The 56717-nt window shown below is 70.4% G+C and carries 51 protein-coding genes and 1 pseudogene (2 of these 52 only partly in view); 30 read left to right on the forward strand and 22 right to left on the reverse strand.

Going from position 1 to position 56717, the window contains the following annotated elements:
• The 5 genes and pseudogenes from ACWEFL_RS28340 to ACWEFL_RS28360 all read right to left on the reverse strand — a co-directional run.
• Positions 1-211: the start of a TetR/AcrR family transcriptional regulator gene (locus ACWEFL_RS28340; protein ID WP_451717635.1), read on the reverse strand. 377 nt of this gene lie to the left of the window's left edge; only the first 211 of its 588 coding nucleotides appear in the window; it begins with the start codon at positions 209-211; the stop codon falls past the left edge of the window.
• A 183-nt stretch (positions 212-394) separates the two neighbouring features.
• Positions 395-565 (reverse strand): annotated as a pseudogene (locus ACWEFL_RS28345) (alpha/beta fold hydrolase); the annotation flags it as partial.
• 82 nt (positions 566-647) lie between these two features.
• On the reverse strand, positions 648-1406 hold the full coding sequence (locus ACWEFL_RS28350; RefSeq protein WP_451717637.1) for an SDR family NAD(P)-dependent oxidoreductase: 759 nt from the start codon (positions 1404-1406) through the stop codon (positions 648-650).
• A 52-nt stretch (positions 1407-1458) separates the two neighbouring features.
• Positions 1459-2427 carry an alpha/beta hydrolase gene (locus ACWEFL_RS28355; RefSeq protein ID WP_451717639.1) on the reverse strand — a complete coding sequence of 323 codons (969 nt, stop codon included), beginning with the start codon at positions 2425-2427 and terminating at the stop codon, positions 1459-1461.
• 68 nt (positions 2428-2495) lie between these two features.
• On the reverse strand, positions 2496-2813 hold the full coding sequence (locus ACWEFL_RS28360) for a putative quinol monooxygenase (protein WP_451717641.1): 318 nt from the start codon (positions 2811-2813) through the stop codon (positions 2496-2498).
• Positions 2814-2956: 143 nt separating this feature from the next.
• Here ACWEFL_RS28360 and ACWEFL_RS28365 point away from each other — a divergent pair, with 143 nt between their 5' ends.
• Both ACWEFL_RS28365 and ACWEFL_RS28370 read left to right on the forward strand, forming a co-directional pair.
• Positions 2957-3862 carry an AraC family transcriptional regulator gene (locus tag ACWEFL_RS28365; protein WP_451717642.1) on the forward strand — a complete coding sequence of 302 codons (906 nt, stop codon included), beginning with the start codon at positions 2957-2959 and terminating at the stop codon, positions 3860-3862.
• 155 nt (positions 3863-4017) lie between these two features.
• Complete coding sequence (locus ACWEFL_RS28370) at positions 4018-4659, forward strand: class I SAM-dependent methyltransferase (RefSeq protein ID WP_451717644.1); 642 nt, start codon at positions 4018-4020, stop codon at positions 4657-4659.
• Here ACWEFL_RS28370 and ACWEFL_RS28375 read toward each other — a convergent pair.
• Complete coding sequence (locus ACWEFL_RS28375) at positions 4611-5501, reverse strand: AraC family transcriptional regulator (RefSeq protein ID WP_451717646.1); 891 nt, start codon at positions 5499-5501, stop codon at positions 4611-4613. The two genes, ACWEFL_RS28370 and ACWEFL_RS28375, sit on opposite strands and share 49 nt — an antisense overlap.
• 194 nt (positions 5502-5695) lie before the next feature.
• Here ACWEFL_RS28375 and ACWEFL_RS28380 point away from each other — a divergent pair, with 194 nt between their 5' ends.
• Genes ACWEFL_RS28380 through ACWEFL_RS28395 form a run of 4 tightly spaced genes read left to right on the forward strand, consistent with a single transcriptional unit; the run spans position 5696 to position 10525 of the window.
• On the forward strand, positions 5696-6238 hold the full coding sequence (locus ACWEFL_RS28380; RefSeq protein WP_451717648.1) for a (2Fe-2S)-binding protein: 543 nt from the start codon (positions 5696-5698) through the stop codon (positions 6236-6238).
• Entirely contained in the window at positions 6235-7224 is a 990-nt protein-coding gene (locus ACWEFL_RS28385) for an FAD binding domain-containing protein (protein WP_451717650.1), read from the forward strand. Before ACWEFL_RS28380 ends, ACWEFL_RS28385 begins: the two co-directional genes overlap by 4 nt.
• Before the next feature lie 39 nt (positions 7225-7263).
• The gene (locus ACWEFL_RS28390) at positions 7264-9528 is read left to right on the forward strand and encodes a xanthine dehydrogenase family protein molybdopterin-binding subunit (RefSeq protein WP_451717651.1); all 2265 of its coding nucleotides are present in this window, start codon (positions 7264-7266) and stop codon (positions 9526-9528) included.
• 13 nt (positions 9529-9541) lie between these two features.
• Positions 9542-10525: an XdhC family protein gene (locus ACWEFL_RS28395; protein ID WP_451717653.1), complete on the forward strand. Its 984-nt coding sequence runs from the start codon at positions 9542-9544 to the stop codon at positions 10523-10525.
• Positions 10526-10730: 205 nt separating this feature from the next.
• Here the strand turns inward: ACWEFL_RS28395 and ACWEFL_RS28400 are convergent, their stop codons facing one another.
• The gene (locus tag ACWEFL_RS28400; protein ID WP_451717654.1) at positions 10731-11171 is read right to left on the reverse strand and encodes a VOC family protein; all 441 of its coding nucleotides are present in this window, start codon (positions 11169-11171) and stop codon (positions 10731-10733) included.
• Between the two features lie 168 nt (positions 11172-11339).
• Entirely contained in the window at positions 11340-12779 is a 1440-nt protein-coding gene (locus tag ACWEFL_RS28405) for an MFS transporter (protein ID WP_451717655.1), read from the reverse strand.
• A 125-nt stretch (positions 12780-12904) separates the two neighbouring features.
• On the opposite strand from ACWEFL_RS28405, the gene ACWEFL_RS28410 reads away from it, so the two are divergent.
• The 10 genes from ACWEFL_RS28410 (at position 12905) to ACWEFL_RS28455 (ending at position 23911) form a co-directional block, all read left to right on the forward strand.
• The gene (locus tag ACWEFL_RS28410) at positions 12905-13678 is read left to right on the forward strand and encodes a TetR/AcrR family transcriptional regulator C-terminal domain-containing protein (protein ID WP_451717657.1); all 774 of its coding nucleotides are present in this window, start codon (positions 12905-12907) and stop codon (positions 13676-13678) included.
• A gap of 730 nt (positions 13679-14408) precedes the next feature.
• Positions 14409-14765, forward strand: a complete 357-nt coding sequence (locus tag ACWEFL_RS28415; RefSeq protein ID WP_451717658.1) for a hypothetical protein — start codon at positions 14409-14411, stop codon at positions 14763-14765.
• Positions 14766-15369: 604 nt separating this feature from the next.
• Positions 15370-16101 carry a dienelactone hydrolase family protein gene (locus tag ACWEFL_RS28420; RefSeq protein WP_451717660.1) on the forward strand — a complete coding sequence of 244 codons (732 nt, stop codon included), beginning with the start codon at positions 15370-15372 and terminating at the stop codon, positions 16099-16101.
• Between the two features lie 404 nt (positions 16102-16505).
• Positions 16506-17486 carry a hypothetical protein gene (locus tag ACWEFL_RS28425; RefSeq protein ID WP_451717662.1) on the forward strand — a complete coding sequence of 327 codons (981 nt, stop codon included), beginning with the start codon at positions 16506-16508 and terminating at the stop codon, positions 17484-17486.
• Positions 17487-18047: 561 nt separating this feature from the next.
• Positions 18048-19061 (forward strand): ABC transporter substrate-binding protein, encoded by a 1014-nt coding sequence (locus ACWEFL_RS28430; RefSeq protein ID WP_451717663.1) that lies wholly within the window; start codon positions 18048-18050, stop codon positions 19059-19061.
• A gap of 169 nt (positions 19062-19230) precedes the next feature.
• Entirely contained in the window at positions 19231-19995 is a 765-nt protein-coding gene (locus ACWEFL_RS28435; RefSeq protein WP_451717665.1) for an ABC transporter permease, read from the forward strand.
• 50 nt (positions 19996-20045) lie between these two features.
• On the forward strand, positions 20046-20852 hold the full coding sequence (locus ACWEFL_RS28440) for an ABC transporter permease (RefSeq protein WP_451717667.1): 807 nt from the start codon (positions 20046-20048) through the stop codon (positions 20850-20852).
• Positions 20852-21745: an ABC transporter ATP-binding protein gene (locus ACWEFL_RS28445; protein ID WP_451717733.1), complete on the forward strand. Its 894-nt coding sequence runs from the start codon at positions 20852-20854 to the stop codon at positions 21743-21745. Before ACWEFL_RS28440 ends, ACWEFL_RS28445 begins: the two co-directional genes overlap by 1 nt.
• The gene (locus ACWEFL_RS28450) at positions 21742-22668 is read left to right on the forward strand and encodes a hypothetical protein (RefSeq protein WP_451717668.1); all 927 of its coding nucleotides are present in this window, start codon (positions 21742-21744) and stop codon (positions 22666-22668) included. Before ACWEFL_RS28445 ends, ACWEFL_RS28450 begins: the two co-directional genes overlap by 4 nt.
• Positions 22669-22696: 28 nt before the next feature.
• Positions 22697-23911 carry a M24 family metallopeptidase gene (locus ACWEFL_RS28455; RefSeq protein WP_451717669.1) on the forward strand — a complete coding sequence of 405 codons (1215 nt, stop codon included), beginning with the start codon at positions 22697-22699 and terminating at the stop codon, positions 23909-23911.
• A gap of 456 nt (positions 23912-24367) precedes the next feature.
• Here the strand turns inward: ACWEFL_RS28455 and ACWEFL_RS28460 are convergent, their stop codons facing one another.
• The 6 genes from ACWEFL_RS28460 to ACWEFL_RS28485 all read right to left on the reverse strand — a co-directional run bounded on the left by ACWEFL_RS28460 (position 24368) and on the right by ACWEFL_RS28485 (position 31473).
• On the reverse strand, positions 24368-25132 hold the full coding sequence (locus tag ACWEFL_RS28460; protein WP_451717671.1) for an alpha/beta fold hydrolase: 765 nt from the start codon (positions 25130-25132) through the stop codon (positions 24368-24370).
• Positions 25129-26625 carry an aldehyde dehydrogenase gene (locus tag ACWEFL_RS28465; RefSeq protein ID WP_451717673.1) on the reverse strand — a complete coding sequence of 499 codons (1497 nt, stop codon included), beginning with the start codon at positions 26623-26625 and terminating at the stop codon, positions 25129-25131. Before ACWEFL_RS28465 ends, ACWEFL_RS28460 begins: the two co-directional genes overlap by 4 nt.
• 55 nt (positions 26626-26680) lie before the next feature.
• Positions 26681-28291, reverse strand: a complete 1611-nt coding sequence (locus tag ACWEFL_RS28470) for an ethanolamine ammonia-lyase reactivating factor EutA (RefSeq protein WP_451717675.1) — start codon at positions 28289-28291, stop codon at positions 26681-26683.
• A complete protein-coding gene (locus ACWEFL_RS28475) occupies positions 28288-29019 on the reverse strand; it encodes a dienelactone hydrolase family protein (protein WP_451717677.1) in 732 nt (243 codons plus the stop codon). Before ACWEFL_RS28475 ends, ACWEFL_RS28470 begins: the two co-directional genes overlap by 4 nt.
• 326 nt (positions 29020-29345) lie before the next feature.
• Positions 29346-30347, reverse strand: coding sequence for a hypothetical protein (locus tag ACWEFL_RS28480; RefSeq protein WP_451717679.1), 1002 nt, complete (start codon positions 30345-30347; stop codon positions 29346-29348).
• 13 nt (positions 30348-30360) lie between these two features.
• A complete protein-coding gene (locus ACWEFL_RS28485) occupies positions 30361-31473 on the reverse strand; it encodes a cupin domain-containing protein (protein ID WP_451717681.1) in 1113 nt (370 codons plus the stop codon).
• A 582-nt stretch (positions 31474-32055) separates the two neighbouring features.
• On the opposite strand from ACWEFL_RS28485, the gene ACWEFL_RS28490 reads away from it, so the two are divergent.
• From ACWEFL_RS28490 to ACWEFL_RS28525, 8 genes are all read left to right on the forward strand, one after another.
• Positions 32056-32859, forward strand: coding sequence for an enoyl-CoA hydratase/isomerase family protein (locus ACWEFL_RS28490; RefSeq protein ID WP_451717683.1), 804 nt, complete (start codon positions 32056-32058; stop codon positions 32857-32859).
• A gap of 5 nt (positions 32860-32864) precedes the next feature.
• Positions 32865-34181 (forward strand): thiolase family protein, encoded by a 1317-nt coding sequence (locus ACWEFL_RS28495; protein WP_451717685.1) that lies wholly within the window; start codon positions 32865-32867, stop codon positions 34179-34181.
• Positions 34178-35764 (forward strand): bifunctional 3-(3-hydroxy-phenyl)propionate/3-hydroxycinnamic acid hydroxylase MhpA, encoded by a 1587-nt coding sequence (gene mhpA / locus ACWEFL_RS28500; protein ID WP_451717687.1) that lies wholly within the window; start codon positions 34178-34180, stop codon positions 35762-35764. The genes ACWEFL_RS28495 and mhpA overlap by 4 nt, the downstream gene beginning before the upstream one ends.
• Before the next feature lie 53 nt (positions 35765-35817).
• On the forward strand, positions 35818-37494 hold the full coding sequence (locus tag ACWEFL_RS28505) for an acyl-CoA synthetase (protein WP_451717689.1): 1677 nt from the start codon (positions 35818-35820) through the stop codon (positions 37492-37494).
• Positions 37491-38285, forward strand: a complete 795-nt coding sequence (locus ACWEFL_RS28510) for an alpha/beta fold hydrolase (RefSeq protein ID WP_451717691.1) — start codon at positions 37491-37493, stop codon at positions 38283-38285. The genes ACWEFL_RS28505 and ACWEFL_RS28510 overlap by 4 nt, the downstream gene beginning before the upstream one ends.
• Entirely contained in the window at positions 38282-39154 is an 873-nt protein-coding gene (locus ACWEFL_RS28515) for a 3-hydroxyacyl-CoA dehydrogenase family protein (protein ID WP_451717693.1), read from the forward strand. The genes ACWEFL_RS28510 and ACWEFL_RS28515 overlap by 4 nt, the downstream gene beginning before the upstream one ends.
• A 58-nt stretch (positions 39155-39212) precedes the next feature.
• The gene (locus ACWEFL_RS28520; protein ID WP_451717695.1) at positions 39213-40205 is read left to right on the forward strand and encodes an ABC transporter substrate-binding protein; all 993 of its coding nucleotides are present in this window, start codon (positions 39213-39215) and stop codon (positions 40203-40205) included.
• 175 nt (positions 40206-40380) lie between these two features.
• Complete coding sequence (locus ACWEFL_RS28525; protein ID WP_451717697.1) at positions 40381-41205, forward strand: PaaX domain-containing protein, C- domain protein; 825 nt, start codon at positions 40381-40383, stop codon at positions 41203-41205.
• A gap of 102 nt (positions 41206-41307) precedes the next feature.
• Here the strand turns inward: ACWEFL_RS28525 and ACWEFL_RS28530 are convergent, their stop codons facing one another.
• The 3 genes from ACWEFL_RS28530 to ACWEFL_RS28540 all read right to left on the reverse strand — a co-directional run bounded on the left by ACWEFL_RS28530 (position 41308) and on the right by ACWEFL_RS28540 (position 44460).
• Positions 41308-42162 carry an amidohydrolase family protein gene (locus ACWEFL_RS28530; protein ID WP_451717698.1) on the reverse strand — a complete coding sequence of 285 codons (855 nt, stop codon included), beginning with the start codon at positions 42160-42162 and terminating at the stop codon, positions 41308-41310.
• 38 nt (positions 42163-42200) lie between these two features.
• On the reverse strand, positions 42201-43379 hold the full coding sequence (locus ACWEFL_RS28535; RefSeq protein WP_451717700.1) for a CaiB/BaiF CoA transferase family protein: 1179 nt from the start codon (positions 43377-43379) through the stop codon (positions 42201-42203).
• Between the two features lie 64 nt (positions 43380-43443).
• A complete protein-coding gene (locus ACWEFL_RS28540) occupies positions 43444-44460 on the reverse strand; it encodes a 3-keto-5-aminohexanoate cleavage protein (protein WP_451717702.1) in 1017 nt (338 codons plus the stop codon).
• A gap of 305 nt (positions 44461-44765) precedes the next feature.
• Between ACWEFL_RS28540 and ACWEFL_RS28545 the strand changes: the two genes are divergently transcribed.
• Together ACWEFL_RS28545 and ACWEFL_RS28550 are read left to right on the forward strand one after the other, a co-directional pair.
• The gene (locus ACWEFL_RS28545; protein ID WP_451717704.1) at positions 44766-45215 is read left to right on the forward strand and encodes a MarR family transcriptional regulator; all 450 of its coding nucleotides are present in this window, start codon (positions 44766-44768) and stop codon (positions 45213-45215) included.
• Entirely contained in the window at positions 45212-46660 is a 1449-nt protein-coding gene (locus ACWEFL_RS28550) for an MFS transporter (RefSeq protein ID WP_451717706.1), read from the forward strand. The genes ACWEFL_RS28545 and ACWEFL_RS28550 overlap by 4 nt, the downstream gene beginning before the upstream one ends.
• 125 nt (positions 46661-46785) lie before the next feature.
• On the opposite strand, the gene ACWEFL_RS28555 is transcribed toward ACWEFL_RS28550, so the two are convergent.
• The 4 genes from ACWEFL_RS28555 to ACWEFL_RS28570 form a co-directional block, all read right to left on the reverse strand.
• A complete protein-coding gene (locus ACWEFL_RS28555) occupies positions 46786-47628 on the reverse strand; it encodes a hypothetical protein (RefSeq protein WP_451717708.1) in 843 nt (280 codons plus the stop codon).
• A gap of 14 nt (positions 47629-47642) precedes the next feature.
• Entirely contained in the window at positions 47643-48662 is a 1020-nt protein-coding gene (locus tag ACWEFL_RS28560) for a DUF6236 family protein (RefSeq protein WP_451717710.1), read from the reverse strand.
• 290 nt (positions 48663-48952) lie between these two features.
• Positions 48953-49864, reverse strand: a complete 912-nt coding sequence (locus tag ACWEFL_RS28565) for a hypothetical protein (RefSeq protein WP_451717712.1) — start codon at positions 49862-49864, stop codon at positions 48953-48955.
• The gene (locus ACWEFL_RS28570; protein ID WP_451717713.1) at positions 49864-50049 is read right to left on the reverse strand and encodes a hypothetical protein; all 186 of its coding nucleotides are present in this window, start codon (positions 50047-50049) and stop codon (positions 49864-49866) included. Before ACWEFL_RS28570 ends, ACWEFL_RS28565 begins: the two co-directional genes overlap by 1 nt.
• A 479-nt stretch (positions 50050-50528) precedes the next feature.
• Here ACWEFL_RS28570 and ACWEFL_RS28575 point away from each other — a divergent pair, with 479 nt between their 5' ends.
• Both ACWEFL_RS28575 and ACWEFL_RS28580 read left to right on the forward strand, forming a co-directional pair.
• Positions 50529-50780, forward strand: a complete 252-nt coding sequence (locus ACWEFL_RS28575) for a DUF6400 family protein (RefSeq protein WP_451717736.1) — start codon at positions 50529-50531, stop codon at positions 50778-50780.
• Complete coding sequence (locus tag ACWEFL_RS28580) at positions 50764-51009, forward strand: hypothetical protein (protein ID WP_451717715.1); 246 nt, start codon at positions 50764-50766, stop codon at positions 51007-51009. The genes ACWEFL_RS28575 and ACWEFL_RS28580 overlap by 17 nt, the downstream gene beginning before the upstream one ends.
• A gap of 108 nt (positions 51010-51117) precedes the next feature.
• Here ACWEFL_RS28580 and ACWEFL_RS28585 read toward each other — a convergent pair whose 3' ends face one another.
• Positions 51118-54408 carry an NACHT domain-containing protein gene (locus ACWEFL_RS28585; RefSeq protein ID WP_451717717.1) on the reverse strand — a complete coding sequence of 1097 codons (3291 nt, stop codon included), beginning with the start codon at positions 54406-54408 and terminating at the stop codon, positions 51118-51120.
• A gap of 574 nt (positions 54409-54982) precedes the next feature.
• On the opposite strand from ACWEFL_RS28585, the gene ACWEFL_RS28590 reads away from it, so the two are divergent.
• Both ACWEFL_RS28590 and ACWEFL_RS28595 read left to right on the forward strand, forming a co-directional pair.
• A complete protein-coding gene (locus tag ACWEFL_RS28590; protein WP_451717719.1) occupies positions 54983-56050 on the forward strand; it encodes a hypothetical protein in 1068 nt (355 codons plus the stop codon).
• Positions 56051-56581: 531 nt separating this feature from the next.
• Positions 56582-56717: the 5' end (the start) of an ATP-binding cassette domain-containing protein gene (locus ACWEFL_RS28595; RefSeq protein ID WP_451717722.1), read on the forward strand. It continues 2255 nt past the right edge of the window; the window shows 136 of its 2391 coding nt (coding positions 1-136); the start codon lies at positions 56582-56584; the stop codon falls past the right edge of the window.

The following is a 56717-nucleotide window of genomic DNA, read 5'->3' on the forward strand; positions in this document are numbered from 1 at the left end:
CCATGTCGGCGAAGTAGTCGGCGAAGTAGGCCCTCAGCATGGCTTCGCCGAAGGCGTCCTTGGAACCGAAGTAGTGGTAGAAGGATCCCTTGGGCACGCCAGCCGTGGTGAGTACCTCGTTGATCCCGACGGCGGAGAAGCTCTTGTGCACCATGATCCGCTGAGCGGCGTCGAGGATGCTGCGACGAGTGTCGCCCTGTAGTGCTGCCATGGGTTCACCTTAACCCTGATTAGACCGGTCATCTCCCTGGTTGCGGGGGGCGGACCCGTTCAGGGTTCCGCCACCCATCGGCGCATCGCGCCCGGCACCACCTGGCGGCCGGAGCCGACGCGCCGGGTCCGCCCTGGGTGCCTCGCACCCGGCCCGGACCCGGCACGCTCCGCCGCATCAAGGTCACCGGCCCAGGAAGTCGAGGAGGGTTTGGTTGATTTCGGTGGTGTGGGTGGTGAGGAGTCCGTGGGGTGCGCCGTCGATTTCGACGTAGGTGGCGGTGGGGAGGAGTTTGGCGAAGCGGCGTCCGGTGGCGTCGATGGGGAGGGTGCGGTCGCCGGTGCCGTGGACCCGGCAGGCAATGCCCTCCTGCCGGGCCGGAACCGCGCCCCGCACCGAGGCCGTCCGCCGGGCCCTGACCAGGGCAGTGGCCGGCCTAGAGCTGGTAGCCGCCCGATACCTCGATGTTCTGGGCGGTGACCCAGCGGGTCTCGTCGGAGACCAGGGCGGCGATCACCGCGCCGATGTCGTCGGGTTCGCCGACCCGGCCGAGCGCGGTCTTCGCGGCAAGAGCCGGGACGGCCTCGGGGAACCGGGTGAAGGCGTCGTCGGCGATCCGGGTGCGGGTCGATCCCGGTGAGACGGCGTTGACGCGGATGCCGCGCGGGCTGAATTCCTTGGCCATGTACCGGGTCAGCACGTTCAGGCCGCCCTTCATGGACCCGTAGGCCGAGTAGCCGGGCTCCACGGTGGCCGCCGACGCCGAGTTGCTGCTCGTGTTGACGATGGCCCCGCCGTCCGCCATCAGGGGCAGCAGCTTCTGCGTCAGGAAGTACGGACCCTTGAGCAGGACCCGCATCAGCCTGTCGAACGTCTCCTCGGCCATGTCCTCGATCAACGATGTCTGCGCGAAGCCGGCGTTGTTGACCAGAGAGTCGAAGGTGTCTCGGTGCCAGGTGTCGCGCAGCAAGCCGGCGACCGTGTCGCGGAAGGCCGCGAAGGTGTCGGACCGGCCGACGTCCAGCGGCAGTGCGACGGCCGTGCCGCCCTCCTTCTCGATGGCGGCGACCGTCTCCAGCCCGCCCTCCGCGTTGTTGCCGTAGGTCAGGATGACTCCGGTTCCACGCCTGGCGATCTCGATCGCGGCGCTTCGTCCGATGCCGGAGCTGGCGCCCGTGACGATGGCGACCTTCATGATGTTCCTCCTGTGGTGTGGTGGCGCGTCTGTGGTGTGTGAGTTGCCGGCGTTACGCGGCGGAGTTCGGCGACAGGACTCGGGCGAGCCAGTCGGTGCGGGTCCGGCGGGCCGTGGCCGAGATACGGGCCTGCGGGTACAGGGCGTCGAACCCGTGGAAGCCGCCCGCCCAGACGTGGAGTTCGGCCTGGCCGCCGGCCGCCCAGATGCGGGTGGCGTAGTCGGTGTCCTCGTCGCGGAAGACTTCGGCGGAGCCGGTGTCGATGTAGGTGGTCGGCAGGCCCGAGAGATCGTCGGCCAGCGCGGGTGAGGCGTACACGGGTACCTCGTCGTCGGCGAGGTCGCCGAGGACGCAGCGCCATCCGAATTCGTTCATCTCGCGGGTCCAGACGCCGGGTCCGCCGGAGTACTGGCGGCTGGAGGCGCTGGTGTTGCGGTGGTCGAGCATGGGGCAGATCAGCATCTGCGCGGCGATCGCCGGGGTGCCGAGGTCGCGGGCGAGCAAGGTGGCGCCGGCGGCGAGACCGCCACCCGCGCTGGCGCCCGCGACGACGATCCGGGCGGGGTCGATGCCCAGTTCGTCGGAGTGTTCGGCGACCCAGAGCAGTCCCTGGTAGCAGTCGTCGACCAGGGCGGTGCCGGTGGCCTCGGGTGCGAGCCGGTAGTCCACGGAGACGACGACCGCGCCGAACGCGTCGAGCCACTCCAGCGGGATGTCGATCTGCGAGAAGCGGTCGCCCATGACCATCCCGCCGCCGTGCATCCAGTAGACGCAAGGTGCGGCGGCGGTGCGGTCGGCGTCCGCGGGGCTGAAGACCGACAGGGGGATGGGGGCGCCGTCCATGGCGGGCACGGTGACCTCGCGCCGGTCGACATGCCGGTGTGCGAGGAGGGACTCGATGGGCGTCGACGGGAGCCCGCGCAGTTGCGCGAGCTCTTCCGGTCCGAGCTCGGACATGAGGGGCATGTCGGCGAGCAACTCGCGCAGTTGGGGGTCCAGGTCGGGTCGTGCCGTGGTCATGGTCGCTGCCTTTCGTGGGGCGGTGCCGGACGGCCGGCGCAGGGGCTGGGCGCGTGGCCGCGGGCGGATCAGAAGGCGGCCTTGCCGCGGACGGGGACGTAGTCGGTGTACTCGGGCTCCTTGGCCAGCAGTCCGTCGATCTGCGCCACGATCGCCCGGGCGGCCTCGCCGGCGAAGATCCGGTGGTGGTCCTCCTCGCTGGTCCAGCCCTCCGTGACGTGGACGACGTCGGAGTCGGACGCGGAACGGGAGACGAGGTAGACGACGCAGTGTTCGCTCGCGCCGGGGCTGCCCTCGTCCAGACCGGTGAGCAGCAGGTCGACCAGACGGTCGCCCATTCCCGGCTCGGCGGTCAGGGTCGCGTTGAAGCCATAGTCGACGATCATGGATTCCTTCTTCTCTCTGGCGGAGTGAGGTGTTTCCATTGAACCGCCTTGACCTGCGGAAACGTTAGAACGATGCTCGCTTGTACTTGCACGATCCTCGCAGGCACGGGAGTCACAGCGAAAAATGGTGGTGAAATGGACGCATGTACCTCGAGGAGCTCCGCACCTTGCTGGCCCGGCATGCCCGGCCCGACTGGACCACGGACATCGACGGCGTCCTCATCTCATCGGTCGACCGGCCCGATCCGCCGGCGCCCTCGATGTCCGGCACGGTGCTGGCGGTCATCGCCCAGGGCGCGAAACGCCTCGCCCTGGGCGACCGGGTGTACGAGTACGGCCCCGGGCAGTATCTGGTCGCGTCCGTCGATCTGCCCGTCACCGGGCAGTTCACCCAGGCCGCCCCCGAACAGCCGGCGCTGGGGTTCGGTCTCGTCCTGGAGCCGTCCGCCGTCGCCGAGTTGCTGTTGCTGGCCGGGCCCGGAGACGCTCCCCGCACCGGCGGGGGCGCACCGTCGGGGATCGCCGTCAGCAACGCTCCGGCCGCGCTGCTCGACGCGGTGGTCCGGATGCTGCGTCTGCTCGACGAGCCCCGCGACCGCGCCGTACTGGCCCCGCTGGTCAAACGGGAGATCCTGTGGCGGCTGATCACCGGCGAGCAGGGCGCGACGGTTCGCCAGCTCGGCCTCGCCGACAGCAGCCTCAGCCATGTCTCGCGGGCCGTGCGCTGGATCCGTGAGCACTACGCTCAGCCCTTCCGGGTCGAGGACGTGGCGCGTGTCTCCGGCATGGGCGTCTCCGCCTTCTACCGCAACTTCCAGGCGGTGACCGCGATGAGCCCCATCCAGTTCCAGAAGCAGATCCGGCTGCAGGAAGCCCGGCTGCTGCTCGCCACGCATCCGGGCGACGTGACCGGGGTCGGCCACCGCGTCGGGTATGACAACCCGTCACAGTTCAGCCGGGAGTACCGCCGCCAGTTCGGTGAGCCTCCCGGCCGGGACGCCGCCCGTCTGCGTCGGGCCGTAAGCGCCCCGGCGGGCGTCCTTCCCTGAGCCGGCCGGACCGCGGCGGAGGATCGTGCAAGGAGCGGCGAGGATCGTTCTACGGTTTTCGCAGGTCACGGCGGTTCAATGGGATCACCGGTTCTCCCGTGGAGCGGGAAGACGCCTGCCCGTCCGTTGATCCCACCCACCGCAAGGGTCACCGCATGAGTGAGACAGTGCTCTTCGCCCGCGAGTTCCTGCGCAGTCCGCTCCGGACGGCCTCCCTGATCCCGAGTTCGGCCCGTCTGGTGGAGCGGCTCGTCGCCGCCGTGCCGGAGCGGGGCGAGCCGGTGGTGGTGGAACTCGGTCCGGGCACCGGACCCGCCACCGAGGCGATCCAGCGCAGACTGGCAGGCCGCGGCCGTCACATCGCGATCGAACTCAACGAGCGGCTCGCCACCCATCTGGTTCAGCGGTTCCCCCGTGCCGAGACGGTCACCGGCTCCGCCTGGGAACTGCCTCGCATCCTCGCCGACCGGGGCCTGCGCACGGCGGACGTGGTGGTGAGCGGCCTCCCCTGGTCGGCGTTCACCGGCCCGCACGGCCGGGCCCTCGTACCGAGGATCGCCTCGGTACTGTCCGAGAGCGGTGTGTACACGCAGTTCACCTACGCCGGCGTGCACTGGGCCCCTCCGAGCCGGCGCCGGTTCGCACAGCTGCGGGAGGAGTTCGAGGAAGTGGTCGCGAGCAGGACGGTGTACCGCAACCTGCCTCCCGCTCTGGTGTACTCCGCCCGCAGGCCGCGTGTTCGGGCCGGTCAGTCCCTGTCGCCGGCCGTGCGCGCCGCGAACCGTATCGCGTCCTGACTGGGCGGCGCGCCGAAGAGGCGGCGGTACTCCCTGCTGAACTGGGACGGGCTGTCGTACCCCACACGGTTTCCGATATGCGCGATGTCCTTGGGATGTGCCGCCAGAAGAAGCCGGGCCTCATGGAGCCTGATTTTCTTCTGGAACTGGATGGGACTTATTCCGGTGACGGCCTGGAAATTCCGATAGAAGGCGGAAGTGCTCATTCCGATCAAATCCGCCACGTCTTCGACACGGAACGGTTCTCTGTAGTTCTCCCTGATCCATTGCACGGCTTTGGCGATATGGGAGAGTTTGCTGTCCGCCAGGCCGATCTGTCGAACCGTCGCGCCCTGCCGGCCGGTGATCAGACGCCACAGGATCTCGCGTTTGACGAGGGGGGCGAGCATGTCCCTGTCCCGTGGCTCGTCGAGCAGGCGCAGCAGTCGCACGGCGGCGTCGAGGAGTTCGTCGGAGGCGTCGCTGACGGCGAGGGCAGGGGGCGCGGCGCCGTTCTGCGGACAGCTGTCGTGAGCGGCCCGCAGCATCATCTCGGCGACGTCCGACGCCTGTAGGAGCAGGCCGAGACCCAGCGCAGGCCGCGTGGGCGTGGCGTCGACGAAGTGGCCGGTGACGGGCACGTCGACGGACGCGACCAGGTACTGCCCGGCACGGTACTCGTACACGTACTCGCCCAGCGCGAGACGTTTGGCGCCCTGGGCGATCAGTGCCATGACCGTTCCGGTCATGGACGCATGGGGTTCCTGCGACTCCTCACGGCCGATCAGCACGTCTTCGATGGCGGTCGTTCCGTCGGCTCGCGCGTGACGGGCCAGCAGAGTTCGGAGTTCGTCAAGCAGCATGCGCCGATTGAAGCATCGCGGGTGAGGAATGGTCCAGCGAACAAACCTCTCAGGCTCATTCGAAATCACCAAGAGGATCGTGCAAGGCTTCGCCGCTTTTGGGCAAAGAAATTCTCCGGCGGACTGGTTGAATGTCCGGAGTCTTTGAGGATCTTCTGTTCGGGGATCCGCCGCATCGAGGAGGGACAAGCGGTATGACGGACGGAACCCGCAGCGAGATCCGCCTTCGCGTCAATGGTCTGACGTACCGTCTGTCCGTCGACCATCGCAGGACCTTGCTCGACGCGCTCCGTGAGGACACGGGTCACACAGGGCCGAAGAAGGGCTGCGATCGCGGGCAGTGCGGCGCGTGCACGGTGCTTCTGGACGGACGGCGTGTGGTGTCCTGCCTGACGCTGGCGGTCGGCGCCGACGGCTCGGACGTCACGACGGTCGAGGGGCTCGCGGTCGACGGTGAACTGCGCCCGCTGCAGCAGGCGTTCGTACAGCTCGACGGTTTCCAGTGCGGGTACTGCACGCCCGGCCAGCTCTGCTCCGCGGTCGGGATGCTCGCCGAGCACGCGGCGGGCTGGCCCAGCGCGGTCACCGCCGACGTCTCCTCCGAGGGACCGCCGCCGGAGCTGGACGCCGAGGAGGTGCGCGAGCGCCTGAGCGGCAACCTGTGCCGGTGCGGCGCGTATCCGTCGATCGTGCGCGCCGTACTGGAGACGGCGTCCCGCGAGGAGGTGAGGGGATGAAGGAGTTCGGCTACCAGCGGCCCGGTCGGGTACGCGAGGCGCTTGCCGCGGTCGCCGGGGACGACGGCGCCCGGTTTCTCGGCGGTGGCACGAATCTCGTCGACCTGATGAAGGACGGCATCGAGACGCCCACCCGGCTGGTGGACGTGCGCCGGCTACCGCTGGACGGTGTGCGCGAGGCGCCCGACGGAGGACTCGTCGTCGGCGCGACGACGACCAACAGCGACCTGGCGGCCCATCCCGAGGTGCGCCGCCGGTACCCGGCCCTCAGCCAGGCCGTGCTGGCGGGCGCGTCGGGGCAGTTGCGGAACATGGCCACGGTGGGCGGCAACCTGATGCAGCGGACCCGGTGCGGCTACTTCGCGGACCGCTCTCAGCCGTGCAACAAGCGCAGCCCGGGCAGCGGCTGTTCCGCGATCGCCGGAGAGCACCACAACCACGCGATCCTCGGCTGGTCCGACCACTGTGTGGCCACCCATCCCTCGGACATGACCGTGGCCCTGGCCGCGTTCGACGCGATCGTCCACTACGAGACCCTGGACGCGAGCCACGAGATCCCGCTGTCCGAGTTCTACCTGCCCGTCGGCGACAGTCCGCAGCGGGAAACAGCGCTGCCCCCGGGTGCCCTGATCACCGCGATCACCCTGCCGGCAGCCGCGGCCGGCCCGCGATCGCGCTACCGCAAAGTCCGCGAGCGCGCGTCCTACGCCTTCGCCAACGTGTCCGTCGCGGCCTCGCTGGACGTACACGAGGGCATCGTCCGAGGCGCCCGGATCGCGCTCGGCGGCCTCGCCTCACGGCCCTGGCGGGCCCAGGTCGCCGAGACCGCCCTGCGGGACGCCCCCGCCACGGCCGACAGCTTCCGGGCCGCAGCGGACGCGGAACTCGCCGCCGCTCGGCCGCTGCGCGACAACGCGTACAAGGTCACGCTCACCCGCAACCTGATCGAGGCCGTCCTGACCGAACTCCCCCACCGGTCCGTGTGACGAACCGGTCCCGTCACACGTCCTGAAGGAGATCGACGCATGAACGCGTCCTCGACCAGCCCATCCCCGGCGGCACCGGCCGGACACCCGGCCATCGGGCCGAGCACGGCCGGAACCTCTCCCCCGTCCGCCGACCCGGGGGAACCGCCACCGGGAGCCGTTGGCACGGCGCGGGCCCGTATCGAGGGTCCGGCCAAGGTCACCGGCGCGGTGCGCTACGCCGCGGACGAGCCGACGAGCGACCTGGCCCACGGCTGTGTCGTCACCTCCACGGTGACCCGCGGACGCGTCCGCGAGATCGACGCCCGTGCCGCACTGGCCATGCCCGGCGTGCTGGGGGTGATCGACCACCGCAACGCGCCCCGGCTGAACCTGGAGGCAGGATCGTTCTTCGGGCCGGACGGTGGCATGCACCTGCTCCAGAACGACGGGATACCCCACTCCGGCCGGCCGATCGCGCTGGTGGTGGCGGAGACCGCGGAGCAGGCCAGGTCGGCTGCCATGGCGCTGCGGGTCACGTATGACGAGGAGCCGTACGACGTCGATTTCTCACTGGAGCACCCGGCCGCCCGGCCGGCGACGTCGTTCTTCGGGGAGGACGCCACCGTCGGTGACGTGGACGAGGAACTGGCCGCGAGCGCGGTGGTCGTCGACCAGCGCTACGTCACCCCCGAGGCGCACGGTGCCGCCATGGAGCCGCACTCCGCGACCGCCTGGTGGGAAGGCGGGCGCCTGCAGATCGTCGACTCCAACCAGGGGCCCTTCCTGGTCGCCATGACGGTGGCCACGCTCTTCCGTCTCGACCCGAAGCGGGTGCGCGTCCGATCCCCGCACGTCGGTGGCGGCTTCGGGTCCAAATCAGGCGGGTGCGGCCCCCAGCTGGTCCTGGCGGTGATGGCCACGACGATGTTCGACCGTCCCGTACGCGTCACCCTGACCCGGAGCCAGGTGTTCCAGACCGTCTCGATGCGGCCGGCGACCGACCAGCGAGTACGGATCGGGGCCGATGCCGACGGCCGGCTGCGCGCCGTCGACCACACAGCGGCCTTCGAGGTCTCGAAGCTCGCGGACTACCTGGAGAACTGCACCGAACTGACCAACGTGCTCTACGCGGCACATGCGATCCGCACGCGGCGCACCGCGGTCCCGGTCGACATCCTGCCGCCGTACTCGGTGCGGGGGCCCGGCGCGACACCCGGTTCGTTCGCGCTCGAATCCGCCATGGACGAAGTGGCGGAACGGCTGCGCATGGACCCCCTTGAGCTCCGGTTGCGCAACGAGCCTTCCGTCGGCCCCGTGTCCGGCCTGCCGTTCAGCCGCCGGAACCTCGTCGCGTGTCTGAGGGAGGGTGCCCGCCGGTTCGGCTGGGCCACACGCGATGGCCGCCCGCGGACGCGGAGGGAGGGACGTCTGCTCGTCGGCACCGGGATGGCGGCCACGTCCTTCGGCGCGGGGGCGCTCCCGTCGACGGCGTCGATCACCGCCGAGGCCGACGGGTCCTTCACCGTGGCCGTCGGCGCCAGCGACATCGGCACGGGCGCACGCACCGCGTTGACGGCGGTGGCGGCCGAGGCGCTGCGCGTGAGTCCCGAACGGATACGGCTGCTGATCGCGGACAGCGACCTCGGTCCCGCGTGGAGCGCCGGCGGGTCCCGGGGGACGGCATCCTGGTCCTGGGCGATCACCGAGGCCGCGGCCAGGATGCGCTCCCGGCTCGGCGGCGCCACGCTGCCGCTGACCGTCACATTCGACACCACCGAGTCGCTCGGTGAGGTTCCCCTCATGGAACGGCACTCCTACAGTGCCGTGTTCTGCGAGGTGACCGTCGATCCGGCGACCGGCGAGCTGCGTGTGCGGCGGCTCTTGGGGATGTTCGCCGTGGGCCGCGTGATCAATCCGCTGCTCGCACGCAGTCAGCTCGTCGGGGGCATGATCATGGGGCTGTCGACGGCCCTGCACGAGGAAGGCGTCCGTGACGCGGCCTCCGGCCGCCATGTCAACGGGGATTTCGCCGGCTACCACATCGCCGCACACGCCGACGTCCCCGACATCGAAGCCGACTTCGTACCCGACTACGAACCCGGCGACCCGTCAGGCATCAAAGGTGTCGGCGAGATCGGGACCGTCGGCACCGCCGCCGCGATCGCGAACGCCGTCTGGCACGCCACCGGCCGCCGCCAGCGGACCCTGCCCATCCGTCCGGACCGCGTGATCGAGGAGCGACCCGAGCCCGTGAGCCGTCCTCGGGAAGAGACTCGCGGGCCGGTGCCGCTGCCGTCGCCGCCCGGCCGGGCCGGGAACTGAACTGGAGGTACGCGTGCTACGTGAGGTGTGGCCCTTCGTCGACGCCCACCGCCGGGCGGGCCGGCCCGTCGCGCTGGCCCGGCTGGTGGGCCGTGACGGTCCCGGATCACGACCGCTCGGCGCGACCATGGCGGTCGCCGGGGACGGACGGTGGCGCGGCTCGCTGTCGGGCGGCTGCGTCGAGGGCATCGTCCTGGAGGCAGCCCGCGCCGTCCTGGTAGGGGCCGCGTCCCAGGTGACCGCGGTGTCGCCCGGGGACGACCTGCTGCCCTGGGAGGACGCTCCCGCCTGCGCCGGCGAACTGCGAGTCCTCATCGCTCCCGCGCCGCCCGATCCGGTGCACTCCGCCATCACCAGGGCCCTGGCCGAGGACCGTCCGCTCATGGTGCGGGTCGGACTGAGGCCGCCCCACCGCTGGTCGACGGCGGCCACCGTCGGCCAACTGCCCGACACGGGACCCGCGTTCACCGAGGAGCTGACGGTTCGGCCACGGCTGCTGCTGGTCGGCGCGACGGATCTCGCCGCGGTCCTGGCCACCCTGGCCGGACCCCTGCACCGCAGGGTCGTCGTCCTCGACCCGCGGCCCGGTCACATCGCCTCCGGGGCCTTCAACGACACCGCCGAGGTCGTCCGTGCCTGGCCCGACGAGTGGATCGCCCGCCATCCGCTCGGCATACGCGACGCGGTCGTCACACTCAGCCATGACCCGCGTATCGACGACCGCGCTCTTCGCGCCGCTCTGGCGGGCCCCGCCGAGTACGTCGCCGCGCTCGGCAGCCGGGCCACCCACGCACAACGCCTGCGACGCCTGGCCGACGCCCCCGGACTCGACCGGCTGACCGGCCCGGCGGGCCTCGACCTCGGCGGACCGTCACTCGCCGAGAGCGCGCTGTCGATCCTCGCCGAACTCGTCGCGGTGGAGAACGGGCGCGGCGGGCGGCGTCTGCGCGACGGCGACCTGCCCATCCGGGCCACCACCGCCACGGCGGCCGCCTGACGCGGGTTTCACCAGTTCGGAGGACGGCGTGGGGCGGTCGGCCTTCGTCCGTCGTCTCGCCGGCCGCGTTCCGCGGGGTGTACGCACGTCACGGCCGGGGCCCGGTGTGCGCGATGCGCCGGGGCCAGGGTCGTACGGCGACCGGTCGCGAGCCGTTGTTCGGCATGGGTGGAAGCCGCCTGGATCGGGCCGCCGTAACCTGCCTTCAGCCGAGCCGCTCGGCCAGTCCGACGACGATGCCCTCGGGGCCGCGGACGTAGCAGAGCCGATAGCTGTCCTCGCACCGCGCCAGTTCGCCGACGAGGCCGGCGCCGTGGGTGAGCAGGCGGGCGACGACGTCGTCGAGGTCGTCGACGGCGAACATGACGCGACGCATGCCCAGGGTGTTCGCCGGCGCGTCCTTCGGCTCGGCGCCGATCGCCTTCGGGGTGTGGAACATCGCCAGCTCGATCCGGCCGTGGCCGTCCGGTGTCCGCAGCATCGCGATGTCCTGCCGGACGCCGTCGAGCCCGATGACCCGCTCCACCCAGCGCCCCTCGATCGGCATCCGGCCCTCCAGCTCCATGCCGAGTTCGACGAAGAAGGAAATCGCGGCGTCGAGGTCGTCGACGACGATGAGGACATTGTCCATCCGCTGGATCGTCATGCTGCACTCCTTGTGTCGTACGGCCGGACGGCCGCATCCGCACCCTGGGACGGAGCCGCCGAGCCGTTCTCGACATCCTCGGCCCCGTCTCCTTCGACGGGTGACCCGCGCCGCGCGAACGTCGACGGCGCGTCCTCGAGGCTCGGTATCCACCGGGAGCCGGGCTCCTCAAGGGTGGGCGGACTCCGTGCGGGCGCGCGGTGAGAGCACCGCGGCGAGAAGGGCGGTGGCCAGCAGGATGCCGCAGACGACGGCGAGCGCGGTGGTGTAGCCGTGGACGGCGGCCCGCGTGCGGGCGTCCTGCCCCGCGGTGGCGAGGTAGGTCGCGGTGGCGCTCGCGGCGACGGTGTTGAACAGTGCGGTGCCGAGCGCGGCGCCCAGCTGCTGGGAGGCGTTGTAGGCCGCGGCGGCGGTTCCGATGTCGGAGCCGGGCAGGCCGGCGGTGGCCAGGCCGGCGGTGGAGGCGAGGATGCAGCCGAGGCCGAGTCCGGTGAGCACCAGGGCCGGGGTCAGGTACAGAGGCAGGACGTGGGTGGTCTCGGCGGTCAGCCGGGTCAGTACGTACACCCCGGCCGCGGAGAGGATCAGGCTGGTGACGATGAGCATGCCGGGTTTGACGCGCCCGTACAGCCTTCCGGCCGCCGTGGACCCGGCGATGGCGGCTATGGCGTTGATGAGCAGCGTCAGGCCCGTCTGGACGGGGGTGTAGCCCAGCACGGTCTGGGCGTAGTAGCTCATGAACAGGTAGAAGCCGAACACGGCCACGAACATCAGGGCGATGGAGGTGAAGGCGGCGGCCCGCGTACGGTCCAGGAGCATGTGCAGCGGCAGCAGGGGCCGGGGGGAGCGCGCTTCGACGGCGCAGAACGCGGCGAGCAGCAGGAGACCGCCGGCGAGCAGGGTCAGTACGACGGGTGAGCCCCAGCCGCGCGGTTCGGCCTCGTTGCAGGCGTACACCACGGCCGCGAACCCCGCGGCGCTCAGCAGCGCGCCGGGCACGTCCAGCCGCCCGGCGCGGGTCGGCCGGTCCTTGGGCACCAGGGTCGTGCCGAGCGCGGCCAGCAGCGCGACGGGGACGTTGACGTAGAGGCACCAGCGCCAGTCGGCGTACTCGGTCAGGACTCCGCCGGCGATCAGCCCGACGGCCGACCCCGCGGCGCCGACGGCCGCGAACACCCCGAACGCCCGCCCGCGCTCGCGCTCCCGCGTGAACGTCAAGGTCAGCAGGGAGAGGCCCGCAGGGGCGAGGAGGGCGGCGAAGGCCCCCTGCAGCGCCCGCGCCCCGAACAGCATCCCCGAGTTCACCGCGGCTCCGCCCAGCGCCGACGCGGCGGCGAACCCGATCAGGCCGGCGGCGAAGGCGCGCCGGTGGCCGAGCGCGCCGCTGAGCCTGCCGCCGATGAGCAGCAGCCCGCCGAAGGCCAGCAGGTAGGCGGTGACCACCCAGTGCCGGCTCCCGTCGGACATGCCCAGGTCCGCCTGCGCCGAGGGGAGCGCGATGTTCACGATCGTGCCGTCCAGGACGACCAGGAGCTGGGCGGCACTCACCGTCGGCAGCACCCACCCCCCGCGCCCGCGTACCGCCTTGCTTGCCGTGCTGGTCTCCATCAGTCCTCACACACCTCTAGCCTCGAACACCGGTAGCTACACCTAACAGCGTTAGATGCGCCGAACAGCGTACTAGACTCGGGGCAGCGGTCGGCCGGCCGCGCGATCCGGTGGGGAGTGCACACGTGGCGAGCGGCGAACGAGGCGAACCGGCGGACGAGGAGGTGCGCAGCTTCTGGCTGCGCCCGCAGCGCGAGCCCCGCGGCGAGCAGCCTCTGACCCGCGGCCGCATCGTCGGCACCGCCCTCGCCCTCCTGGACGAGGAGGGCATCGACGGGCTCACCATGCGCCGCCTCGCCCAGCGGCTCTCCATCTCCGCCCCCTCGCTGTACTGGCACGTCCAGACCAAGGACGACGTGCTCGACCTCGCGGTCGACGCGGTCTTCACGGAGGTGTCCACGCCACCGCCCGGCGCCGGGCGGGACTGGCGCGGGGACGTCACCGCGCTGATGCGCGCATGGCGGGCCGCGCTGCTGCGGCACCCCTGGGCCACGGCCGTCCCCGCCCGCCGACGGCCGGCCATCGGCCCGGCCTTCCTGTCGGGGATGGAGTACCTGCAGGCCACGCTCGCGCGCGCCGGATTCAGCGGGAAGGCTCTCTCCGCCGCCACCTGGGCCCTCTACAACCACGTCATGGGCTCGACCTCCACCCAGTCCGCGCTGCGCATCACGGACGCGGAGCGGCGGGCGGGCCAGGAGCGGCTGCACGCAGCTCGGGACCGCTACCCCACGCTGGCCGCCAACGGCTACCTGTACGACGACGACTGGGACGGCAGCTTCACCGACGGCCTGGAGTACCTCCTCGACGGCCTCCAGGCACAGTTGACCGTACGGCCCCCCGCGCCGGAACCCGGCCTCTCCACCCGGGAAGCGGAGGGCGAGGAGTCCCCCTCCGTCTGACACCTCACCGCGCGGAGCGCGCAGGCAGCGCAGACCACGCAGACAGCGGCGGCCGACGCCTGGTAGGCCCACCCGGGTGTCGTCCTGGCAGCCCGGCCGCATGCGCGTCGATGAGGGCCGGATCGACGGCGTTGGCCGGTTCGGCGTTCGTCCTCCAGATCCGAACGCCTTCCGGGGACCGCACCGACACGACCTCGTTCAGGTCTCGGCATGCGTCAACTCCCGGCCCCTCGACGGCACTGGAGAGATCACACAGGGCTCCGCAGTCGCGGGCAGGGCGATCGGCCCTCACCTCTGGGCCGCGGCAGGGGGCTGGGACCTGGATGCGGGGATCACACGAGGCATCTTAACATTCTCGCGACACGCAAACGAGCAACGTAACGTCAGTTTCACGGGCCGGGCACCCCGACTCCGCATCCCCCGCAGGAGGTCGCCGCCCGCCGGGCGCTCCCCGAAACCCGGACGCTCCCAGGGGGTTGACACGGCTTTAACAGACTGCTGATATGTGACTTGATTATGTAAATACTCCGGGCCGGCTCGGCGGAACGTCCGCCGGGTCTCGCCAGGTGCGATTCCAACGGCGTTTTCCTGCGTACAGCGGGAGTTCTTCGGTCCACACCACCCCTGCGGGCCGATCCTGGGCGCCACGGGAATAGGGGCTGTCTCCGGTGCCTACGAACCAGCGCGATATGCACGAGCCCGATTCTGATCGGGCGAGAAGGGCGGTAGCATGGACGACCGTTTTCTCGTTGGGAATTACGCCGACCGGGCGGCGGACGAAGGAGTCGCCGACCGCCGGGGCTTCGGTTCCGACCTGCGCTCGGCCGATGTCGAGCCCTGGGCGCGGGTCGGCGACCGGGCGAAGGGCGCGATCGCGCACCTCGACGGGCGGGGCGACTGGTTCACCCCGTACATTCTCGAACCGGCCGCCGATGCGAGCGCCTACCGGCAGCACCACAGGTACAAGGGGGTGTCCCACGTCCGAAGCGGGCACGGATCCACCGAGGTCGAAGCCCGGGGAGGGAAGCACGGCTTCGAGCGGGGCGAGGGCAGCCTGTTCGCGCCTCCGGCGAACGCCTGGCCGTGACGTTCGACGGCATCCGTTGCCCGGTGGCCCATGAGCGGAAGACACGGTCCAGCGAGGTCGATGTGAACGCAAGGACGGCGGCCTGCGTTTTTCCACGGGGAAAGAGGGTCCGCGGATCCTCACGATATTCGCCGGAGAAATCGCGTCGCGAGGCATCCCGCTCGCATCCCGATTCGCGAGCGGGTGGGAGCGGATGAAGAATATCTCGCACTGACACTTGCTCTGTCCCGAAGGCGGGCACCCGGCCACAAGCCGAATGGCCATGGTGCGGCAGGCGGTGGACCCATTGTGGTGGAAATCCAGTGGCCGCTGACCCTGCTTCTGTCGCTTCGCGTGGTGGTCGACCGGCTTCTCGATGCCGGTCAGGACGACGCGGACCTCGGCTGGGAACTCGTCGGCGCCGGCTGTCCGGACAAGCGGTTCGGCGTCGGTGTTCCCGGCTGCGACGCGCCGGGCGCAACCGGGGCCGCCGTGTCGACCAGGTCGGCGCTCATCGGCAGCAGCTCCCCGACGTCACGGCTCGGGCGGCACCGTACACACCCATGGAGACGGCCGGGCACCGGTACTCCCGGCCTCTCCGTCATCTCCCGAAAGGACTCGGCGAATGACCACAAGGGATCTCGACTACTCCCACGGCTCGCTGGCACTGCGCGGTTTCCTCTCCTTCGACGAGAACGCCGCGGGGCCGCGGCCGGGCGTGATCGTCGTCTCGGACGCCTTCGGCCTGGGTGAGCAGGCGAAGTCCCGCGCGCGCATGCTGAGCGAACTCGGTTATGTGGCGCTGGCGATCGACATGTACGGCCACGGCCTCCATGTCTCGACGCTGCCCGAGGGGATGGCACTGGTCACGGACCTCAGAGAGGACCCCGGCAGGCTCCGGGAGCGGGCCGCGGCCGGCCTGTCGGCTTTGGCGTCGCTGCCCCAGGTCGACCCCGGCCGGCTGGGAGCGATCGGCTTCTGCTTCGGCGGAACCGTCGCGCTGGAGCTGGCGCGCGCCGGTGCGGAGTTGGGCGCTGTCGTGAGTTTCCACGGCAACCTTGGGACGGACCGTCCCGCCGAGCCCGGGGTGGTGCGGGCGCGGGTACTCGTCTGCCACGGCGCCGATGACCCCATCGTTCCCCCCGCCACCGTCGTGGCGTTCGAGGACGAGATGAGACATGCAGGGGTGGACTGGCAGCTCATCAGCTACGGCGGAGCGAAGCACAGCTTCACCAACCCGGCTTCGGACCACTACGGGAAGCCGGAGGTCGGATACCACAAGCTCGCCGACCAGCGGTCGTGGGCAGCCATGAGCGCGCACTTCCAGGAAGCCTTCGACACCGAGGCGGGACGGTGACGGGAGCACTGCCCCGCTTCCCGTCGACGGTCCCGCTATCCGGTCCGGACTCCATGGTGGGGGTGACGGCAAGCAGCCGACGGCGCAGCGACTCGCCCTGACGCGACACATGCGACGCGGGTGAGTACGCGCGGAGCACCCCGGCGGTACCGGCCCGGCCGCCGCGCCGACCCGGCGAGCTGATCGGCGAGCGGGAACGACGAGCGGGAACGACGAGGTGGCGCCACCGGAAACGGGCGGCCGTGCGCCGACGGCATACACGGACGGGCTTCGTGGCCGGCGGCGTCCGGCCCCGACCGAATCCAGTCACCAATCAGAACGAGAGGACTCGACCCGATGGAAGATCGCCGAAGAACGGCAGGCACCTCATACGGTGCACGGACCAGGGCGGCGGGCGAAGCACGATGACACTTCTGCTGCGAAACGACGAGGTGTTGAAGCTGATGGACCTCCCGACGGCGATGGAGGTCATTCGAGCAGCGGCGAATGCTCAAGCCAAGGATCAGATCGACGCCAAGGCCCCCATGATGCTCCCCATGGCGAACAGCGCCCTGCGTGTCGTCCTCGGAGCGGTCGGTGAGCCGAGGCGGTCGGGCGCCCGGGTGAATCCCGCCGGCCGGGGCTACGCCAAAACCGTGCCCGCCATCGCCACCGTCTACGACGAGCCGACCGGTGAGCTGCTGGCGGTGATGTCCTACCCGTTCGGCCCACTGCGCATCAGCGCCACGATGGCCCTGGCGACGGAACTGCTCGCGCCCGCCGGTGCTGACACGATCGGGGTGATCGGCAGCGGACACAACCTGCGCTCGGTCCTCGCCGCCGTCGCGGGGCAGCGTCCCGTCTCCGAGATCCGGGTCTTCAGCCGTACGGCGTCACGACGCACGGCGTTCGCCGAGGAGGTCTCCGCGCAACTCGGCATCACGGTCAGGGCTGTCGACTCGGCCGCCCTCGCCGTCGGCGACGCACCGATCGTGCTCGTCGGCACGTCGTCCCTCGAACCGGTCCTGCACGGCGATCTGATGACGGGCACGGGCTCGCTTCTGCTCAGCTATGGGCATCCGAACGAGATCGATCCGTCGGTGCACACGGCGGCCGACAAGATCGTCGTCGGCTCGAAGACCCATGAACGAGGTTGGGTCGACCCCTGGCTCCCCGATGACCGCGGTCACCCCCTGCTGAAGCTCACCGAGGCAGGGGCTCTCGACTGGGAGAGCGTCTCAGAGCTCGGCGACATCACCTCCGGCAAGGCGCCCGGCCGGACGTCGAAGGACGAACGGATCGTGTTCAAGGATTCCGAGGGCGGCTTCTGGGACATCGCCCTCGCGTCCGCGATCCACGACAGGGCCCGCTCTCGGGGTCTCGGCACCGACTTCCTGTTCGCCTGATCCAAGGCGCGCAAGGACGTAGGCGACGGGTCGCGCAGGCCACCCGCAACCACATCGAATCCGGCGCGTGGCACAGAGAGACCGCCACGCGCCGCGGCCCCAGGGGATCGGTCTGGACTGCTCCACGCCCCTGAGGGCCATCCCGTCATCCGCGGCGGATCAGCGCACGGCGTCGGACGCGGCGCACCACAGGGCGAAGGGTCGCCCTCGTACGGGACGTACTCGGGCGATCCGACAACCCTGGGGGTCCCTCCCACGCCGAAGGCAGCCGGGGAGAGTGTGCGTTCCGGGCGTCGCAGGCCGGGCGGGACTTTCACAACACGCCCCGGGCCCACAGAGGCGATCACCGACACCTTGAGGCTCCACCCCGAGGACGGTCAACCCGTCCTGCAACGGCTCCAATTCGATTTGAGCGCCCCCCACTGATCCCGCAGAAAAACCCGGTACCGACGATTGACCCTGGGCATAACAATCTGCAAGCATCTGTCGCACAGATGTTAATCCAATAGTCCGCGGCACGTCGGCAGCTGGCGCTTTCGACAACGACTGGAAGGAGATGACATGAATGTCTCACCCTCACTGCGCGGTAAGACCCTCACCCGCACATCGAAGACCGAACGAGCCGTCGTTTCGGCGATGGTAAGCGTGGCGCTGCTCGCCCTCAGCGCGTGCGGATCCGACTCGGACTCCGGCAAGGAAACCCAGGGCAGCAAGCCGAAGACGAAGTCGGTGACCGTCGGCTATCTTCCGCTTGCCGACTACTTGCCGATTTTCGTCGCGAACGCGGAGGGATATTTCGCCGACGAAGGGCTGGAGGTGAAAACCAAGCAGATGCCGCCGGGTTCGCCCGTCGCACCGACGGTCGGCGGATCGTTCGATGTCGCGGGCATTCCGTGGTCGGCGTACCTGCTCGCTGTCGGCGGCAAGGTCCCTCTCACCCCGATCATGGGGGCCACCAGCGGTGTCCCGACCTACGCCTCATTCGTCGTCCCGAAGTCGTCCGGCATCAAGAAGCCGGCTGATCTCGTCGGCAAGACCGCCGCGGTGACCGGAGCACCGGGCATGTGCAACATGCTGCTGGACACGACGCTTGAGAAGCAGGGCATCAAGCGGGACAAAGCCGCCATCAAATACGTGCAGTTGGCAGCCGCCGAGATGAAGCCCAGTATCGACGACGGTGAAGTCGACGCCGCCTGTGTTCCCCAGCCGATTCTCGGCGGTTTGCTGCAATCGGGCCAGTACCGCATCGTGTTCGACGCGTTCTCCGGTGAATTCGAGGGATTCCCGTTGGTCGGGTACAACACCCGCACCGCCTATGCCAAGGCGAACCCCGACACCATCGCGGCCTTCCGGCGGGCGATCGTCAAGGCCACCGAGACCATCAAGACCAAACCCGAAGTGGTCACTCGCGTGCTCCCGACCTACACGAGCTTCAAGGCCGAGCAGACCAAGGATCTCGTGCTGCCCGACTTCACGCCCGAAATCAATCAGCAGGATCTCGAGAAGCTGGCGGGCATCATGCACGACCTCGGCGTCGCCGAGAACAAGATCTCCGTGCCGAAGATCGGCGACTGATGCACGGGCCACCCCACCGAGACGACCGAGCATCGGAATGGTGACGAGAGTGCCTGATACCAGTTCACACGGAGGGGTGACGGGAACCACCGAAGCCCCCTCGGCGGCAGCCGAGCCCGTTGGCCGGAGCGTCGCCCCGCAACCCGTACGGCAAAGGGCGCGGAAGTCCATGCGCCCGGTGGTGCGGGGAGCGATGGGGGTGGTGCTCTTCCTCGCGATCGCTCAGATCGCGACGATGGCCGGATGGCTGGGGGATTCGTTCCCCACGATGCTCCAGATCCTGGACACGGCGTACGCGCTGCTCGGGGACGGCGGCTTCGTCGCCGCCATGGGCTGGACCATGGCGGCGTGGAGCCTGACCATGCTCCTGACGGTCTTGATCGCGGTCCCGCTCGGTATCGCGATCGGATCGCTGCCGATCGTCGCGCGGGCCGCCGTGGTTCCGATCGAGATCCTGCGGAACCTGCCGGCAGTGGCGCTCATCCCCATCTTCATGCTCACGGCGGGGACCGAGACGAGGATGAAGGTCATCCTCGCGTTGCTGGCGGCTCTGTGGCCGACTCTTCTCAACACGTTGTACGGGACGAAGGACATCGATCCGGTCGCGGTCTCCACGGCGAGGAGCTTCCGTATGCCGCGCCGTGCCGTCCTGCGCTGGGTGGTGATGCCCAGCATCGCGTCCTTCGTGTTCACCGGCATTCGGATCTCGGCCGGCCTGGCGCTGATCGTCGTCGTCGGCGCCGAGCTGGTGGCCGGGTCGCCCACAGGCATCGGTTCCTACATCCTCGGCGCCAGCCTGGTCGGCGATACGAGGCTGGTGCTCGGCGCGTCGGTGCTCGCCGGCGTTCTCGGAATCGCCATCAATCTGGTTTTCACCCTTGTCGAGATCAGATTGTTCGCGTGGCGCCACGGAATGAATGGGGTTTCGCGATGACGTCCAGGGTCCAAGAGGCCGCGGTCGGACCGGCGGAGTCGGCGGTACCGGTGAAGTCCCCGGCGTACGCCCGGCTGGCCGGGGTCGCACGCGACCTGATCGTGCGCTGGGGTGTCCTGGTGGTCGCGGTGGTGGTCTGGCACCAGATGGCCCAGTCCTCGACCTCCGGCTATTTCCCGGTGCCGGCCGACATCCTGGACGCCACACGCACCTTGTGGTTCTCGGGTAACCCCCCCTTCGTGACGGACCTGTTCACGGAAAATGTCGTTTCGAGCCTCCGACGTCTCCTCGAGGGATGGGCGCTCGCGGTTGTCGTTGGGATCGCCGGGGGCTTGCTGATCGGCTCGTCCGCACTCGCTGCGGACATGGCGAGACCGGTACTCGACTTCATGCGGTCGATTCCCAGCCCCGCCGTCCTTCCGGTGTTCCTCGTGCTGCTGGGCATCGGTGACAACATGCGCGTGTCCCTGATTGCCTTCGTGAGCCTGTGGCCGGTTCTCTTGAACACGGTCGAGGGCGTGCGGACCGTCGACCGGGTCAAGCTGGACACCGCGCGCGTTTTCGGGCTGGGCCGGATGGCACGACTGCGTCACGTCGTATTCCCGGCCGCGAGCCCCAAGATCCTGGCCGGCATGCGGGTGGCTCTCTCCTTGGGCCTGAACCTCATGGTCATCAGCGAGCTGGTCGCCGCGAACAACGGCATCGGTCACTTCGTGGACGAGTCCCAGGACTACTTCAGGATTGTCGACATGTGGTCGGGAATCATCGTGATCGTCATTCTGGGCATCCTGCTCAATCTGTCATTCGTGGCGGTGGAGAAGCGGCTGCTCCGTTGGCACGCAGGCGAAAGGGCGTGATGAGAGTGCGCGAACTCAAGACTGTTCTTGAGGTGGAGAACCTCCACTACGAGTATGTTCCCGGAAAAGCGGCGATCGACTCGATCAGCTTCAAGATCGGTGAAGGAGAACTCGTCTCGATCGTAGGCCCGTCCGGCTGCGGGAAGACGACGCTCATGAAGTCCGTCGCGGGTCTGATCCGTCCGACGAGCGGAAGCGTACGGATGCACGGCGTGACGGTATCCCAGGTTCCCGATGACCTGGCCATGGTGTTCCAGGAATACGAGCGCTCGCTCTACCCCTGGCTGACGGTGGCCGAGAATGTCAATCTGCCGTTGCGGTACCTGAAAACCGACAAGAGCCAGCGCGCCAGGCGAGTGGAGAGAGCACTGGCCGAAGTGGGCCTGTCGCGTGATCACGCCAAGTATCCCTGGCAGTTGTCGGGCGGAATGCAGCAGCGGGTCGCGATCGCACGAGCTCTCGCCTATCGGCCGAGTCTGCTGCTGATGGACGAGCCGTTCGCCTCCGTCGACGCGCAGACCCGTGCCGAACTCGAAGACCTCGTCGCCGCCGTGCAGCGCAATCACGGGGTGACCATCATGCTCATCACCCATGACATCGACGAGGCCGTCTATCTCGGCGACCGTGTCATCGTCCTGACCGGCTCACCGAGCAGGACCATGCGGGAGATCGATGTCGACCTCCCCTCCGAGCGCGACCAGATCGAGACCAAGGCCAGCAGGGAGTTCGTCGCCCTGCGTTCGGAAGTCGCCCACTTGATCCGACAAGCCACGACGGCGACGACAGAGACGCCGGCGGCAACAGGGACGACCGGGCCATCGGACCCGCCGGCGAACGGGACCCCGGAACCGGAGCCGGCCGCGGGTCCGCGCAAAGAACGGATGCTGCCGTGACCATGAAGCCCACCGGCCGCTCGGAGACGGGTCTGCCCCCGGCCGAGCACGCCCCGCTCGGCCACCAGGTGGTCAAGGCCATCGCGCAGACGGAGACCGGGCGGGTGTTCGCCATGGACTCGTTGCTCTACACCGTGGATCCCGAGATCGGTCACGACGACGTGATCATCGCGGCCTCCTACTGCGGGGCCGGAACGGTCGCGCACGCGCTCACGAAGGGCGTCAAGGGTGTGATCGCCCATGACGCCGGGGTGGGCCGGGAGGCCGCGGGAATCGCGGGCCTTGCGTTCGCCGACCGTTACGAGGTCCCCGCCGCGGCCGTGGCAGGGGACACCGCGGAAGTCTCCAACGGGTTGTCCCTGGCCGCCGGAGAGATCGGAAGTGCCAATGCGGCAGCGGCGGCACTCGGCGTACGTTCAGGGATGCCGGCACTGGAGGCGGCGACGCTGATGCTGGCGGCCGAGCGCGGACACGTCCGGGAATTCGACCTCGACCAGGACAACACCGTCCACCGGATCGCCGACACCGGCGCTCACCGAATCCTCGTCGTGCGCACCCTCACGTCCTTGCCCAAGGACGGGGACTTCAGCTCGGACATCGTGGTGACCGGTGTCCACTCGGGCGGCACGAAGGCGGCCCTGCTCAAGATCTGGCCGGTACGAGGCTGGATCGCCAACGACGCGGGCATGGCCAAGAACCGGTCCGGGATCGCCGGCTTGTGGGGTAGCGACGAGATCGGCGTCGCCGCGGCAGCCGTTTCCTGCTTCAGCGCTCGCATCGACGACGCCATGAGCACGTATCACGAAGGGTTCGTTTCCGCCGCCAACGAAACGGCGCGCGCGATGGGCGTGACCATCGGCATGAGCGCCGCGGCGGCTGCCGGAGCCATGGCCGGTCTCAGAGACCTTCCGGCCAGTCAGTAGATCAACGCTCAAAGGAACTGAGGAGATCATGAGTTCAGGTGTCATGCCCAACCTCCCGAAGAACGGGCTGTCCCTCACGGAACGTGACCGACGCCATGCCCTGGTGCGGAAGTATCTGCGGGCGGCGGGCGCCGAAGCGATCATCGCCAGCGGGCACAACGCGTTCTATCTGACCAATGGGATTCCGGGCGAGAACTACGCCGTGCTGTCGGCGGACGAGGCGCCGGTGACGTGCTTCGTCAACGGCCGGCACATCATCGACATCCCGGTCGAGTACCTCCTGGACGCTCAGGACTGGATCGAGGACATCCGTCCGGCCAGCGACCACATTCACTCCCCGCGCCAGGTGGGCGACACCTCGGAGATCGTCGCCCGTATCAAGGAGCTGGGACTTCCGAGCGGAGCGCGGGTCGGTGTCGACTCCGGACTGAACCACCTGGTCTTCGAACAGCTCAAGGCGGCCATGCCGGACGTCGAACTCGTCCAGCTCGCCGATGTCTTCGCCAGCGCTCGCACGGTGAAGAGCGCCGAAGAACTGGCCGTCATCGAAGAGGCGTGCCGCATCTGGGACTCCGCCGTGGAGACGATCCGCGGTTTCGTACGGCCGGGGATGCCGGGCGCGCAGGTCGTCCAGGAGGGCATCCGTGCGATGTGGGCCGAAGGCGCCGACATGGACACGAGGTTCTATCTGTCGTTCGGCAAGCACGCCTCGCAGAACCCGGCGGTCGCGGAACTCTGCCTGTCCCGCCGAATCGAAGCGGGTGACATGCTTACGCTGACATCGATGGCCCGCTATCGCGGCTTCACCGGTCACACCGATCAGCAGATCTCGATGGGTGAGCCGAGCCGGCTGCACGCGGACATGTTCGCTTCCATCCTCGAAGTCCGTGAGCATGTGCTGAGTCACGTCAAGCCGGGCGTGCTGCACTCGGATCTGGCCGTGGCCTACCGCGAAGCGGCCGAGCGGACCCCCTTCAGGTTCTCCCGGCACTCGCAGATCCATCAGTTCGGCATGGACGCCCCCGAGTACCCGGGCAGCAGTCACCGGGTCCAGAAGGAGTTCGTGCCCGGCAAGGAGGAACAGCCCGACTTCGTCCTCGCGCCGGGGATGGTCTACTCGATCTCGCCGACCCTCATCTCTCAGGACGGCAAGGACGTGCTCCTCGGCGGCACCGACCTGACGGTCACCGAATCCGGGTACCGCGAGCTCCAGGCCGTTCCCGTGCAACTGCTCGTCGCCTGATCACAGGGGCCGCTGAGCCGGACGGCTCTCGGTGCCGCGTAAGGCGTCCGGTCATGGACTCAGCCCGCTCACCAGGCAGGAACCCCCGCCTGTACGAGCGGGCTGAGTCCTTGTCCCGTGGAAACCGCAGACGCCCACACACCCGCGGACACCCGTGGGAGTCCGCACCGGTGGAAGCCTCGGCCGGCTCGGAGCGGCCTCCCACCGGTGAGCTTCCCGGTCGCCCTCCGCACTCCCGAAAGCACGAAGGCCCGGACCGGCGCAACCGGTCCGGGCCAGAGGCTTGGGGGCAGAGGCTTGGGGGCAGAGGCTTCGGGTCACGCCGACAGGCACACCGTGCCGTCCACCCCGCCCCGGGACGGCGGACGGGTGGGCACCGCGCGTGATGCGGGTTCGGCCGGAGACGAAGAAGGGCCGGTGCCGGGTGGACCCGGACACCGGCCCTCGACGGGTCGGTCACTCCTGGAGCCAGGAGACCAGGGCCCGGGTGACCTCGCGCGGACGGTCGAGCGTGGACAGGTGTCCGCACTCCGGCACGGTGACGAGCCGGGCGCCCGGAATACCGTTCGCGAGTTCCGCGGCCCGCTCGGGCGGGGTCACCTCGTCGCTCGCACCGACCAGCACCAGGGTCGGGCAGCGGATCGCGGCGAGGCCGGGCCGTGAGTCGGGGCGGTCCGCCATCGCCCGCAGCTGCCGCAGATAGGCGTCGGCCCCGGTCTCCTCGGCCATGCGCCGCACCACCGCCCGCTGTGTGCCGTCGTCCGCCCCCGCGTCGTGGAAGTAGCGGGGGAACAGCAGGTCGCTCAGCTCGCCGACGCGCCCGGCGCGGGCGAGTGCGGCGTGGCTGCGTCGCCCCTCCCGCTTCTGCGGGGTGTCGGGCCGTGCGGTGGTGTCCAGCAGGGCGAGCCTGCTGACCCGGTGGCCCGCCTGGCGCATGATCTCGAAGGCGATGTAACCGCCCATCGACAGTCCGGCCAGGGCGAACCTCGGCGGCGCGCCGTCCAGGATCCGTCGGGCGAGGGCGGGGAGAGAGTCGTCGTGCCGGATGTCGGCGACCGTGACGGAACCGTACCGCCACAGCTCCGGCAGCTGCTCGGCGAACAGCCGTGGCGAGCACAGCATGCCCGGTACGAGGACGAGCGGCAGCGGTTCACGCGCCGGTTCACGCGCCGGTTCGGGCCGCGGTCGGTCCGGTCGGTCAGGTCGCCGCGGAGCCGTCATGACGCGGCCTCGCCCATGGCGAGCCAGACCGTCTTGGTCTCGGTGTACTCGTGGACGGCCTCCGGGCCGTTCTCCCGGCCCAGGCCGCTCTCCTTGTACCCGCCGAAGGGCGCGGCATGGCTGGTCCTGCGGTACGTGTTGATCCAGACCGTGCCGGCCCGCAGCCGCCCGGCGACGCGGTGGGCGCGGCCGACGTCCCTGGTCCACACCCCGGCCGCCAGCCCGTAGCGGGTGTCGTTGGCGATCCGGACCGCGTCGTTCTCGTCCTGGAAGCGCAGCAGGCACATGACGGGTCCGAACACCTCGTCCCGCGCGATCCGCATGTCGTTGGCGACATCGCCGAAGACGGTCGGCGCGACGAAGTAGCCGCCGAGGCGGGCCGCTTCCGGAGACCGGCGGCCTCCCGTGAGCAGGGTGGCGCCGTCCTCCAGGCCGATGTCGAGGTAGCGCAGCACCTTCTCGTACTGGGGGCGGCAGGCGATGGGGCCGAGCTGGGTGTCGTCGTCCAGCGGATCGCCGAGCCGGATCGCGCGGACGCGTTCGACGAGGCGGGCCGCGAACTCGTCGTAGCGGGAGTGGTGCACCAGAACCCGGGAGCCCGCCATACAGCTCTGGCCGGTGCCGTGGAACAGCCCGGTGACGGCCCCGGCGACGGCGGCGTCGAGATCCGCGTCCTCGAACACGATGTTGGGGGACTTGCCGCCGAGTTCCAGCGAGACGCGGGCGAGCCGGTCCGCCGCCGACGCGGCGATCTTCTTCCCGGTGGCCGTCGACCCGGTGAAGGCGATCTTGTCGACCAGCGGGTGGGCGGCGAGCGCGGCGCCGGCGGTGCCGTCGCCGGTCACCACGTTGAACGCTCCGGGGGGAAGCCCGGCTTCGAGGACCAGCTCCGCGAAGAGCAGGGTGGAGACGGGGGTGAACTCCGAGGGTTTCACCACAAAGGTGTTGCCCGCCGCGAGCGCGGGGCAGAGCTTCTGGCACAGCAGGGCGAGCGGGCTGTTCCAGGGGGTGATCGCGGCCACGACGCCGATGGGCTCGCGGAGGGTGTAGGTGAGGGTGTCGGGGAAGGAGGTGGGCAGGGTGTGTCCGTGCAGCGTCTCCGCGATGCCCGCGTAGTAGTGGCAGAAGCCGGCGAGCGCCCTGGTCTGGCCGAGCGCCTCACGCAGCAGTTTGCCGTTCTCCCACACCTGGACACGGGCCAGTTCACCCTCGCGTTCGAGGATGAGGTCGCCGAGGCGGCGGAGCAGCCGGGCGCGTTCCGCCGGGCTGCTGCGCGGCCACGCGCCGGTGTCGAAGGCGGCCCGTGCGGCGCGGACCGCCGCGTCCACATCGTCCGCGCTCGCGCGGGGCACCCCGGCCCACGGCTCGCCCGTGCTGGGGTTCACGGCGTGGAAGCGGCTGCCGTCCAAGGCGTCGGTCCACTGCTCGCCGATGAGCATCCGGTACGTCTCCTGGGCGGCCGGTGGCCCGTCGGCCGCCAACGCGGTCTTCATCGAGGCTCCCTCTCTTCGGGCTGTTCTGGCTGTTCGTGTCGTCGCGGGCCCCGGTTCAGTGCGCGTCGGCACCCGGTGGTTCCGGTGGGGCGGGGAGGGCGCCGTCCGCGGCGAACAGCAGGGACTTGATCACCACCGGTACGACGCTGCTGGGGTGGACCATCTCGCCGATGTCCACATAGTCGAACTCCTCCAGTTCGACGCCGTCGAGGCAGACCAGCGGTGCCGTCACCGCCAGTTCCTCGATCAGCAGGGCCGCCAGTGAACGGCCCATGTCCCCGTCGAGCAGAACGGCGAGGGGCCGGTCGGCGGCGAGGTGTCCGGACATGCCCTTCACCAGTCCGGCGGCCAGCGCCCGGAGCCGGGGATAGGTCGTCGCGCCCGTCCAGCGCACGGCCACCGCGACGGCGTCACTGCCCACCGCCGCGTCCTGGGTCCGGGCCGCCGCCGTGACGGCGCCCGCCACGACGTCCGGGCAGACGGGCCCGGACAGATCGAGCCGGGGGCGGAGCACCGGCACATTGCGCAGCGGCAGCGCCGCCTCGGACGACAGCCCCACGGTGTTGCCGCTGACCTGCACCGTGAACTGCGAGGCGCCGATCACCGTGGCCCGGATGCGCTGGGCGGAACCGAGCACGGTGAGCGGGAGGCGTCCGTCGTGGAGTGCCTCGCCGATCTCGGCGGCCAGCGGCATGGCGAGGTCGCCGAAGTCCTCCTTCTCCGCGTCGGCGAGGTACTCGGCCACCCCGCCGGAGAAGCTGACCGTGCCGGGGCGCACCCCGGCCGGCCGGTCGTCCGCGAGCAGCAGCCCGTCGGGATATCCGGGCGGTACGGTCCCCTTGGTGGCCACGCTCACCAGTACCTCGGTGAAGGCGCGGGCGAGCCGGAGTTCGTCGTCCGCGGAGAGCGGGTCGCCGAGCCGGAGCGGGATCCCGGCCGTACGGGCGATGTCCAGTGCGGGGCCCTCGGCCCGTACGACGCGCCCGTCCTCGAACGCCACCAGTCGGCCGCCCACCGCGACGGCGGCGGTGCCCAGCACCTCGCCGTCCGCCAGAACGGCGATCTTGCTGGTGCCGCCGCCGATGTCGATGTGCAGTCCGGCGTCCGGCCGTCCGCGGGAGGCGGCCACCGCCCCCGAGCCGTGTGCGGCCAGCACCGCTTCGAGGTGGTGGCCCGCCGAGGCGCAGACGAACGTGCCCGACTCGCTCGCGAACAGATCCGCGATGGCCCGTGCGTTGGTCCGTTTGAGCGCCTCGCCGGTGAGGATCACCGCGCCGCTGTCGACGGCGGACCGCTCGACGCCGGCCTTCCGGTAGCAGTCGCCGACGAACGCGGCGAGCCGTCCGGCGTCGATCGTGTTGTCGGATACGTAGGGCGTCAGCAGGACCGGGGAGCGCCAGAGCACGTCGCGCTCGACGACCACGTACCGGCTGGAGTGGTTCTGCGAGCGTCGGCGCAGATGTACCCGCGCGAACATCAGGTGTGTGGTCGAGGATCCGATGTCGATGCCGACGGTGGTCATCTCGACGTGGTCGGCGTTCCAGGCGTAGGAGTCGGCGTACGCGAGCTGGTCCGCGGTCAGGGGCGGGTCGCTGTCCCGGCCTCGTGTTGCGGAGGGGAGGTCGCCGTCGCTCCCGGCGGGCGGCCGGGAGACCGCTGCCGTCACTGCTGCGCTCCGGCGGCGAAGGACTCCTCGAACAGTGCGCGCATCGCGGCCCAGGAGCGGCGGTCGGCGCGGGGGTCGTAGCCGATGCCCGGCATGCCGTAGTGGTCGGACGCGGGATTGGTGAAGCTGTGCTGTGCGCCGCCGTAGACGATGACCTGCCAGTCCGCCCCGGCGTCCCGCATCTCGTCCTGGAAGGCGGCGACGGTCTCGGGCGCGACCAGGGGGTCGGCCGCGCCGTGGCACACGAGCACCCGGGCGCGCACGGCCCCCGGCGCGGCGGGCAGTTCCGTTCCGAGGCTGCCGTGGAAGCTGACGGCCGCGCGCAGCGGGGCGGCGTCGCGTGCCAGTTCCAGTGCGACGGTGCCGCCGAAGCAGAAGCCGATCGCGCCCAGGCGGTCGTCGTCCACCTGGGGCAGCTCCGCCAGGGCGCTGAGTCCGGCGCGGGCGCGCCGCCGGAGCGCTTCGGGGCGCTTCTTCAGTTCGTCGACGAGTTCGATTCCCTCGGGGAGCGATGTGGCCTGGCGGCCGTCGCCGTACATGTCGATCGCCAGGGCCGCGTACCCCAGTTCGCTCAGCATCCGGGCGCGGTCGCGCGCCTGGTCACCGAGGCCGAACGCGTCGGAGGCCACGAGGATGCCGGGCCTCGGCCCGGAGACCGACTCGTCGTAGGCGAGGAACCCCCGCAGCGTCAGAGGGCCGTCGGAGTATTCGAGATCCGTGGTCGTCATGGCGGACCAGCCTTTCGGGGAGTCGGGGGTGAGGGGAGGGCACAGGGGCAGGGAGGATCGTCCGTGCCCCTGTGCCAGGTGCTGTGACCGGAGGGGTTTACCGAGAGGCCCGCGGTGTCCGGTGCGGTGCGAGGCGGTGGTCCGCTGCTCGTACGCGCCGTACTCGCGCGGTCCGACGACGCCGTGGGTACCGCCCGTGCCCGCGGGGCACGGGGGGTGAAGTACCGTGCGGGGCGTCGCGGGCCGGTGGACGTCCCGGTCACAGCGCTGGTAGGCGGCGGTCCCGGCAGCCGTGCGCGAGCGTGCACGCGGCCGGTCCGCCCCGGTCAGGCGGCCATCAGCCGGAGCGCCTCCCGTGCGCTCATGCCGACGGTGACGCCCTGTTTCTCCGCCGTCTCGTTCGCGGCCGAGACGACGCCGTGCTCATAGGTGCTCTTGCCGCTGCCGATGCTGGCCGACATGGTGGACACGGCGGCGGCGGGGATCTTCAGCGAGTCGCAGTGCGCGACTCCCCCGACACCGGAGTGGAACATTCCCATGCCGGCGTCGTTCGCGATCCAGCCCTTGACCCGCCACTGTTCGAGGAGGGGCATGATGGCGGCTCCCGCGTGATTGCCCAGGGCGACGACATCGCGGGAGTAGTCACCCCCGCGGGGGAGGGTGACGAGGGTGGAGACCGCGATGACGCGTCCACCTCTGGCGGTCTTCTCCATCTCGTAGACCTTCTCGTCCAGGTCGACGCGGCCGTTCCTGGCCTGTCCGCGGGGTGCCGCGAGGAGCAGTCTCGCGGCGTCGACGGCGTTCTGGCCGGGTTCCACTCCCAGCTTCCGGGCCAGGGCGTTGGCGTAGCCGATGACGCCGTCCGCCATGGTCCGGCCGTTGGAGAGCGCGGCGCTCATCGTCTCCACGGCGGCCACCGGCAGGCCGTAGCGGTCACCGAAGGCCAGCCCGCTGATGCCGGCCCGCTCCCGGCCCACCCCGGCGTCGTGCCCGATGACGGCCCGTACGCCTTTGCTCATCGCGCGGTTGACGGTGGAGGCGCCGCAGAAGGAGCCGCCGACCGCCACATCGTCGGCGGTGACCTCCTTCTTCGCGACATCGAGTATCGAGTCCATGAGGAAGATCCGTCCGCGCGCGGTCTCGGCGACCGCGAGGGGAGTGCCGCCCAGTGCCTTGGGCTCACCCGGCGGGACCGACGCGGACGCGCGCGCGGTGCCGGTCCGTTCGGTCCCGTCCCGGGAGGTCATCGTCCCGAGGGCGTATCCCGACGCCCCGGCGACCGTGAGGGCCGATGCGCCCGCGACCCTCAAGAGGACTCGTCTCTCCATGGCGATCCCTTCCCTAGCCCTTTTCGGGACCCGGGTTCTTGGGCAACTCCGCGTACCGTCGCGCGAAATCGGGCGCGAGGGGGATGTCACGCTCCTTCAGCTCATCGGCGAACATGCGCAGAATGCGCGGGTCCTCGTTGGCGAAGTCGATCTGGAGTCCGCCCTTCTGGACGCTCATGTCGACCTCGGAGAAATGGGCCTTCCGCTCGTGGGTCACGGGATAGCGGATGCTGCCGAAGGCGATGGCCAGATAGCGGGAGGGGCCGGGACTGGTGTTGAAATGCTGGTGGAACATCTGGTCGGCCGGCGCGTACACACTTCCGTGTCCCCAGTCGAACCGCCGGAATTCCTCGTCGCCTTCGTACCAGAAGAGCGAATAGCCGCTCCCCGACATCGGGAAGATATGGAAGTCGGGCCCGTGCCGGTGCCCCTTCTTGTACGAGCCGGGCGGCATTTCCGAGACATGGGCGTGGGTGGTGCCGTCGGCCATCGACAGGTGGACGTTGGAACTGCCCGGACCGCGCTCCGCCCACTCCTTGAGTTCCAGCTCCTGGACCCGGGGGATGAAGTTGGTGTTCCACTGGTGGCGGCCCGGACGCCGCTCGACGAGTTCCCCGCGTCCCTGGTAGGCGTCGTCGCCGCTGACCCGCTCGAACTGGAAGTCGTTGTCGAACACGAACGCGTTGTCGTGGAAGAGGTTGATGACCAGGGGCAGCGTGGTGACGCTGACCAGCCGGGCCGCCTGCTGGCCGCTCAGGTTGTGGTGCCGGTAGGCGGCGTTCACCGGAAGGGCGAAGAGGCTGCCCTCACCCCATTCGAAGGAGTGCTTCTGCCCGTGCCTGGTCTCGATCTCGGTGGTGCCGCGCCCCGCGAGGACGTAGACGATCTCCTCGTACATATGGCGCTGCCGGTCGATGCTCGCGCCCGCGGGGATTTCGAGGACATACGCGTTGAGCCAGTCGCCCCGTCCGTCGAGATGGACGATCGCCCCGCTCGCCCGGTCGCCGAACCGCGCCCACGGCTTGACGTCGACCGACAGGAGGTCGAAGCCGAAACCCTGGTGGATCGGCACTCCTTCGTCCGCTGCCCACTCCGCGTAGGTCTCGACAAGAAATCGGTCGTCCATGTGCCCTTGACCTTTCCCGCCCGATCGCGTCGGGCTCGATGAGAATCGCTGGTTCGTCTCGTCGGTGATGCCGCTGATGTCGTGGTGTCCGGTGCGCGCCGACTGTTCCGCGGCGGCCGCTGCGTCGTATTCCTGAGCCGTACCCGAGCCGTGTTCCGGCGTGTCAGCGCAAACGCGCTCGGCAATGGACCGGGCGTGCCGCACGGATGGGACGAGTACCTGGCCTGACGTGTTACATTCCCAAGTCAGATAACAGCATCCTGTTAACAGCGTGTCAACCCCCTGGTCACACCGAGCACAACCGAGCACAAAGGCATTGATTCGCGCCGAACGGCCGGCCACCCCCGCCCGGCCGACCGCCCGCCGCGTGACGCCCGGCCGCAGACCCTGACTCCGTGCATTGTTACGTATTGACGTCAGATGTAGTGAGAATGTTAAGCTCCTGCGGCGGAGCCTGATCTTGGGGCTGTCGCCCCGGACGGGCCCGCCCTGATGGAGGGCCGTTCACACGGTCCACGAGGCATCATCCGCGGCACCCGGACGTCATTCCTCCGGCGCGGCCGCGGGACAAGGAGCTGACGTATGCGGGACCCGAACGACATCGTGTCCGCGCGGTCCGCGGAAGGCGTCCAGGTCTGGACGATGAACGCGGCCCCGGTCAACGCGATCGATCCGGACTTCATCGACGCGCTCAACGCGCGCTACGACGCCGCCCTCGCCGACCCGGAAGTCGCCGCGGTCGTCCTCACCAGCGGGCTGTCGGTGTTCTCGGCCGGAGCCGACGCGTCCTGGATGGCCGAGACGGTGGCCGAACACGGTCTGGACCATCTCCTCGCGGAGTTCAACCGGACCATGGACCACTTCCGTGAGCTGTGCCTGCGCCTGCGGCGCGGCCCGCTGCTCACCGTCGCCGCGATCGGCGGCCACGCCCTCGCGGGCGGCCTCGAACTCGCCGCGGCATGCGACCTGCGCTTCGTCGCCGACCGCGACGGTCTGCGGATCGGCGCTCCCGAGATGAAGCTGTTCGGGGTACTGCCCAGCGGGGGCGGCGGCGCCCAGTATCTGAGCCGGCTGATGGGACCCGCCCGCGCCCTGCACTTCATGCTCCACGCCGAGCCCGTCGGTCCCCGGGAGGCCGAGCGCCTCGGCCTCGCCGACGTCCTGTGCGAGCCGGACCAACTGCTGGCCACCGCGGAGGAGTTCGCCGTCACCTCCGCGCGACGCGCCGGACGCACCGGCATCTCGGCCGCCAGGCGCGCCGTGTTCACCGGCCATGAGCTGCCCCTGGCCGAGGCTCTCGTCCTCGACCACTCCCTGCACTGGGACGCCATGCGGCGGGGGAACTTCCTGCCCGGCGTCGAGTCCTTCACCAAGAGATTCGGGTAGGGGACATGAACACGCCAGTGACCCCCGATCCGGGGAGCGGGACGGTGACGAGCGGCGGAGACGGCCCGCACGCGGCCTCCGGTACGGAGGGCGTGCCCGCGGCCCCCGGAGCGGGCGGCGGAACGGCTGCCCCCTCCCCGAGCGCCGAGGTGGCGATCATCGGTACGGGTATGACGCCCTTCGGCAAGCATCTCGGGCGCTCCCTGAAGTCCCTGGGCGCGGAGGCCGCCCACGCGGCCGTGCGCGACGCCGGACTGGAGACCGGCGACCTGGACATGGCGTTCGTCGCCAACGCGATGGCCTCCGTGGTCACGGGCCAGGTCAGCGTCGTCGGCCAGACGATCCTCCGCGACATGGGCATGGCCTCGATCCCGGTGTTCAACATCGACAACGCCTGCGCCGGATCGTCGTCCGCGCTCGCCCTGGCCTGCCAGGCGATCCGCTCCGGCGAGGCGGAGACCGTACTCGTCCTCGGCGTGGAGAAGCTCTACAGCGAGGACCGGACCCTGACGTACCGCGCGCTGAACGGCGCCGCCGACATCGATGTCCTGCACCGGTCCGGCATCGACCCGGACAGGGAGAGCGTCTTCGTCGCGGCGGTGTACCCGCCCCGGCTCGCGGCGTACGCGGCACGGCACCGGCTCACGGCCGACACCCTGGCCCGTATCAGCGTCAAGAACCGGCGGCACGCGGCGGACAACCCCCTCGCCCAGTACCGCGAGCCCCTGACCGTGGAGAAGGTGCTGGCCTCCCGGCCCGTCGCGGAGCCGGTCCGCGCGCTGATGTGCGCGCCCATCGGCGACGGGGCCGCCGCGGTGGTGGTGACCCGCGAACGCAATGTCACCCCCGCGCACTCCCCCGTCTGGATACGCGCCTGCGCGATCGGCATGGGCGGAGCGGCGGACGGCGGATCCGCCCTGAGCCGGGTCGCGGACCGGGCCTACCGGCGCGCGGGCACAGGACCCGGCGCGATCGACGTGGCGGAGGTGCACGACTCGATCTCGTTCAACGAACTGCTGGCCTACGAGGAACTCGGCTTCTGCGGTGCGGGCGAAGGCTCCGACCTGGTCGACGAGTCGGCCACCGCCCTCGGCGGCAGGCTCCCCGTCAACACCAGCGGCGGTCTGGAATCGCGCGGACACCCGGTCGCCGCCACCGGACTCGCCCAGGTCGCCGAACTGGTCGCGCAACTGCGCGGCGAGGCGGGGGCCCGGCAGGTGCCCGGGGCACGGTGGGCACTCGCCGAGAACGCCGGAGGCATGGCGCTCGACGACACCGCGGCGATGGCCGTGACGATTCTGGAGGGGCGGGGCGGGATATGAGCACCGGACACGGGAACACCGCGGACGAGAACACCGCGCGCGGCGCCACGGACGGCGGTGACATCACGTACGAGAACTCGGCCTACGAAGTGGCCATCATCGGCTTCGGGCCGGTCGGCATGGTCCTGGCGGGCCTGCTGGGCCGGCGCGGCGTCCGGGTCCTCGTGGTGGAGAAGTCCACCGAGGTCTACCCCCTGCCCCGCGCCGCGCACATCGACCACACCGGGCTGCGAACCCTCCAGGAGCTGGGCTGCCTGGACGAGTTGCTGCCGCGGATGCTCCCCAACCGCGGCCTCACCCTGGTCGACGCCTCGCTGCGCAGCCTGGTCCAGGTGCCGGGCGACCAGGGCAGCGTCTCGGGCCTGCCCGCCAGCATGTACTTCTACCAGCCCGAGTTCGACCGCACCCTCGACCGCGTCGTCAGCGCGATGGAGAGCGTGGAGGTGCGCCGCGGCCTGGAGATGGTGTCACTGGAGCAGGGGCCCGACGGCGTCACCGTACGGTGCGTGGACCGGGCGACCGGTGCGACCGTACAGCTCGGGGCCGACTGGCTCATCGGCTGCGACGGCGCGGCGAGTCCGGTCCGGCAGGCGCTCGGCATCACGCTGGACAGCCTGGGATTCGACGAGGAATGGCTCGTCTTGGACCTGGTCGACCGGCTCGGCCGCGGCGATCTCCTCACCGAGGCGATCCAGGTCTGCGACCCACGCCGCCCCTATGTGGCCAACCCGATCCCCGGCGGGCGCTACCGGGCGGAGTTCATGCTCTTCCCCGGCGAAGATCCCGAACGCCTCAAGGAACGCGCGTCGCTCGACCGGCTGCTCGCCCCCCTCTTCCCCGAACTCCGGTTCGACGTCGAACGCAGCGCCGTCTACACCTTCCACGGGCTGAGCGCGCGGACCTGGCGAGTGGGCCGGGTCCTGCTCGCCGGCGACGCCGCGCACCAGATGCCGCCCTTCCTCGGCCAGGGCATGTGTTCGGGAATCCGGGACGCCTCGAATCTCGCCTGGAAGCTGGCCAGGGTCCTGCGCGGCCTGTTGCCGGCGGCTGTGCTGGACACCTATGAGAGCGAGCGGTCTCCGCACGTCCGCAGTGTCGTGGCCTCCGCGGTCGAGTTCGGCCGGTTCGTCAGTATCAGCGATCCGCAGGAGGCGGCCGAACGCGACCGGCGCCTCCTCTCGGGCGCGGACTCCCGTCCGCTGGGATTCCAGCTGCCTCCCCTGGCGCCGGGGCCGCTCGTCCACGGGGGCGGGGGCACACTCTTTCCGCAGCCCACGCTGGACGGGTCCACCCGGCTGGACGACCGGGTCGGCGACCGGTTCCTCGTCATCGCCAGGACCCCGGAACTGCTCACGGGTCCGGCGCGGTGGTGGCACACCTTCGACGACTGCGCCGTGCTGACCCTCGGCGACCTGGGGCAGGAGGCCGGGACGGTGTCCCGGTGGCTGGACCGCCGTGACGCGGACTTCGCCGTCGTACGCCCCGACCGGTGCGTCCTGGCCGCCGGACGCGATCTGGCGGCCGTCACCACGGAGCTGCGCGAGACCCTCGACCGGCCCGCACTGGCCGGCCGGTCCCTGTGACCCCCGAGCCCACGCACACCATCAACCGTTGAAGTAGGAGGGAGGACACACTCATGGGAGACGTCTACCCAGCGGGCACGAGCATTCCGGACCACTACCTCGTCCCGCCCGAGTCGCAGCCGCGGTACATGGATGTCCCCGGCAGCCCCGTAGGAGACACGGCCAACGCCGGGGTGGAGCTGTCGGACCGTCAGGTGGCGGCGGGCCGAGGCGATGCCACGGCGCTGATCCACCACGAGTCGGGGCGCCGGTGGACCTACGCCGACCTGTCACGGGAGAGCAACCGGCTCGCGGGCGCACTGCTCGGCCTCGGGCTCGGGCTCGGCGACCGGGTGGCGATCCGGTCGCCCAACCGCCCCGAGGCGCTGGTGGCGGCCCTCGCGGTCTGGAAGGCCGGCGGGGTCGTCGTCCCGACACCCGCCCAGGCCAAAGGCCCTGAACTGTGCTACTTCCTGGAGGACGTGGAGGCTCGCCTCCTCTTCACGTACGCCGACGACCCCGAGCCGGAGCATGTGGCGATGGCGGTCGAGCGCGGTCTGGTCGAGCGGGTCGTCGTCCACGGACCGGGCGCGGAGACCTCCCCGTACACGAACTGGGCGAGTCTGGCGGAGTCCGCGCCGGACGACTTCACCGTGCCCGAGCGCTCCAGCGACCATGTCGCCCTCGTCTGGCACACCGGCGGCACCACGGGACAGCCGAAAGCCTGCTACCACACGCACCGGCGGTTTCTGTTGGCGGGCCATGCCACCGGGCTGGCCACCGGGGTGCGGCCGGGCGAGGTGTGGGCGGCGGCGGCCCCGATCGGGCACGCACTCGGCTTCATCTTCCACACCAACTACACCCTGCTGCACGGCGCGACCGCTGTGCTCATCGAACGGTACGCGGACCCGGAGACGGTCGCCGAGGCCATCGGGCGGCACCGGGTGGGCACGTTCACGGCCGTGGCCATCGCCTGGTCGAGACTGGCGTCCGCGCTCGAACGCAACCCCGACCTGGACGTGTCGTCACTGCACCGCGCCTACGCCATGTGGCAGACGTCCGGCTCCTCACCCGTGCGGGAGCAGTGGCGCGAGCGCGGCCTGGAACTGATGAACAACTTCGGCAGTACGGCCTTCGCCGGCTGGGTGCTCGCGCCCCGCGCGGGCGAGGACTTCGAGCCCGCGTCGCTGGGCCGGTCCTCCCCCGGCTACACGGTGCTCGCGGCCGAGCCCGACACCGCGTCGGGCGTCCGTCCGGCCGCCGACGGCACGGTGGGCCGGCTCGCCGTGCGCGGTCCGAGCGGGCTCACCTACTGGCGGCGCGCGGACCTCCAGCGACGCGATGTGGTGGACGGCTGGACGCTCGCCGACGATCTGATCCGCTACGAGCCCTCGGGCAACGCGACCTATCTGGGCCGTACCGACTTCCTGATCAGCACCGCCGGATACAAGGTCGTGCCCGCCGAGGTCGAGGCCGCCCTCGGCAGCCACCCGGCGGTCCGCGAGGTCTGCGTCGTCGGCGCGCCCGACCCCGAGCGGCAGGAGATCGTCGCCGCCTATGTCGTCCCGGCCCCCGGCCACCAGCCCTCCCCGGTCCTGGTGAGCGAGTTGCAGGGCCATGTGAAGGGGGCGATCTCGCCCTACAAGTATCCCCGGCGGATCGAGTTCGTGGACGCCCTGCCCCGCGACCACGTCGGCAAGCTCCAAACACGGACCGTGCAGGAGTGGGCGGAGAAGGGAATTCCCTCATGACCGAGTCGTACGGCGCGGAGCCCCGCGGCCGGGTGGAGCTGACATCGCGGCGCGGGCTGAGCTACCGGCGCCGGGGCGAGGGCCCCGTACTGCTGCTGGTGCACGGCTGGTGCCTGGACCGGCGCATGTGGATGTACCAGGAGGCCGCGCTCGCCGACTCCTTCACGGTGGTCGGCGTCGATCTCGCGGGCTTCGGCGGCTCCGCCGGCCTCGCGGGCCCCTACTCGGCGGCTCGGCACGCCATGGACCTCGCGGATCTGCTGGCGGAGCTGGGGGCCGAGAGTCCGACGGTGGTCGGCTTCGCCTACGGAGCCACCGTGGCCATGGAGTTGGCGAGCGCCTTCCCCGACCGGGCCGGCCGGCTGGTCCTGATCGGCGTGCCCAGCGCGGCGACGGCGCCGTACGAGAAGATGCCGAGGGCGATGCTGCGGGACTGGCCGGACTTCGCCGCCAGGTCCGCCCGTGCCATCTGCGCCGACGACGTCTCCGAGGCGACGGTGGACTGGCTGGGCCGGATGTTCGCCGGGACACCGCTGCCGGTGGCACTGGAGGCGGTCGGACAGCTCGCCCGCTGGGAGCCCCTGCCGAGGGCCGCCACCGTCACGGCGCCGACCCTGGTGGTCCACGGCGCCGAGGACCGGGTGGTGCCCCTCGACGTCGCGGCACAGCTCACCGGGGCCCTGCCCGACGCCACGCTCGCGACCGTGGAGGGCGCCGCCCATCTGGTACCGGTCGACGCGAGCGAGCAGCTGAACCGGCTGATCGACGGCTTCGCCCGGAAGACGCCATGACGCTCCCGCGGCGGACCGCCGCCGAGGAGCTGCCGCCCGAGACGGCCGTCGTGGGCGGCGGCCGGATGGGCGCGGGCATCGCGCACGCCCTGCTGCTGGCGGGCAGCACCGTGACGCTCGTCGAGACCGGTGCCGACGCCGTGGCCGCGGCCCGCGCGAGAGTGGTCCGCGCGGTGGAGCGCAGTGCCGAGCGGGGCGCGCTGGACACCTCGGCCGACCGGGTGCTGGCCCGGCTGACGACCACCACCACGATCGACGGCACCGCGACCGCGGGGCTCGTGGTCGAGGCCGTGTCCGAGTCACCCGCGCTGAAGGCGAGCGTGCTCGGGGCCGTGGCCCGTACGGTGAGCCCGTCGGCGGTCATCGCCACCAACACCAGCAGCCTGTCCGTCGACGAACTGTCCCTCGCCACGCCTCCCGCCGGGCGGTTCATCGGGCTGCACTTCTTCAATCCCGTACCCGCCAGCGCCCTGGTCGAAGTGGTCACCGGAACCGCCACCGCCCACGAGGTCACCGAGCGGGCGGTCGGCTGGGTCCGGCGGCTCGGCAAGACCCCTGTGGTGGTCCGCGACTCACCCGGCTTCGCCACCAGCAGACTCGGGGTCGCGCTCGGCCTGGAGGCGATCCGCATGGTGGCGGAGGGCGTCGCCTCGGCCGAGGACATCGACACCGCCATGTCCCTCGGCTACCGCCACCCGGTCGGCCCGCTGCGGCTGACCGACCTCGTCGGACTCGATGTCCGGCTCGGCATCGCCGAGTACCTGGCGAAGACCCTCGGCAGCCGGTTCGAACCGCCGCCCCTGCTACGGGAGATGGTCGACCGGGGCCATCTCGGCCAGAAGAGCGGACAGGGGTTCTACCCATGGTGACCGCCGTGCCCGCACCGACCCACCGCCAGACCCGACCCATCACCAGAAGGGGTGACCGATGGCCAGAATCCCGATGACGCTCGCCTGCTGGGACTACGACCGGACCCGGGCGCTCAGCGACGAGTCCGTACGGCCGGAGGGCATCGCGCTCACCTATCTGCCGCTGATGATGCCCGAGAGCGCGTTCCGCATGCTCCACTTCGGCGACTTCGAGGCGTCGGAGATGTCCCTGTCCTGGTACACGCGGCTGGCCGCGCTCGAGGACCGGCCGTTCACCGCCATCCCCGTCTTTCCTTCGCGGATGTTCCGGCACTCCTGTATCTACGTCAACGTCGACAGCGGCATCGAGAAGCCGGCCGACCTGGTGGGCAAGCGCGTCGGCTGCCCCGAGTACCAGATGACCGCCGCGGTGTGGATCAAGGGAATGCTGGCCGACCACTACGGCGTCCCGGTGAGCAGCGTCCGGTACGCCACCGGCGGGCTGGAGCAGCCGGGCCGCCGCGAGCAGCCGATGGACCTCCCCGCGGACATCGTGGTCGAACCGATCGGCGACGACCGGACCCTGTCCGACATGCTCGACTCGGGTGAGATCGACGCGCTCTACACGGCTCACATGCCGTCCTGCTTCGCCCGGCGCTCCCCGAACGTCCGGCGGTTGTTCGAGGACTACGTCTCCGTCGAGCAGGAGTACTACCGCACGACCGGCATCTTCCCGATCATGCACACGGTCGTCATCCGGCAGGACGTGCTCGCGGCCCACCCCTGGACCGCGCAGTCGCTCACCAAGGCGTTCGAGGAGTCAAAACAGCGGGCGCTCGACGATCTGCGGGAGACCACCGCCCTCAAGTACGCACTGCCCTGGCTGACCGCCGCCGCCGAGGAGGCGCGGGAGGTGCTGGGCGACGACGACTACTGGCCGTACGGCATCGAGCGCAACCGGGAGACCCTGCGGACGTTCATCCGCTACTCGCACGAGCAGGGGCTGATCGACTCGCGCATGGAACCTGACGCGCTCTTCGCCGCGGGCACGCTCGCGGCGGCGAAGATCTGATAAGGAAGAAGCAGGGGCCGGGCGGGTGCCGTACGGCGCCCGCCCCTCCCCCGTATCCGACCGAGCACCGCAAGAGCAGAACCGAGACGGACTTCATGATGACGACCCCCCCAGCCCGTATCCCGCCGGTGCCGCACGGCATGTCCCCGAGCGCGCACTCGGGCGGTTGTGCACGATGACCGGGACGACAGGACAGAGCACACCCAACGAGGTTTCCCGGTATCAGCTGATGTGGCGGGACCTGGGCCTGCGACCGCTCAAGGCCCGCTCGATCATCGCGTCGGCCCTGCTGGGCTGTTACCCGTCGGGGCTGACCAGCCGTCAAGTCGTGAGGTTCACCGGCCTCTTCGGCGTCCCGGACACCACCACACGGGTCACGCTCTCCCGCATGGTGGCCGGGGGCGAGCTGGAGATGAGCGACGGCCGGTACGCCCTCGCGGGCCGGCTCGCGGGCCGGCGGGTCCGGCAGTCGATGAGCCGGGTTCCCGAGATGCTGCCGTGGGACGGCACCTTCGAGCTGGAGGTGGTGCGGCTGGACCGGCGCAACGCGGGAGACCGGGTCGCCCTGCGCGGTGCGATGCACAACCTCAGACTGGGCGAGTACCGCGAGGGACTGTGGATGCGGCCGAGGAACCTCGACCCGGAGCGGCTCGCCGAGGACCGGGCGATCGTCGGACGGCAGTGCGAGACGATGATCGCCTCCGGCAGCAAGGATCCGGCCGATCTGGTGGGCCGCCTGTGGGATCTGCGCGCCTGGCAGCGCCTCGCCGAATCCCTGCGCTCGTCGATGGAGCGGACTCAGGTGGACCTGGACGCCCGTGTCGTCGAGGCGCTGGCGCCCGGGTTCATGGTGGCCGCCGCGGTCATCCATCACTTCGGGGACGACCCGCTGCTGCCCGACGAACTGGCCCCCCGCCCCTGGTCCGCGCGGGTCCTGCGGGAGGAGTGGGAGCGCTTCGACGCCTCCTGGCAGCGACTGCTCCGGGAATGGCTCGACTGAGCGGTGTGCCGCGTATCGCCGGACCGGACCGTCCGATCAGACGCCCCGCACGTCACCGCCCGGCCGGCGGGGCCCGGGCGGTGACGTGCGGGTGTCGGGATGTCACTCCAGCCGCAGGACGCGGCGCGCGTTGTCGAGCATGACCTTCTGGCGGACCTCGGGCTTGATGCCCAGCTCGTCGAACTCGGCCGTCCAGCGCTCGGGGGTGAGCGCGGGCCAGTCGGACCCGAAGAGGCACTTGTCCTGGAGGATCGAGTTGACGTGGCGCACCAGGGACTCCGGGAAGTACTTGGGGGCCCAGCCCGAGAGGTCGATGTAGAAGTTGCTCTTGTGCCGGGCGACCGCCAGGTTCTCCTCCGACCAGGGCCAGGACGGGTGAGCCCCGACGATGGTCAGTTCGGGGAAGTCCGCGGCGATGTCGTCCAGATAGGGGATCGGCCGCCCGGCGTCGAGCTTGAAGCCCATACCGCCCGGTGTCCCGGCGCCGGAGGCCATGAATCCGCTGTGGAACAGGACGACGAGCCGCTGGGCCGACGCCTCTTCCCACAAGGGATAGAAGCGGCGGTCGTTCGGATAGAACTTCTGGCGTCCCGGATTGAGTTCGCCGATCCCGGCCAGCCCCAGTTCCTCGGCGCAGCGGCGGATCTCGTCCTGCGCGACCCGGCCCTGCCAGGGGTCGACGGCCCCGAAGCCGATGAAGACGTCGGGGTGCCGGCGTACCACCGCGGCGATGTGATCGTTCGGCACCGGGTGGACGCCGGAGGTGGTGATGTCGCTGCTGTTCATCAGGACGGCCCGCATACCCCGCGCCCGGTACTCGTCGGCGAGTTCGTCGACGCCGACCGTCTTGAGTTCCTGGCCGAAGTACCGCGCCTGCTGGTGGGCTCGCGCGCCCAGTGCTTCGACGGTCTCCTTGTCGCGGAGGTGGACGTGGAAGTCGATGCCCTTGAGCTCCATACGGTGGGTTCCTTGTCTGGTGGAAGAGGCGTGCGGGGTCAGATCGCGCCCGCGTCGCGCAGGGCCCGGATCTCCTCGGGGCCGTATCCGGCTCGGGCGAGGACCGGATCGGTGTGCTCGCCGACCCGGGGCGGCGGCAGGGTCGCCTCGCTGGCGGTCCGCTCGTAGCGGACGGGGAATCCGACGAGGTCGAGTGCCCGGTCGCCGTCGCCGAAGGTCTCGGTCATGCCGATGGCCCGCACCTGGGGGTCGTCCAGCGCCTCGGCGACGTCGTGGATGGGCGCGACGGGGACGTCGTACTCCTCCAGTACGGCGAGCCAGGTGTCCCGCGGTTTGGCGGCGAACGCCTCGGCGAGGATGAGGTGCAGTTCGTCGTAGTGGTCGATGCGGTCGTTCTTGGTCCTGAAGCGCGGGTCGTCCGCCAGTTCGGGGCGGCCGATCGCGCGGGTGAGGCTCTGCCAGAACTTGGGCGGCGAGGAGAGATGGATGCCGATGGGTTTGCCGTCGGAGCCGGTGAGCGCGTATGTCTGCGAGCGGCGCGGCCGGGTGGCGGGACCGCTCACCTCCCCGGTCATCGTGTACTCCGCGACGGGGTGCGCCATGAAGCCGAGGCTCGCCGCGAGCATGGAGGTCTCCAGCCGCTGGCCTCGGCCGGAGATCCCGCGCTCGACGAGGGCGCCGAGGATTCCGTACGCCGTCGTCATGCCGGTGATCTGGTCGGAGAGCGCGGGGCCGATCGGCCGGGGGTCGGCGCGTTCGCTGATCTGGCTCCACAGTCCGCTGACGGCCTGCGCGATCGCGTCATAGGTGGGCCGGTCCCGGTAGGGGCCCACGGTGCCCATGCCGGAGAGGGAGCAGTAGACGACGCGGGGGTTGCGGCGGCTCACCTCCTCGTAGCCGAGGCCGAGGCCGTCGAGTCGTCCGGGGCGGAAGTTCTCCAGGACGACGTCGGACTGTTCGGCGAGCCGCAGATAGGCGTCGCGCCCGGACTCGTGCTTGAGGTTGAGCGTCACGCTCCGCTTGCCGCGGTTGAACGCGGCGAACTGCGGAAGGATCTCCTCGCCTCGCCCGCTCCACCGGCGGAACGGGTCCCCGGAGCCGGGCATCTCGACCTTGATGACCTCCGCGCCCTGGTCGGCGAGGAGCATGCCCGCGTAGGGGCCACTGATGAAGTTGGCGTTCTCGAGGACGCGGATGCCGGTCAGCGGTCCAGCCACAGACGTGTTTCCTTTCGGTGTGCCGGTCGGGGGACCGGGTGCGTACGACCGCGGTGGCCGCTCATCACAGGCGGTGCCCGGCGGCGGCGACCGGATCGGTGGAGCGGGGCTTCATCCCGATCAGCTCGCGGAACTCGGCCGCCGTCGCCAGACGTCGGCCGAGCGTCTCGGCGGTGGCCTTGACCCGCTCCACCATCTCCGCGCTGCTGCTCAGCAACTCGTCGCGGTGCGGGTAGCGGTACACGGTGTCCTCGGTGCCGACGCGCACATGGAGCCCGAGGAGCATCGCGGTGGTCGCGAGGTAGTGGCCGGCCCGCCCGGCGGCGCAGACCTGGATGAAGGCGTTCGGGTCGATCTCGCGGATGCGGTCCACGATCTGGACGAGTTCGGAGACCATCGCCCTGGGGTGGGCCAGATAGGTCGCGAGGCGGTGACTGGAGGCGGTGTAGGGGTAGCCGATCAGAATGATCCAGCAGGTCGGGTCGGGCAGGACGCCCTTGGCGAGGACGAGCCGGTGTGCCAGTTCGACCTCGGCCGCCGAATGGATCGAGAAGAACACCCGGCCGCCGTGATCGGTGACGACGTGGGAGACGGCCTCGGTCCACTCCTCCGGATGGCTGGGCGCCATGGGGGCGGTCTCGGCCAGGCCCGAGGAGATGGGGAAGACGTTCTCCGCGAAGTTCCGGCCGCGCAGGATGTTGGCGTCCCGTACCCAGTCGTGGCGGGTCCGGGCGTCGATCGACGAAATGATCTCCGAATAGGTCTCCGGGACGGAGAGCCCCGACTTCTCGATGGCGTCGATACCGCCGAAGTCGACGTGGATGCCGCAGGCGCCCGCGTCGATCGACTCGACGGCGGCGTCCACGAACCCTCCGAGGTCCGCGGTGTAGTCCGGAACGTCCTCGTCGGCCTCGCGCCCGGTCCGTCCCGACACCGCGGCGGTCACCACCACCAGCTCCGGGATGTCCCAGCGCGGCTGGACGCCGGGCGGTGGTGGGGCGTCCATCTCCCGGACACCGCGCGCCTTGTGCAGTTCCAGGCGGCTCGGTAGGTCCCCCCAGTCCGTGCTCAGGTCCAGCATGCGGAACTCCTTCCGACTGCGTGCCCGGCGCCGCTCCGGGCGGACCAGGGCACTTCCACTGCCCGTTACAACTACTCGACAGATATACTCAAAATGTTAATTGAGTGTCAACCCCCCGGAACGGACCCGCTCCGGCCCGCCCGTTCCACCGCTTCCGGACCCCGCCCCGGAGCGCGTGCGCGCTACCGCGCCATGGCCCTGGCGGCACGACCCCGTAACGCGCCCCTGGCGGCGCGGCCCCCACGGCACAGCGAGTTCTTCAGCCCAGACTGGACAGTTTGGACTGAAGAATTTACGGTGAGGGCATGGCAGCAACCACAGGGGTCGTATCGGCGTCCGCAGTCCGCGCCGCGCGGGACGTTCAGGTGCTGTTCAGCCGACTGCGCCGACGGCTCAGGGAGCTGTACGACACCCGCGAACTCACCCCCACGCAGATCGCCGTGCTCAGCAGGCTGGGCAAGGAAGGCCCGGCGTCCACCAGCGATCTGGCGTCCGCCGAGCGGGTCCGCCCCCAGTCGATGGCGGCCACCGTCGCCGCGCTGGACGAACGCGGCCTCATCCGGCGCCGCCCCGACCCGGACGACGGCCGCCGGCTGCTGGTCTCCCTGACCGGCGCGGGCCGCGAGTTCTTCGACGACAAGCAGCGCGCGGGCGAGGAGTGGCTGGCCCGCGCCCTTCAGGACCGCTTCACCGAGGCCGAGCGCCGGACCGTCATCGAGGCGATGGCCCTGCTGGAACGGCTCACCCCGCCGTGAGGTCGAAACCGGCCGGCTCCGCCCGTGCTCCGCACCCCGCCCCGGCCGGCCCGAAGGAGAGCTTCGACCGCAGGCTGATCGCCCCGCTGATCCTGGGTTCGGTGCTGAACCCGGTCAACACCACCATCATCGCGGTATCGCTGGTGCCCATCGGCGAGGCGTTCCGCGCCCAGCCTTCCCAGACCGCCTGGCTGGTGACCGGGCTCTATCTGGCCACGGCCGTCGGACAGCCCGTCGTCGGACGCCTGGTCGACCTCCACGGCCCTCGCCGCCTCTTCCTCGCCGGCGCGGGCCTGGTCGGCATCGCCGGTCTCCTCGGCGTCCTCGCCCCGAATCTGGAGCTGCTGATCCTCGCCCGGGTCCTGCTGGGCCTCGGCACCTGCGCGGGCTACCCCTCGGCGATGCACCTCATCGGCAGCGAGGCCCGGCGCACCGGCCACGACAGCCCGGCCTCGGTCCTGACCGCGCTCGCCGTCGCCAACCACACCATGGCCGTCATCGGCCCCACGCTCGGCGGACTGCTGATCGGCCTGGGCGGCTGGCGCGCCACCTTCGCGATCAACATCCCGCTCTCCGCGGCCTGTCTGGTCCTCGGTGCACTGCGCCTCCCCAGGACCTCCCCGCCCCGGCCCGCCCCCGGCGAACGCGTCCACGGTGTGCGACCCGCCGCACGGCTGGACCTGCCGGGCATGGCGCTCTTCGCCACGACGCTCGTCTGTCTGCTGCTGTTCCTGATGAGTCCGCGGGCGGCCCACGCGTACCTGCTCGTCCTCACCGCCGCGGCGGCGACGGGACTGGCGGTCCGGGAGCTGCGCACCGCGCACCCCTTCATCGATCTGCGGCTGCTCGGCGGCAACGCCCCGCTGCTGGCCAGCTACCTCCGCAATCTGCTGGCCATGATCGTGGGCTACGGATTCCTCTACGGTTACGCGCAATGGCTGGGCGAGGGGCATGGACTGCCCGCGCCGGTGGTCGGACTCGTCCTGCTCCCCCTCTTCCTGACCGCCCTCGTCGTATCCGCCCTCACCGGACGCCGCGGCGGCGTCCGCGGAAGGCTGCTCGCGGGCGCCGTCGCCCAGATCGTCGCCTGCGCCATGCTGCTGCTGGTCCACTCGGGCAGCGCGATCTGGCTGCTCCTCGCCGTCGCCCTGGTGATGGGAGCACCCCAGGGTCTCAACGCCCTCGCCATACAGAACGCCGTCTACCACCAGGCCGACTCCGAGCGCATGGCCTCATCGGCCGGGCTGCTCCGCACGTTCACCTGTCTCGGTGCGATGATCGCGTCCGCCGCCACCGCGGCCTTCTTCCGCCACGGCGCGGACACCGGCGGCCTGCGGCTGCTGGCCCTGTTCATGCTCGCCGTCGCGGTCCTCTTCCTCGCGGTGACCCTGCTGGACCGCTCACTGCGCCGCGTCGGCGCGCCGAAGGGCGCACCGACGACGTAGCGCGGTCCCGTATCAGGCGGATGCGCCCGGCTCCTGGCGGGGAGGCGACGGTCCGGGGGCTGCGTGGCGGTGGTGTGCGGGCCGGGTGGCGCGGGTGGTGGCGTGCGAAGCACCGGCCGGGACGGTCAGTCCGGCGGGGGCTGCGGCGAGCGGCGGGCCCACCCGAACACGCGCCCGACCGGGCCGGTCGCCGGGTCCGGTGGCTCCGGCGCGGTTCGCTCGGCCTGCAGGCGAAGCTGGTCGGCGTCGTCCGAGGCGGTGGCCGTGCGGTGCGTCTCGGCGAACCTGCTGATCAGATCGAGGAGTTCGTCACGGGCGGCCAGTCCCTGCGCTCCGGGGCCGGACAGGGCCTCGCGCAGTGCCGTGTGCAGGGCGTCACGTACGAGGGGCCAGGGGCCGCTGACCGGGTAGGCGCGGTTCAGGCTCGCGTGGAGGTCTTCGAGCACCTGATCCCGGCCTTCGTCGGACCGCTCGCGCCGACGTGCGGTCCGATCCAGGGCAAACCGCAGCGCGTCCGCGGCCTCGGCCGACAACAGCACGATCGTGGGATTCATCTCGTCGAGCTGGACCTTCAGCGCAGTGATCTCGTCTTCGTGCCAGCGCCAGCCGTCCCCCAGCTCGTCGAGAGCCCGCCGGAAGTCTCCCACCCGGTTGAGCGGCAGCGGCACGGCCACCACCAGATCCTCATCGCGCTCCCATACGCCGTGGCTGAGACCGAAGTCCCTTCTCCAGCCGACCACGTCGAACTCCACGCCGTCTCGCGGGATCGCGGATGGAGGCGGTCCTTGACGAGCGTATCCGTACCTGGCCAGGCTCTGGTCGATTTCCTCCCAGGTCAGCACCGGGAGCGCGGACCGGTTGGCGAGGAAGCAGTGGCTGGTCCATTCCTCGCCCTCCGTGGAGATACCGATGGTCCGGGCTTCGGCCTGCAAACGTGCCCGGCCAAAGTGCCGCTCCAGCAGCGTCATCGTGCCTCTTTCCGTCAGGACAGTGCGGTGTGCACCCGATGGAGATAGCTGAAGTCGTGATTCTGCGGGGCCTTGCGAAGTGGGCGGATCTCCCGCGTGGCCACGTTCAGGGCATAGCCGCCGATCGTGCCGAGAAGCCAGCCGGCGTCCGGGAGCAGCAGGGCTCCGCCCGCCGACGCGGCGAGCGCGACCGACACGGTGATCGAGCGGTGTGCCCAGGCCATGCGGCTGCTGCGACTGGCGGCGCGATAGTCCTCCAGGGCCTGGGAGAGTTCCACCCGGAGCTGGGCGAACGCGTCCGCGGGGTGTTCGTAGTCGCGGCGCAGCTCGCCGAACAGACGGTGCAGGGCGCGCATGAGGCGTACGCGCTCGTCGGTGTACTTGTCCCGGAAGGCGAGGACCTCGGTGGTCGGCGTGTTCGGCGCGGGCACCGGCAGCAGTCGGCCGAGTTCCATCTCCCATCCCAGGAAGCCCGTCGGGGTGGCGGAACGCAGGCTGTCGCGGTACGCCGACTCGCTGTCGGTGTAGGGGAAGAGTACGATGTCGGGGTTCACGGCGAGCTCACGCGCGAGGACCCCGACGATGAGCGTCTGAACCTCTTGAGAGACGCCCAAGGTCATCAGTCCGAGGTTCCGGGCCCGATGGCGTACCGCGAGTCCCAGGTCCACCAGCATTCTCTCCAGCCACCAGGTGGTCTTGGAGAAGAGGAGGACGGCTTCGGGGGGATCGCCGGGTCTCGGCGGGTTCGGCCGCTGCGCGATGCGCCGCAGCTGTTCGACCAGAACGGTCGATGACTGTCCCGAGGGGGAGATCGTGCGGCCGTACTCGTCGAGCACGGCCAGGGACCCTTCGGCGAAGGCGAGCGGCCGGTACAGTTCGCGCTCCTCCAAGCGCTTCAGCTCCTCGCCCACCACCGCTTCGTACACTCGGGGGTCGCGGGGTACGACCGACGCCAGGCCGTCCCAGTACAGCAGCGCCTGGTGGACGACCTCCGTGGGCGGATTCACCGCCGGGTAGTACAGCAGCACGCCCATCAAAGTCCCCCGGCACGTCGACGTCAGCGGGGCCAACGATAGCGAAACGTACCGGCGTTGGCGTTCTGAACCCCTGTGAGGCCGGGTGCCGACGCCGTCCGGGTCCCAGTCCCGCCTTGTTCCACCGGGCAGGGGTCGTACGAGCGGTCGGCGGGTCCGACGACCGAGTCCCGCCGGGGGGCGCGGCCCCCGGCGGTTCATGGATCCCGTGACACAGCGCGCGGATCACGTCGGACGCGGGCGGGCCGTGTGGTGCGGCTCGGCCGTTGCCCGCGGCCCGCGGCTCCGGCTCACCCGCCGCCGTCGCCCCCGTCTCCCCCGCCGTCACCGGAGCCGGAGAAGTCCCAGACCCCCGAGAAGTCCGCGGCGTCCAGCAGAGTGTCGGTGACCTCCACCGTCACCCGGTCGTAGAAGCCGTCCACCAGGTCGCCGAACTGTTCCGAGCGGGCCGCGCCCCGGATCGCGCCCGCGAGGACCTGCCCGGTGGCGCGTGCGACCGGGCCGCCGCCCTTGCCGCCGGGGCCCCCTCCCGCGGTGGCGTTCTTGAACAGCTGAGCCAGGGCGGGCCGCCAGCTCTCGTACACCGAGGGCACCATCAGGGCCATCGCACCCATGCTGCGGGTGAACTCCAGGGCGCGGCCCGGATCGCTCCGTACCCACTGGGGGAACTGGTCGCGCGCCCGCTCGACGTCCGCGGCGGCCTGCCGTACCGCCGACTCCGAGCGGTCGGTCTGGCGGCTCGCCAGGCCCGACCAGCTGTCGCTGGTGATCTGCAGATACCCGCGGGCGGCCATCGAACGGATCAGGTCCCGGTCGAAGTCACCGCCCGCGGCGAAGTGGCCGCGTGCCTCACCCCGGCCGTACAGCTGGTTGCTCACCGGTGAGGACGCGTGCTGTCGCAGGCCGGACAGGACCCGCCCCTTGGCACTGTCCATGAAGTCGGTGAGGCGGACGTCCGAACGGGGTCCCTGGACGAAGCCGCGGGAGACGAAGGGCTCCAGCGGGCCGAAGAAGACGTACTTCTTCTCCATCGTGGTACGGCTCACCGGTTTGATCACACCGAGGACCTGGAGTTCGAGAAGCCCCCAGTGGTGACAGGCGCCCCAACTCCTCAGCGTGGAGTTCGTCTTGAGGAAGTTGCACAGCATCCAGGTCTCGGGGAGGTTCATCCGCCAGGCGGGACCGGTCCAATCGGCCGCCATCAGCCGCCCTCCCCGTGGCCGCTCTCCGCGTCCGTGTCCGCATCCGCGTCCGGACCGGTCGCGTCCGGGTTCATGCCGTTCTCGCCGGCCACATAGTCGCTCGTGAACAGATACCCCGTGTAGTCGGCGCTCTGAATGACGTCGTCGGGCTCGTAGGCGCCATCGCCATACGTGGGATCGCCCATCGCTCCGCTCCCCCCGGCCGGGACGATCCCGGCCTCAACGGCGCACACTGTACTGACGCAATCGGCACCCAACTAGACTTATATGATGATGTATTGCACATCGGGGTGGCGGTGCCGGCGAACCGGTCCGGCACCCTGCCGGGAGACTCCGGACCACCCCCCGCTCACGCCTCCCGGACGGGTTCACGGTTCGCGGCTGCCCGGTCCGGGGGCCGAGGCGCGCTCCGGCGTCGGGACTCGGTCCATACCGCACGGCAGGCCGTGAAGTACGTCACAGCACGAGGGGCGGGCGACGCCTACCGCTGGGGGCCTCGTCACGGCAACGGCCCGCCCCTGCCGGTCGATCCGAGGACCCTTCACCGATGGGCCGTACAGAGCGTCGCCCCGGACCGCTCCAGGGCGACTTAGGCCACCCTTCCCTGCCGCTGCGGGTACTGGTAATGATGGCGGTGTTCCCTCAGCACATCGGAAGTCTCGCCATGAACCAGGACAATGCCACCGGCCTGATCCCTTTCACGATCGACCTGACCTTCGAGGAAGCCCGACGACGGGCCGAGGTCGTGGCCGCGCTCGGGCCCGACTGGGACCCGGCCGCCGTCCTCCGGGGCGAGGACGAAGCGTACGGCCTGCTCTACTCGGGCCTGGACGCCGAGCAGCAGCGCACCTACGACCTGCTGGTGGCGGCCGGTGTCCTGCCTGGGGAGGGGCCGGGTCGTGCGGCTGCCCATTGATCCGCAGGCGGACCCCGCCCGGCGCGCCTGGACGGCCTGCCCCGTCTGCGATGACGCCCGCCACTGCGAGACCTGCGCCGACCGCCGTAACTGCGGCGAGCACTGGCGCTATCTGATCTCCAACAAGGGGCCGGTCGTCCACCTTCAGTGCCCTCGATGCACGCACATGTGGTCACTCGACACCCGGCCCGGCGCCACCCGCCCCGGCGGCAGCACTTCCTGCTCCTGACGCATCGGGCCACCCCGTCGGCCCCCGCCGTCCCGCCGTCGGCGATCATTCGGCCTCACTACGGGAGGAACGAAGGCGGGAAGAGGCAAGCCCGGCCCGGATTCCCGGTCATGTCGTGGATGTGTCCCACAGCCGTACCGTGTGGTCGTCGCCGGCGCTGGCGAGCAGCCGGCCGGATGGGCTGAACGCCAGCGCGTTGATGCCCTCGGTGTGACCGGTGAACGTGTGGAATGTCCGGCGGGTCGTGGTGTTCCACAACCGGACGGCGGTGCTGTCGTCGCCACCCGCCAAGGCCAGGGTCCAACCGTTCGGGCTGAACGCCAATTGATGGACGGGGACGGGTGGGAGCGTGGCCCATGTGCCGGTATCGGTGGCCCGCAGCGCGAGGAGGCCATCAGGAGCGAGGGCGAGAAGGCCGCCGTTCGGGTTGAAGGCCGTGAGGCCCTTGTTGAATGGGCTGTAGCCCCAGGAAGCGTCTCCGGCGGGTGGGTCCGGCAGGCTGAGTCTACGCATTTCCTTGCCGTCCCATATCCGGGTGTACTCGCTGCCGCCGATGACAAGGCTGTGGTCGTCGGCGGGGCTGAAAGCCATACCTCTGATCTCGTTCCCGTACTCTTCAGCGTCTTCGGCGACCGCGGGTAAGACCTTGTGGGTGTCCGCTTCCCACTGCCACAGCGTGATCATTCCCGTGGCTGCCGCGCCCGCACTGTCCGGTTCAGTGCTCTCCGCCCAACCGCTGTGCCCGATTGCGAGAGTGTGGCCCCTCGGGTGGAAGGCCAGCGCCACGACGCCTCCCAGTTCCGGAGTTTTCGAGAATGACTTGACAAGACGCTCGGCAAAGACGTCCCACAGTTCCACGGTGCCGTCCCTGGTGCCGATGGCGAGAATGCGGTCGCCGCCATGGAAAGCCAGCGTGTTGTACGCGAACTCGTCGGCGGGGACCGATGACGGTCTGATGGTGCCGATCGCCCGGCGGGAGTGCGTGTCCCACAGCCGCACGGTGGCGTCCCGACCGGCGCTGGCGAGCAGGAGGCCGCGGTGCTGGAAGGCCAGGTCCATTACGGGGGTGGTGTGGTCGCTCAAGGCGGCCCGGGCGGTGTTCCTGGGCAGTGACTTGGCGACCACTGCGACCACCGTGAGGGAAGCGGCCGCCCCCGCGGACAAGACCAGGCGCCGAGAGGCGGGAGAGCGCCCGAAACCCGGCGTGACACGGTCTCCTGACGGCGGGGGAGCTGAGGGTTTGGCGGCGAGTGCCTCCTGGAGGCGGATATGCCGGAACTGGTACACCCCACCCGACTGGCGCAGGAGTTCCCGTTCCCGGGCGTCGGCCAGGAATCGCATCAGCCGCCACGGCAGGCGGCCTCGGACCGCCAGGATCAGCCGGAGCACGACGAATCGGGGCCAGGCCCGGGTGAGCAGCACGAGAAGGGAGAAGACCAGGGCGGGGAGGAGGACTGCCAGCCCGAGCAGGGACACGATGTTGTGGTTGAAGACGCCGAAGAAGCTGTCCCAGTGGTGCTCCGCGAGAACGGGCAGATCGAATCTCCCGGGCCAGCCGGGCCAGCCGGTGAGGGCCTGGCCGATGAGGCTTCCCGTGAAGGACGCGATCGTCCAGCTCGCGAGTCCGGTGAGGCCGACGGTCACGCCCCCTGCCAGTGCTCCGAAGAGGGAGGATCGGCGGTCCTGGGCGAGGGAGCGCAGGGGGCTGGTCTGGACGGCGCCCGTCGGAGGGGCGTCGAGCAAGCTGTGGGCCGACTGGGCGAGTCCGACCACCACCGCTACCGCGGTGAACAGCGCGAGCGCCTGGCAGTACAGCACGATGAACTGGAAGGACCACGGCACTATCACGGGTATCGTGACGATGCCGATCAGCATCGGCGCCCCGCAGATCAGGGTCAGGCCCACCCCGGTTCTGAACCCCCTCCGCAGTCTGGGCGCGGAGCCGTGCCTCGACAGGGAGAGGCGTCCGGGCGGCCGGCCCACCGAGGCGTACCAGACGATCAGGACCAGGATCGCTACGCCGACGCCCGCGAAGGCGGTGGACATCAGCATGCCCGGCAGTTCGGAACTCTCCCGCAAGTAGGGATCGGCGAGTGCGAGCGACACCGAGAGCGCGATCATCAGGACCACTCCCAGACTGAGAGCGAACCCCGGTGCGGCCCATGAGGGCATCAGCCGCTGGCTCATCCGCCACCACGCCAGGTCGCGTTCCCGGTGGTCGTGTAGGTATCGAGCCAGGAAGGCGAGCCAGTGCCGCGCACGCGCCGCGTCCCACCGTCCTCCACCCGTCCGCGTCGGGTCGGACGCGTATGCGGCGTCGACCAACTGGTTGATGAGATGGTCCTCCACCGCGTGCCGACAGTCGAACACCGTGGTGTCGAGGAGTTCCGCGGGGTCACCGCCGTGCTGGTAGACCAGTCTGGCCGAGGAGACCATCAGCGGTGTGGACAGCGCTGCGGCGACCGGGCCGTCGGGTGCCGCCCGGATGTGTTCCAGGGCAGGCTCCCAGGTGACGCCGTCGGGCCAGTCGAGGTCCCGCAGGTAGGCGATGAGGTCTTCGGCGGGCACCGGGGAGACCTCGACCACCGGTGCCCGGCGCAGACGTGGGGCTCCGCCGCGGATCAGGTCCTCGAACTCCGCGGCCCGGCAGGTGACCACGATCGGGCGCTCCTGGCCGATGGCCTCGTTGATGGCCCGCACGGCGGGCCGGCGCGCCGATTCGGGGATCTCGTCGAGGCCGTCCAGGATGGGCAGCAGCAGCCCTTGCGCCAGCAGCCGTTGGGGGATCTCGGGTCGGCCGCTGTACTGCGTGGCCGCCACCGTCCGCACGATCCAGCGGTCGAGGGGCTCTCTGACCGGATCCCAGGAGGAGACGGGCAGCATCACCGGGACGGGGCCACCGGCCTCACGTGTGGTGAGCAGGCCCAGGGTGAGCAGCAGGGCGAGGACCGTCTTGCCCGCTCCCGGCTCGCCCAGGACCACCAGCCGCCCGGTCGGGAGTCGCCCGTAACTGTTGGCCAGACGGAGGATGACGTCCTCGAACCTGCCGTCGAGCCGTCCGTCCAGGCGGACACCCACGACCCGGCCCGGTGCCCCCGGGGCGACGGAGGCCGGGCTCGCGGCGACATTGCGGGCCGTCGCCGCCCACGCCAGCGGCAGCACCCGCGGGTCACGCAGCCGACGGGCCCTCGCCTCCTCCGTCAACTGCTCCGTCAGAATCCCGGCGAGGTCGTCCGCCAGCGCGGCCGGATCCGGCCGGGGAACGTCCTGTCGGAGGAAGTCGGCCATGGCCAACACCAACGACATCAGGCCCAGGAACAGGCCCGCCACACTGGCACGTACGTCGTTCGCGCCCGCGTCACCGGTCACCATCCACACGGCCAGGCCGACGAACACCACTGCAGCGCCGATGAGTAAGAGATTGCGGATCGTCCGACGCCGCGACCTCAGAGAAGAGTCCCCTGTCACACCATCACGGTAACGAGATACGCCCCGCGCAACGCCGGTTCGTGACAACCGTACTGAATCTCCTTCTCCGCGGTGGAGGGAGCGGCGGGGCCGACGCGGTGCTCGTCCCAACGGCGCGCCTGCTCCCGTGTGCCGCAGCGCCCGGACTCGGGTGCCGCGGCAGCGCCGGGCGGGATGCCGACCCTGCGTCGACGGGTGCGCATCGCGCCGTCGGCGGACTGACTTTCCCCACGTGTGGCGGTCTCCGAGGGCCTGGGGTGGGGTGGGGTGGGGTGGGGAACAACAGTGCGGCACACGCACTCCGCCGTGCCGCCGACCCCGGCCGACGGGGTCCGCGGGTCGCCCCGTGCCGCCGCCTCGCGACAATCCCGCAACAACTCCGAGGAGTCGGCGGACGGGGCGAGCCAAGCGCCCCTATTGTGCGCCCGTGAGTCAATTCAATGAAATTATCAACGCAATTACCGACTTACTTGGGCAGAGTGGCGTTCACGTCAGCACCGACACCGTGCGCATCATCCTCCTCGCCTTCGCCGCCGTCATCGCGATCCAGTTGGCCATCAGCGCTGTGCGTACCGTCACCCGAACCGGACGCGCCGTGGTCGCGTTCTCCCGGACACAGATCGAGAACAAGTTCTGGCGCGACTCGGGGAAACTCGCCACCTTCGTCTCGTTCGCCCTGCTGGCCATCGCGTACGGCCTGTACGGGCAGGACCAGTCCAAACCTCTGCCCGATGCGCTGAAGTCGCTGGGGAAGGAGTGGTTGACCCAGGTCATTCCGCTGGCGATCGTGACGCAGATGGTCCTGCTCTGCGGGTTCTGGATCATGTTCGGCCTGCTCGCCAGGGTGCCCGCCCGTACATTGCTGGAACCGTTCCAGATCCTCCTCGGCTTCGTCGTGGGGATGGCGCTGGCCGTCGCCGTCTCGGTGGGCGTCCTGCGGCTCACCGATGGCAACGCCGAGAACGCTCTGCTGTTCGCCGGTGTGACGATGATGGCGACGTGCGGCTACATCATGGTGATGGTGAAAGTGTCGGCGAATCAGCCCACCTTTCGGCAGTCGGCGGTGCTGCCGCTGGTACTGGCGTTCTCCGGCCTGGCGCTGCTGTTCACCCTGCTCGGTTCCGTGCTCACGGCCGTCTATCTGGCCACCACCGGGACACCGTCGGTCCAGGGCCTGCTGGGCGTCGGCTTCACCGTCCTGTCGGTGGTCGTGATCCTCTCCTGCTATGGATTCCGCGGGTATCTGGACAACACGACGGTCCCGCCCGCGGTGCCGTATCTCATCGACTTCAGCCTGGCCGTGTCGGCGTGCGCGATCGCCCTCGCGCGATCGACGGAGGCGCAAGTGACGCTGGGCGGGCTGCCGCCCTGGGTGGTCGTGGTCGGCCCGCCGCTGATCATCGCAGCGGTGATACTCCTGGTGAATCTCCGGCAGCATCTGCCCTCGACCGCCAACTGGCAGATATGCCTGGCGGCCGCGTTCGTCGTCGGTCTGCTGGCGGGACCGGCCCAGCAGTTGCTCGCCGCCCAGCTGCTTCCCGTGGTGCAGCTGCTCCCGCTGCCTCAGCTGTAGACCGGCACCGGGATCACCCTGCGACAGGACGGTGTCTCCATCGCCGCCCAGGTCTGTCTGACCGACGGCTTCTCACGCGGCCGCCCGGCGAAGAATCCGTCGCGTGGAAGCGCTCACCTGACGTCTCGGCGGTCGCCCATGCGCGCACGGGGGCGGACCGAAGCTCGGGCACGAGTCCGTCGGCGGTGTCCACGCATGCGCACACCTGTTCCCGACCCACCGAAACCGCCGGGGCGCTCGGCGCGGCGGCGACGGAGCGCTCGGCGCGGCCGGAGGCTCCGCGCGGCCGGGGCCGGAGGCGGCCCGGCCCCGGCCCGAAGCGCAGTGGATGCCCTGAATCCCGCGCCGAGCGCGACCCGGAACGGGCATCGCCTCCCCCGGCCGGTACCGCTGATCGGGTAGACAGGGAACCGTTGCCGCGACCGCGCCGATAATGAGGAAACCGAATATATCGCTCGAAACCGGTCATACGAGAGCCGGGCGACGCCGACAGCGACCGCGAACGCGGCCTGCCCGACAGATGGAGACACGATGAGCATGGCCCCGAAGGCGGACACACAGTCGCCCGTTCCGCACGCTGCCGACAGCCACGATCTGATCCGTGTGCACGGCGCGAGCGAGAACAACCTCAAGGACGTCAGCATCGAGATCCCGAAGCGCCGGCTGA

The sequence above is a fragment of the Streptomyces sp. NPDC004838 genome (assembly GCF_053600955.1).

What these genes read in the sequence shown, in the direction of transcription:
- ACWEFL_RS28350 (WP_451717637.1), bottom strand. Translation starts at nt 1,406, where the DNA reads ATGAAGGTCGCCATCGTCACGGGCGCCAGCTCCGGCATCGGACGAAGC.
- ACWEFL_RS28355 (WP_451717639.1), bottom strand. Translation starts at nt 2,427, where the DNA reads ATGACCACGGCACGACCCGACCTGGACCCCCAACTGCGCGAGTTGCTC.
- ACWEFL_RS28360 (WP_451717641.1), bottom strand. Translation starts at nt 2,813, where the DNA reads ATGATCGTCGACTATGGCTTCAACGCGACCCTGACCGCCGAGCCGGGA.
- ACWEFL_RS28365 (WP_451717642.1), top strand. Translation starts at nt 2,957, where the DNA reads ATGTACCTCGAGGAGCTCCGCACCTTGCTGGCCCGGCATGCCCGGCCC.
- ACWEFL_RS28370 (WP_451717644.1), top strand. Translation starts at nt 4,018, where the DNA reads ATGAGTGAGACAGTGCTCTTCGCCCGCGAGTTCCTGCGCAGTCCGCTC.
- ACWEFL_RS28375 (WP_451717646.1), bottom strand. Translation starts at nt 5,501, where the DNA reads ATGCTGCTTGACGAACTCCGAACTCTGCTGGCCCGTCACGCGCGAGCC.
- ACWEFL_RS28380 (WP_451717648.1), top strand. Translation starts at nt 5,696, where the DNA reads ATGACGGACGGAACCCGCAGCGAGATCCGCCTTCGCGTCAATGGTCTG.
- ACWEFL_RS28385 (WP_451717650.1), top strand. Translation starts at nt 6,235, where the DNA reads ATGAAGGAGTTCGGCTACCAGCGGCCCGGTCGGGTACGCGAGGCGCTT.
- ACWEFL_RS28390 (WP_451717651.1), top strand. Translation starts at nt 7,264, where the DNA reads ATGAACGCGTCCTCGACCAGCCCATCCCCGGCGGCACCGGCCGGACAC.
- ACWEFL_RS28400 (WP_451717654.1), bottom strand. Translation starts at nt 11,171, where the DNA reads ATGACGATCCAGCGGATGGACAATGTCCTCATCGTCGTCGACGACCTC.
- ACWEFL_RS28405 (WP_451717655.1), bottom strand. Translation starts at nt 12,779, where the DNA reads ATGGAGACCAGCACGGCAAGCAAGGCGGTACGCGGGCGCGGGGGGTGG.
- ACWEFL_RS28415 (WP_451717658.1), top strand. Translation starts at nt 14,409, where the DNA reads ATGGACGACCGTTTTCTCGTTGGGAATTACGCCGACCGGGCGGCGGAC.
- ACWEFL_RS28420 (WP_451717660.1), top strand. Translation starts at nt 15,370, where the DNA reads ATGACCACAAGGGATCTCGACTACTCCCACGGCTCGCTGGCACTGCGC.
- ACWEFL_RS28425 (WP_451717662.1), top strand. Translation starts at nt 16,506, where the DNA reads ATGACACTTCTGCTGCGAAACGACGAGGTGTTGAAGCTGATGGACCTC.
- ACWEFL_RS28430 (WP_451717663.1), top strand. Translation starts at nt 18,048, where the DNA reads ATGAATGTCTCACCCTCACTGCGCGGTAAGACCCTCACCCGCACATCG.
- ACWEFL_RS28435 (WP_451717665.1), top strand. Translation starts at nt 19,231, where the DNA reads ATGCGCCCGGTGGTGCGGGGAGCGATGGGGGTGGTGCTCTTCCTCGCG.
- ACWEFL_RS28445 (WP_451717733.1), top strand. Translation starts at nt 20,852, where the DNA reads ATGAGAGTGCGCGAACTCAAGACTGTTCTTGAGGTGGAGAACCTCCAC.
- ACWEFL_RS28455 (WP_451717669.1), top strand. Translation starts at nt 22,697, where the DNA reads ATGAGTTCAGGTGTCATGCCCAACCTCCCGAAGAACGGGCTGTCCCTC.
- ACWEFL_RS28460 (WP_451717671.1), bottom strand. Translation starts at nt 25,132, where the DNA reads ATGACGGCTCCGCGGCGACCTGACCGACCGGACCGACCGCGGCCCGAA.
- ACWEFL_RS28465 (WP_451717673.1), bottom strand. Translation starts at nt 26,625, where the DNA reads ATGAAGACCGCGTTGGCGGCCGACGGGCCACCGGCCGCCCAGGAGACG.
- ACWEFL_RS28475 (WP_451717677.1), bottom strand. Translation starts at nt 29,019, where the DNA reads ATGACGACCACGGATCTCGAATACTCCGACGGCCCTCTGACGCTGCGG.
- ACWEFL_RS28480 (WP_451717679.1), bottom strand. Translation starts at nt 30,347, where the DNA reads ATGGAGAGACGAGTCCTCTTGAGGGTCGCGGGCGCATCGGCCCTCACG.
- ACWEFL_RS28485 (WP_451717681.1), bottom strand. Translation starts at nt 31,473, where the DNA reads ATGGACGACCGATTTCTTGTCGAGACCTACGCGGAGTGGGCAGCGGAC.
- ACWEFL_RS28490 (WP_451717683.1), top strand. Translation starts at nt 32,056, where the DNA reads ATGCGGGACCCGAACGACATCGTGTCCGCGCGGTCCGCGGAAGGCGTC.
- ACWEFL_RS28495 (WP_451717685.1), top strand. Translation starts at nt 32,865, where the DNA reads ATGAACACGCCAGTGACCCCCGATCCGGGGAGCGGGACGGTGACGAGC.
- mhpA (WP_451717687.1), top strand. Translation starts at nt 34,178, where the DNA reads ATGAGCACCGGACACGGGAACACCGCGGACGAGAACACCGCGCGCGGC.
- ACWEFL_RS28505 (WP_451717689.1), top strand. Translation starts at nt 35,818, where the DNA reads ATGGGAGACGTCTACCCAGCGGGCACGAGCATTCCGGACCACTACCTC.
- ACWEFL_RS28510 (WP_451717691.1), top strand. Translation starts at nt 37,491, where the DNA reads ATGACCGAGTCGTACGGCGCGGAGCCCCGCGGCCGGGTGGAGCTGACA.
- ACWEFL_RS28515 (WP_451717693.1), top strand. Translation starts at nt 38,282, where the DNA reads ATGACGCTCCCGCGGCGGACCGCCGCCGAGGAGCTGCCGCCCGAGACG.
- ACWEFL_RS28520 (WP_451717695.1), top strand. Translation starts at nt 39,213, where the DNA reads ATGGCCAGAATCCCGATGACGCTCGCCTGCTGGGACTACGACCGGACC.
- ACWEFL_RS28525 (WP_451717697.1), top strand. Translation starts at nt 40,381, where the DNA reads ATGACCGGGACGACAGGACAGAGCACACCCAACGAGGTTTCCCGGTAT.
- ACWEFL_RS28530 (WP_451717698.1), bottom strand. Translation starts at nt 42,162, where the DNA reads ATGGAGCTCAAGGGCATCGACTTCCACGTCCACCTCCGCGACAAGGAG.
- ACWEFL_RS28540 (WP_451717702.1), bottom strand. Translation starts at nt 44,460, where the DNA reads ATGCTGGACCTGAGCACGGACTGGGGGGACCTACCGAGCCGCCTGGAA.
- ACWEFL_RS28545 (WP_451717704.1), top strand. Translation starts at nt 44,766, where the DNA reads ATGGCAGCAACCACAGGGGTCGTATCGGCGTCCGCAGTCCGCGCCGCG.
- ACWEFL_RS28555 (WP_451717708.1), bottom strand. Translation starts at nt 47,628, where the DNA reads ATGACGCTGCTGGAGCGGCACTTTGGCCGGGCACGTTTGCAGGCCGAA.
- ACWEFL_RS28560 (WP_451717710.1), bottom strand. Translation starts at nt 48,662, where the DNA reads ATGGGCGTGCTGCTGTACTACCCGGCGGTGAATCCGCCCACGGAGGTC.
- ACWEFL_RS28565 (WP_451717712.1), bottom strand. Translation starts at nt 49,864, where the DNA reads ATGGCGGCCGATTGGACCGGTCCCGCCTGGCGGATGAACCTCCCCGAG.
- ACWEFL_RS28570 (WP_451717713.1), bottom strand. Translation starts at nt 50,049, where the DNA reads ATGGGCGATCCCACGTATGGCGATGGCGCCTACGAGCCCGACGACGTC.
- ACWEFL_RS28575 (WP_451717736.1), top strand. Translation starts at nt 50,529, where the DNA reads ATGAACCAGGACAATGCCACCGGCCTGATCCCTTTCACGATCGACCTG.